Origin of the sequence: Pseudochelatococcus lubricantis (assembly GCF_042432495.1) — a bacterium.
Classification (GTDB): Bacteria; Pseudomonadota; Alphaproteobacteria; order Rhizobiales; family Beijerinckiaceae; genus Pseudochelatococcus; species Pseudochelatococcus lubricantis.
In genome coordinates this window covers 44772-100677 of sequence record NZ_JBHLXC010000015.1, presented here as the reverse complement: position 1 = coordinate 100677, position 55906 = coordinate 44772, and the positions used below count along the sequence as shown (strand labels likewise).

Genomic DNA, 55906 nt, shown 5'->3' with positions numbered 1-55906 from the left:
GCGCTTCCGACGCCGCCTTCCGTCGTGGATCTGGGCCGGCCCGAGGTTTCGATCAACGGGCTCAGCCGGTCTGCCGTAGCGGAGCGGCAGAAGAGAGGGGAAGTGAACATCTTGATCGAACGGTCGAGCCGCTCCATCAAGGACATCCTTACCGCCAATGTCTTTACCCGTCTGAATGCTCTGCTCGTGGGCCTTTTCATACTGATACTTCTCGTTGGCGGCACGCAGGACGCGGTTTTCGGGCTGGTCGTTGTCGCCAATACGGTAATCGGCGTGGTTCAGGAACTGCGCGCCAAGAGCACGCTCGACCGACTGAGCGTTCTGGTGGCGCCTCGCGCCCGTGTCGTCAGGGATGGCGAAGTTCACGAACTGCCAACGGATCAGATCGTCATCGACGATGTGGTCGAGTGCCGCCCGGGCGATCAAATCCCCGTCGACGGCATCCTGCTGGCCGCCGAGGATCTGGAGGTCAATGAATCGCTGCTCACCGGCGAGGCGGACCCGATTGCCAGGGCTCGCGGCGAACTGGTGCTGTCCGGCAGTTTCGTTGTCAGCGGAAGCGGGCGGTTGCAGGCGGTTCAGATCGGCGAAGCGTCGTATGCGCGCCGCCTTGCCCGGGTCGCCCGCAAGTTTTCGCTGTCGCAATCGCAGCTCCGTGACGGCGTCAACGACATCCTGCGCTACTCCATCTGGGCTCTCGTTCCGACAACGGTTGTGCTTTACGCAAGCCAGTTGCTCTATGGTCCCGCTGGCGCGCAGGGCGCGGCTGTAAGTTCCGTGGCGGTGATCGTTGGCATGATCCCGGAGGGCCTCGTGCTGCTGATGAGCACCATCATGGCCGTAGCCATCGTTCGGCTCAGCGGCCAGGGAGCTTTGATCCAGGAACTCGCCGCCGTGGAGTTGCTGGCGCGCGTCGATGTGATTTGCGCGGATAAAACCGGCACACTTACGGAGGGACAGTCGACGCTGGAGGAGATCGTTCCCGCAGGATCGGTGACGGACGGCGCCGCGTCCGCGCTTCCCGAGGAGGTAAGGGATGTTCTGGGCGTCTTCGCACACGACGACGCGAGCCCGACAGCAAGCTCGCTTGCCTTGCGCGAGGCGTGCGCACGTCCCGATGCCGCGACCTGGTCCGTGGTGGGATCGGTGCCATTTTCATCTTCTCGCAAATGGAGCGCTTTCGCGTTCGCCCATCAGGGAACATGGATTCTCGGGGCGCCCGAGGTGGTTCTCGCTGGCCTGGAAGGCGCCGGTGCGCTTCTGGCACGTGTCCAGGCGCTCGCCGGGAGCGGCAAGCGGGTGTTGGCGCTCGTTTCCAGCAGCGAGCCCATCGCGCTGGCCGGCAAAACGCATACCTTGCCGAGCATCCGGCAGCCGCGAGCATTGATCGTTCTCGGCGAGAAGATTCGCACCGATGTCGCGCGGACGGTGCGCTATTTCGAGGAGCAGTGCGTTTCAGTGAAGATCGTTTCAGGCGATCACCCGGAAACGATCCGCGCCATAGCATCGCAGGTGGGCCTGCATCCCGGACAACAGGCTTTCGATGCAAGAAAGCTGCCGGACGATCCTGCCGCCTTCAGCGAGATCGTGGAGGGCTGCGACCTCTTCGGGCGCGTGACGCCGCTGCAGAAGCGGCGGATGGTGGAATGCCTGCGCGCTGACGGCCACGTCGTCGCGATGATCGGAGACGGGATCAATGACGTTCTCGCGATCAAGGAGGCCGATTTCGGGATCGCGCTCGGCTCCGGCACCGCGGCCAGCCGAGCCGTGGCTCAGCTGACACTGCTCAGGGACGATTTCGCCGCGCTGCCCGCCGTGATCGCGGAGGGAAGGCGGGTAATAGGGAACGTCGAGCGCACGGCCAATCTGTTCATCACCAAGACCGCCTACGTCTTCGCGATGGCCCTTGCGATCGGTATCGCGCAGGCGCCATTCCCGTTTTTGCCGCGGCATTTGACGCTGATCAGCTTCATCACGATCGGCATTCCGGGGATATTCCTGTCCTTCGCGAACGGCGGTTCGTTGGTTCGGCCGGGATTTGTTGGCCGCGTCTTGCGTTTTTCGCTGCCGGCCGGGGCGATCGCCGCTGCCGCGACGCTTCTGGCCTACACGGCCGCGCGGGCGCTTGCGCCAGACTATGCCGGTTTGGCGCAAACCGCGGCGACGATAGCCCTCGCAGGCAATGGCCTCGTTGTCCTGTGGCTGCTCGCCCGGCCGGAACACCTCCGGCATAGGCTCTTCATGGCTGTGTTGCCTTCAATCTTGTTGCTTGTGCTTGCATTCCGGCCTCTGCGCGATTTCTTCGCGCTGCAGTTGCCGAACCTGCCGGTATGGCTCACCATCATCGCTATCAATATCGTCGCCGGGTGGATACTTCTGAAAACCCGACGCTTCAGCGCCGCAAAATCTGGTCCGGCTCGTCCGCATCGTCCAGAGCGTGCCCCTGACGAATGACTGGTGTCCTCATGGGCGAAACCTCGCGCGTGAGCAACAAAACCGGAGCACGCGACGAGGCGGAACCGTCAGGCATCGCGGTTATGCATACCGCTTTATTCATCGGCCTAACAATTTGCGCGTCCGCTTGGACAGCCATGCCGCGTCAGTATCCATTCTGAGGTGAAGACCGAGATGTTCAAGCCAGAGTTCGATCTGCGTAGCAGTGGAGTGTCCGATACCCGGCTCCTCTAACAGTTCCGCCATCGTGTAGGCTGCGGCGATCTTTGGAAGAGCGCGGGCACGCGCCTCATCCGTGCTCCCGCCGAGCGCGGAGTGTCGCCCTCGGAGAAGAGTCTTGATGGCACGGTTGGTCAGCTTCGTCCGCTCGTCCGCGACCTCCTCGACGCGGTTGACGCTGAGGATTTCCTTCGACGGCTTCGGGCAAAAGGCGCGGACGTCGCGCGGGGAAATACCAAGAGTGTGTGCAATCGCCGAGATGGAATAGCCAGCGTCGTGCAGTTTGATGACCTGCTTGCGCAAATTGATCAACATACGGCGACGGACCAGGCGTACCCGGTGCGACACGGCGAAGGCAGCTTGCTCCTGCTTGGCAGATTCAGCGGTCGAACGTATGCCGTCTTCCTGATCGCTGGTCGAGCCGGATGATGTATCCCGGCGGCGTGCAACAACCATCAGGCGGCACCGCGATCATTCGCGGCGCCGCTTTGCCGGAGATGGTGGGGATGAGGCGGAAACTCGCGGCAACGAGTGCCAGTGAACGCTGCCGACACAGGTGCTTGCCTGGCAGGCACCGTTCCGACGAGGGTTTGCCCCAGCCTCATATGATCCCTTCTCCGGCTTGCTTTCAACGTTATGGCGCATCTGTGCGTAGTCGGGAGAACAGCATCACGGGCGAATGTAGCAGTAAAGCAGGCTGCGTTGAGCTAACGGGAAATGTTCCGCAGTTTGTATATGTCTACCTTTTCCGTCATCTACGTGAGAATACTGTGGCATCGGGGGGAAGTTTTCGCCGACCGTGGCTCTGGCCGGGCACAGACAGGCAAGCACATAGCCAACACACCATGGCGATTTGCATTCCATGAAAACTGTTCGTCTTTACCAGCAAGCTCTCCTTATCGGGGACGTCATCTACCGCTTGTGTCGTCCGAGGCCATCTGGTAGCGTTCACTGCATTTCAGACGCTTGATAAGAAAATGCTACATGTGGTGGACCGAAAAGTCGCGAATTCGCCGGTAGATATCGCTGCGGCGGAATCTCTGGTCGTCGAGAATCTGTCGCGCGGCAACGACCATCCCGCGTTCAGCCTGACCGTTGTGGCAGGGAGTTGCGTTGCAATCTCCGGTCCATCGGGCAGCGGCAAGAGCACGCTGCTCAGGTTGATAGCGGACCTCGATCCCGGGACGGGAACGGCCCGCATCGGCGATCTGAAAAGAGAAACAATACCGGCAAACCAATGGCGGCGGCTTGTGACCTATGTCGCCGCCGATTCCGGATGGTGGACGTCCCCTGTTTCTGCCCACATGTCGGATCCCGATGCCGCGCGGCGCCTGCTGGTCGAACTCGGCATGTCGGAAACCCTGATGAAAGCCACACCGGAGAATATTTCGAGCGGCGAGCGTCAGCGGCTGGCGCTCGTGCGGGCACTCGTCCAGCGACCGCGTTTCCTGCTCCTTGACGAGCCAACGTCGGCGCTCGATCCGGAATCCACGCTCAAGGTCGAAAAGCTGCTGATGCGCGTGAAGCGGGAAGGCACGGGATTGCTCGTCGTTTCCCACGATCCGGCGCAGATCGCGCGCATCGCGGATCGCCGTTATATGCTCTCGCATGCAGGACTGGCCGAGGTTACCCCGTGACGCCGATCAACCTCTCCGTCATAGACCTGCTGCTCGCCGCCTTGAGTCTGGTGATCGCCTCGGGGCTCTCGATTCTCCTGACGCTGAACATCCATCGTTCGCTGGTGATCGCTGCCCTGCGGATGGTTGCCCAACTGCTCCTCGTGGGGCTGATGCTGCGTTATGTCTTCACGATTTCATCGCCGGCGGTGACGCTTCTCGTTCTTGCCGCGATGATCGTCGCAGCGACTTATGAAGTCTACTCGCGGCAGCAATTCCGCTTTGGCGGCTGGAAGCGTTTCGGGCTTGGCGGCCTGCCGATCACCATCGCAACCGTATTCGTCACCGGCCTTGCGCTCACGACAGCGCTGCGGGAGGCGGCCTGGCTCGATCCACAGCACACGATCCCGCTTCTGGGCATTATACTCGGCAATGTCATGAATGGCACGAGCCTTGCCCTGAACGCGATGCTGACATCCGTGCAGCGGGAGAAACGTGCCATCGAGGCGCGTCTGTCACTGGGCGATGATCGCTATCTGGCTCTTGGAGAGATCCGCGTTTCGGCCACGCGCAATGGCCTGATTCCGGTCATCAATCAGATGGCCGGCGCCGGCATCATCGTGCTGCCCGGTATCATGACGGGTCAGATTCTGGCGGGCATGGACCCGCTGGATGCCGCCAGATACCAGATCCTGCTCATGCTTCTTCTGGCCGGCGCGGGCACCATCGGCGTCATTGCCGCCACCCAGCTCTGCGTCGTCGCGATCACAGACGAGCGGCACCGGCTGCGCCTCGACCGTCTGACCGCGAGAAACTAGAGCATGTCATCATGACGGACTTCCCCCATTCCTCATCGATATCCCTGGCAAGCATTCGATGCCCACACACGTTTCTGCTTCGGGGCCGGCCATGATCGTTCTGACAATCATCCTCGCCTTGATTGCCATCGTGGTTCTTCGCGCACTGACACGCAAGGCCGCATTTTTCATCGCAGGCATGACGCCTGACGTGGCACCCGCTCTGGCCGGCTCGCAAGCATTGACGAGGCTGCGGTCGCTTCTCTCACGATTTGCCGGACGTTATCCGGCGCTCTTCGCATTGATTGCGCGGCGCGTCGATCCCCATCGGCCGACAGGACTGCCTTTGACCCTGATGCTGCTTGCCGCGCTTTATCTCTTCGCGCTGTTCAGCGGGTTGGCGGAGGACGTTCTTGAGGCGCAGGGGACCATCCGCAGCGACAACATGATCAATGCCGCGCTGAATCCGTGGCGGGTTGAGCCGCTCGTTTCCATTTTTCTCTGGATCACCAACCTTGGCAGCACCCCGGCCGTCGTCGCGACGGTTATCATCGCGACTGGCTTTCTCTGGCCGCAAAGAAGCACTTACATCATCGTCTCCCTTTGGGTGTCGTGTCTCGGCGCCGTGTCCACGACGACGATTGGCAAGCTTCTCATCGGACGCCACCGCCCCGAGATGATGCTGGACGTGAACGCGACCGGCTGGTCGTTTCCAAGCGGGCACGCAACGGCGGCGATGGCCGTCTATGGCTTCATCGCCTATGCCATTGCCCGCGCCATGCCGGATTTCCGCGAAAGGTTCGAGGTTGTCTATTGCACAGCCGTTCTGATCGTGCTGATTGGCTTTAGCCGGATGTTTCTCGGCGTCCACTATCTAACTGATGTAGTGGGGGGATTTTTGGTCGGTGGTTTCTGGCTGCTGATCGGCTTCGGCATCACCGAAGGGAACAAACGTCAATTGCCGTCGAAACCGTCGGCCGGCAAGCACGACTAACCCTCCGATAACAACACCGTCTGGAATGCATTGCGCACGCGATTCTGCATCATCCACAACCCCAACGCCGGGTCGGAGACACGCCGCCTCTACGACGCCGTCTTGTCCCGCCTCAGGCGCTCTGGCAGCCACATCGAGGTCATCGAGACGGCGCGTCACGGCGAAGGCATGACAGCGGCGGAAGCAGCGGCGAAAAGCGGGCGCTTTCATGCGATCGTGGCAGCCGGAGGCGACGGCACTGTGCACGATGTGGCCGAGGGTATTCTGGGCCAGAGCACACCGCTAGGCATCATTCCCGTCGGCACGGCCAACGTCTTTTCCCGCGAAATCGGTCTGCCGCGCTCTCCGGAGGCGTTGGCCAGCACACTCCTTGAAGGTTCCGAATGGACGATCCCGGTTGGAGAAGTCAACGGGCGGCCATTTCTCTTCGTCGTGGGCGTCGGGTTCGATGCCGAGGCCGTGCGGCAGTTCGAATCGAAAGGCACGCGCAGCCTTGGGCGGACGGGACTGGTGGGGCCGGTGCTGCGTGCGCTTGCGTCCCATCGCGACAGGCTGCTGCGGATGGAAACCGACCGCGGGGTGACTGAGGCGCGCTGGATCATCGTTACCAGAACGAAGCGCTATGCGGCGAACCTGATGCTGGCGCCCGAGGCCGATCTTGGTGAAGCGCAATTCCAAGTATTGTGCATGAAAGGCAGCGGCCCACTGATGCGGCTAGCCCAACTCTCCACGCTTGCTATCGGCCGCCTGCGTTTTGGTCCGGGCGTTACTCTGGAAACCGCTGCCTGGGTAAAGATTTGCGGAGAACGGGACGTGCCCGTTCAAATCGACGGCGAAATACTTGGAGAACTACCCCTGGATATCAGGACCCACTCCAGAAAGATCACACTTATTCTGCCGCATGTACCTTCGGGATGCAAAGGATCGGATTGAGCCCTGCAGGCGCTTCTTGCCTGCTTTCGTCGATTGGGGCGCCTGCGGGTCGCTGACGCCTCGATCATGCCGAAGCTCACTTCGGGCAACGCCAATTCGCCCACGATCATGATCGCGGAGCAGTCCGCCGACGGGATGGCGGAATGGAATCTGTCCTGTTTACGTTGAAACAGGACAGATTCCAGGTTCCTTATTTTGAGCGAATTTTGATTGGAACGCGCTCTGAAGTGTTTCTGTATTTGACAGAAACACTTCAGCATTTTCCAGCGGCAGAAAGAGCTTTGCTTTTTCAACGCTCAAACGCCGCGCGGGCTCAAGAGTTTTTCAGCCTTTTGCTTCAATCAAAATGATAAAAATTCTAGTGTCCCTGGATATAGACCACGTGCGTCTCGGTGAACTCGTAAAGGCCGTGTTTGCCGTCGGCGCCACCGATGCCGGACTTGCGGCGTCCCGCGTGGAAGCCTTGCATGGCCTCGAAATTCTCCCGGTTGATGTAGGTCTCGCCGAACTTCAGCTCCCTGCTCGCCCGAAGCGCGGAGTTGATGTTGCTCGTGTAAATGGACGAGGTGAGGCCGTACTCGGAGTCGTTCGCCAGGGCGATCGCCTCGTCGAGGCTGTCGACGGCCTGAATGGGCAGCACGGGGCCGAAGGTTTCGCGCCGCATGATGTCCATGTCGGCGCGGGCGCCGATGATGAGCGTAGGCTCATAGTGGAAGCCGGTGGGCCTGTCGGCAACCTTGCCGCCGGTGACGACCGTCGCGCCGTCGCTGCGTGCCTGCTCCACCGCGCGGCTGACCTTGTCGAGGCCCGCCCGGTTGATCAGCGGTCCCATATGGAGATCTTCCTCCAAGGACGGGTCGCCATAGCGGGTGGCGTCGAAAAGCACCCTGAGCTTTTCCACCAGCGCGTCATGAACCGGGCGCTCGACATACACGCGCTCGGCGCAATTGCAGACCTGTCCCGTGTTGATGACGCGGGAATCGTAGATGGCCTTCGCGGCGAGATCGAGGTCCGCATCGGCGAGCACGATGGCCGGCGCTTTGCCGCCCAGCTCCAGATTGACGCGGGTCAGGTTCTTGCCCGCGGCCTGCATGATGTGCGAGCCGGTGCCCACGCTGCCGGTGAAAGTGACGAGATCGATGCCCGGATGCGTGACCAGTGCCTCGCCCGATGTCGCTCCCTGTCCGCCGATGAGGTTGAAGACGCCGCGCGGCAGATCGGTTTCAGCCACGAGTTCCGCGAACACGAAGGCGTTGATCGGCGTTTCCTCGCTCGGCTTGATGACGATGGTATTGCCCGTCACGAGGGCTGGCGCGAGCTTGCGGGCGATAAGGAAGAAGGGGAAATTCCAGGGCAGGATGCCGGCCACCGTGCCGATGGGCTTGCGGAGCAGGAAGATGGTCTCGTTCGGTCGGTCGCTGGTCAGCACCTCTCCCTCAAGGCGCCGGGCCCATTCGGCCATGTAGTCGATGTAGTCGGCCGTGAAGTCGACCTCGACCTGCGCGAGACCCCTGACCTTGCCCTGTTCCTTCACGATGACGTCGGCGAGTTCCAGCCGGTGCTCGCGGATTTTGCTCGAAATCTGCCGCAGATAGCCGGCGCGCTGGATCGCGGGCAGCTTCTCCCACGCGGGCTGGGCCTTGCGGGCGGCAGTCACGGCGGCGTCCACGACGTCCGGGCTGCTCTCGGGGATGCGGCCGAGCAGGGCGCCCGTGGCAGGATTGGTGACTTCGATAAGGCCTGAAGCGCCGTCGACGAACGCGCCGTCGACGTAGTTGCGATAGTCCACGGGCGTGCCGGAGAAGTTAGCGGCGTGCGGACGCAGGGGGCGGGGTGACGTCATGCTGGTTTCCTCCTTTGAGCGGGAACGGCTCAGGACATGGCCCTTGTCCGTCTCCCGGTTTGTCTTGCGCTGTTTCAGGCGCGCGGATGTCCGCGCGCCTCTCTCGCCGTCAGAGCGTGACCTTCAGACGCTGCTGGGGGGCGGCTCCCGCGCCGCGATACGCGGTGATGTCGATTTCCACCTTGAAGTCCGCGAGCGACAGCGGCGCGCAGGTGAGCACGTTGGCAGGGTCGATGCCCCGGAACGCTTCCGCCACGACGGGCAGCACGACGGGAATGTCCTCACGCGAGGGAATGATGATGTTGGCGCGCACCACGTCCGCGAGGCTGGAGCCGACGGCTTCGAGCGCGCCCTTGATGTTGGCAATGCACTGCCGGGCCTGTTCGGCCGGGTCGGACGACAGCTCGCGCGTCTGGTAGTTGCGGCCCGCGGTCAGGGAGCCGAAGATCCAGTTATCCACCACCACGAGGCGGGAATAGCTGTCGCGGGTCTCCATGGGGCTGCCGGAATTGAGCTTGATGATCTGCGGGGTCGTCATGAAAACATCCTTTCAGCTTGTGGCTTGCAAACTTTGCTTGGGGAACCCTTCAGGGAACCTTTCCGGTGAACTCAGAAACACTCCTCCACCGTCCAGTGGACCGGTATCTCGGCGATGCTTGCCGTCGGCGGCAGTTCCAGCACGACCTGCACGATCCGCGCGAGATCTTCGGGCTGGGTGAGATGGCTCGCGTCCTGCTGCGTCAGCGCGCTGCTCATATCGGTGGCAACGAAGCTCGGGCAGATGGCCGTGGTGCGCACGCGATTGTCGCGCCCGCTCTGGCGCAGCGCATGCGCAAACCCCATCAGCGCGAACTTCGACATGCCGTAGAGGCCGGACTTCTCCGACTTGATGCGCTTGCCGGACAGCGAGGCGATGAGCACGATCCGCCCGGGCTCGTCGCGGGCCAGATGGGGCCAGGCGAGCGCCGTCAGGCGCATGGGCGAACGGACATTGACGGCGAAGATGCGGTCGAACTCCGCGTCAGTCGCCTCCAGCACCGGCGTCGGCAGCATGATGCCCGCGTTATGCACCAGGCCGTCCAGGCGGCCGAAACGCTCCAGCGTCTGCGAGACCCAGGCTGCTTCCGTGGCGGGCTCCTCGGCGTCGAAACGGCTGACGAGGACGGCTTCGCCAGAGACCGGGCAGCGGTCCGGGTTGCGCAATCCCAGGCTCACCGCCCAGCCGGCGTCAGCCAGGCGTTGCGCAATGGCCGCGCCGATGCCGCGTGATGCGCCGCTGATCATCGCCACACGGCGTGTGACATTCTCCGTCATGGCCCGTCTCCCGGATTACTTGAGCTTGGGGCGCATCCGCGCGATGCTGAAAGGCTTGGGGTCGACGATGGGCGTCGTCCCCATCACGAGGTCGGCCGCGAGCTGCCCGGCTGCGGGGGCAATGCCGAAACCGTGGCCGGAGAAGCCCGAGGCGATATAGAAGCCGGGCAGGGTGCCGATGGCGCTGATGACCGGCACGGCGTCCGGCGTCACATCGATCACGCCGCCCCATTCCTGCACAACGCGCCCACGGGCGAAGGCCGGATAGGCGCGGGAGAGGTTCGCGAGCGCCGTGCGGGTGAAGGCGTGGTTGGGCGGGGGATCGAGGGTGCGCACCTCCTCGAAGATGGTGCGCGCGTCGTTGGACCAGCTGCGCTTGACGGCCAGCTCCCTGAAGAAGCTCGCCCCGAACCGCAGCTTCAGCTCGCGCCAGGTCTGCAGGAGCGACGGCAGGTATTCGAAGGCGAGCCGGAAATTGTCCGGCAGGATCGGGGCGATGTTGGCGTTGCGCAGCGCCACCGTGTAGTCGCCGTCGAGCCGCTTCCGGTAGGCGAAGTTGCCGGCGCCGACCGGCATCTCCGCGATGCCCTCCACTCCCGTCACGCGCGCGACGGTGCCGATGACCTTGAGCTGCGGGAAGTCGATGCCGAGGTTGCCCGCGAACAGGCGCGACCAGGCGCCGCCCGCCAGCACGGCGGCGCCGCAGCGCACCGTGCCGCGCTCCGTGACGACGGCGGAGAGCCGCCCGGCGGCCGTCTCGATGCCACGCACCGCGCAATCGGTGAGGATTCGCGCGCCCTTGCGTCGCGCCGCTTCGGCGATGGCGGGAGCGGCGATCCACGGCTCGGCCCTGCCGTCGGTGGGCGTATGCAGGCCGGCGAGCAGGCCCCCGGCGGAGCCGGGCAGCAGTTCCGTCACCTCTTGAGCTGACAGCATGCGCGACTCCATGCCGTATTGCTTGCCCTTCTCGTGCCATCCGCCCCAGTTGGCGAGGTCGGCCTTGTTGTAGCACAGATAGGTGATGCCGGTGCGGCGAAAGCCGGTCTCGGCGCCGATGCGCTCGTTGAGCTGACCCCAGAGCCGCAGGCTTGCCATCGTCAGCGGCAACTCGGCCACGTCGCGGCCCATCTGCCGCACCCAGCCCCAGTTGCGCCCCGATTGCTCGCCCGCGATCTGTCCCTTCTCGAACACGGCCACGGATACGCCGCGCTCCGCCAGGGTGAGCGCGGTCATGACGCCGATGATGCCGCCCCCGATGACTGCGACATCGACTTTTTCAGGCAAGGAGGGATCGCCCTCGAACGGTGCGACGGGGATGGACAGTGCCATGATCAACCTCGGGACTCATCGGCCCACTCCGGGCCGGGAACCTGGACGAAATGCCCAGGATTGATTTCCTTGTATTCGCGTACCGGCGGCACGTAGTCGCGCGGCCGGATAGGGCTCGCCAGCTCCCGGGCGGCGGTGGCGCGCCGGCTGTAGCGCCGCGCCGGATCGGGGATGGGCACGGCGTCGAGCAGGCGGCGCGTGTAGGGGTGGCCCGGATTGCCGAACACGTCGGCGCGGGAGCCGGTCTCCACCACCTCGCCGAGATACATGACGGCGACGCGGTGGCTGATGCGCTCTACCACTGCCATGTCGTGCGAGATGAACACGAGGCCGAGCTTCAGCTCCTCCTGCAGCTCCAGGAGCAGGTTGACGACCTGCGCCTTCACCGATACGTCGAGCGCGGACACCGCCTCGTCGGCCACGATCATGCCGGGCTTGAGGGCGAGGGCGCGCGCGATGCAGATGCGCTGGCGCTGACCGCCCGAGAACTCATGCGGGTAACGCCGCGCGACGTCCGGCGACAGGCCGACGCGCCGCAGCAGGTTCGCGACGATCTCCTCCTGCTCGCGCCCGCCCGCAAGTCCGTGCACCTGGATGGGTTCCGCCACCGCCTTGCCCACGGTGAGGCGCGGATTGAGGCTGGCGAACGGATCCTGGAACACCATCTGGACATGCCGGCTGATATAGCGCTGCGAGCGGCCGGCGATGTTCTCGCCGTTCAGCGCGATCCTGCCGGCAACGGGCTTCTGCAGGCCCGCGATCAGGCGTCCGGTCGTGGACTTGCCGCATCCCGATTCACCCACGATCGCAAGGGTCTCCCCCCGCGCCAGCTGAAGGGAGACGTTCTCCACCGCGTGCACCCGCGCCGCGGCCCGGCGCAGCAGGGACTTGCCGACGTTGAAGCGCGCGACGAGGTTCCGCGCGTCGAGCAGGAGCGGGGCGTCCAGCTGGCGGGTGTCGGGGAAGTCCCGCACCGTGGCATCCGCCTCGCCGGTGGTGCTGTCGTAGATCGCGAAGGGCTGCGGCAACGGCGACCCCTGTATGGAACCGAGCGCGGGCACCGCGGACAGCAGCGCCCGCGTATAAGGCTGGGCAGGCCGCGCGAAGATGTCCTCCGTCGCGCCGGTCTCGATCTGGTCGCCGCGATACATCACCAGGGTGCGGTCCGCGATCTCCGCGACGACGCCCATGTCGTGCGTGACGAACAGCACGCCCATGCCGGACTCGTCCTGCAGTTCCTTGATCAGCGCGAGCACCTGGGCCTGGATCGTGACATCGAGCGCCGTCGTGGGCTCATCCGCGATCAGGAGCCTGGGCTTGCAAGCCAGAGCGATGGCGATCATCACCCGCTGGCGCATGCCGCCCGAGAACTGATAGGGATAATCGTCGTACCGGCGGCGGGCATCCGGAATGCGCACCCGGTCCATCAGCTTCAGCGCCTCCGCCTTGGCGGCCGCGCGGTTGAGTTCGCGGTGGAACCGGATCGACTCGGCGATCTGTTCGCCGATGGACAGCACCGGGTTGAGCGACGTCATCGGCTCCTGGAAGATCATTGCCATCTCGCTGCCGCGGATGCGCACCATGTCGGCCGCCGAAAGCCCCAGCAGCTCGCGGCCGGACAGCTTGATGGAGCCCTCGACGCGACTGATGCCCTGCGGCAGCAGCTGCATGATCGACAGCGAGGTCACGCTTTTGCCGGAGCCGGACTCGCCGACGATGGCCAGCGTTTCGCCGGCGTCGATGCGGAAATTCATGTCCCGTACCACGGCGTTCCACGTCGTTCCGCGGCGAAGCGACACGTTCAGCCCCTCGACAGCCAGTACCGGGGATTGCGGAGAGCCGGAAGCGGACCGGTTTTTCGGCGTCGGGGTTTCGGAAGTATATGTCATTGATGCCCCCGGTTCAGTTGCTGCCGCTGGCGCTGCGCGGGTCGAAGTGGTCGCGCAGCCTGTCGCAGAAGGCGTTGAGCACGAGAATGAGCAGCGTCAGCAACAGGCAGGGCCACACCAGAAGCATGGGCGCCTGTGCGAGCGTCGCGCGTCCCGCGCCGATCATCAGACCGAGTGACGGGGCGGGCGGCAGCACGCCGAGCCCCAGGAACGACAGGCCGGATTCGAGCACAACCGTCATTGCCATCACGAAGCTGAACTGGACGATCAGCGGGCCCACGATGTTGGGCAGGATGGTGTGCAGCATGATCCGCCCTGCGCCCATCCCCATGCCGCGCGCGGCCTCGACGTATTCATGCGAGCGCACCGTCAGCACGCTGGCATGGGCCACGCGGGTGAAGGAGGGCACGAAGACGAGCCCCAGCACGGGGATGAGGGTGACCGGCCCGGGGCCGTAGAGCGTGACGGCCAGCATCGCCAGCAGCAGCGGCGGAAAGCACAGGATGACGTCCATGCCGCGCATGGTGAAGATTTCCGTCAGGCCGCGCACATAGCCGCCGATCACCCCCAGCGCGGTGCCGACGACGCTGGCCAGGAAGGCGGAACTCGCGGCGATGAAAACGGCGCTGCGCAGCGCCCAGACGAGGCGCGACATCAGGTCCCGGCCGTATTCGTCCCGGCCGAGCGGGTGGGCGAACGACGGACCGGCGAAGCGCTCGGCGACGCTGACCGCGACGGGATCGTGCAGCGGCAGCACCGGCGCCAGCAGGCAGAGCAGAACGAGAAGGGCGAGCAGCACCGCCGGCGTGTTGCGAAAAGCTGAAATCATTTGCGCACCCTCGGGTCCACGATGCCGTAGAGGATGTCCACGATCAGATTGAGGAGGATGAACAGCGCGGAGACCACGAGAATGACGCCCGTCACCATCGGATAGTCGCGCGCGTTCACCGCTCCGACCAGCATTCCCGAAAGGCCGGGCCAGTTGAAGACGTATTCCACGAGGACCGTGCCGCCCAGCAGGCCGCCGAGTTGCAGCGCGAAAATCGTGATCACCGGCATCAGCGCGTTGCGCAGCACGTGGCGGCGCACGACATGCCCCTCCGGCAGGCCCTTGGCGCGGGCGGTGCGCACGAAATCGAGCGGCAGCACATCCTTCATCGAGGCGCGGGTGATGCGGAAAACCACGGCGGAAAGCCCGATGGCGATGGCGGATGCCGGCATCAGCAGGAAGCGCAGGTGAGCGGCCGGATCGCGCTCGAAGGCGACGTAGCCGCCCGCCGGCATCCATCCCAGCAGCTGCGAGAATATGAGGATCATCAGCGTGCCCACGACGAACACCGGCACGCCCTGCGCGAAACCGCTGGCATAGGAGCCGGCGCGGTCGAACAGCCCGCCGGGATGCAACGCCGCGTAGATGCCCGCGGGAATGCCGATCAGCAGGCTGAGCACGGCCGCGGCGGCGATCAGCTCCAGCGTGCGCGGCAGGCGCCGGCCGATACCCTGGGCGATCGAGCTGTCGTCCACGATGGAGCGGCCCAGGTCGAACCGCGCGATACCGGCGATCTTGTCAGCGTATTGAACGTATACCGGCCGATCCAGCCCCAGATCCTTGCGGATCATCTCGACAGTGGCCCTGTCGGGCGTGCCGCCGTCCTGGGAGAGCAGAAGCTCCACCGGATCACCCGGCACCATGTGGATCGACAGAAAAACCAGCGTCGTCACGACCCAGAGCAGCACAAGGCTGAGCAGGAAACGGTGCAGGAACCATGCCATCGATTTTGAACCTCGCTAGAGCATCCTCGCTGTTCCGCGAAAGCGCGCGGACGGCTCTATTTATTGTCCCGCCGCTGCCTCGGAGGGAGTAGGCGGCGTCCGCCCCGGGGAGGACGCGAGCAATGCATCCCGCGCGGCGGCTTCTTGTGGGAGGAGGCGGACGGCGGCGTATCCCGCACCGGATACGCCGCCGGGGCATCAGGACAGCGTCAGCCTGTCGAACAGGTTTGCGGAGAACGGAGAGAGCTGGTCGGGCAGCAGTTCGAGACCGCCGACCTTGTCGCTGCGCGCGAAGCCGGTGGCACGGTACGAGACGCCGCAGAAGCTGGCGTGTTCACACGCGAGCCGATCCGCCGCCGCGTAGATGGCGACGCGCTTCGCCTCGTCGAATTCCGAACGTCCGCGCGCCAGCAGGGCCGACAGGCCGGGCACCACGAAGCCGCGGCTGTAATTGTAATGGGCCGCGCGCGTAGGGTCCACGAGGGAACTCGTCGCGTCGGGATCGAGGCTGTCCATGCCGATGCCCTGGACCGCGAAGTCGCCTTGCCCGCGCATGCCCATCGTCACGCGCGTCGCCCAGTCGGGCAGGATCAGGTCGACGGTGATGCCGATCTCCGCGAGCTGGCTCTGTACGAGGACCGCGATATCCCGATGCATCGTGTACTGGGAGGTCGAGAGAAGCGAGACCTTCAGGCCGCTCTCGCGGCCCGCTTCCTTCAGCAGCGCCTTCGCCTTGTCCGGATCATAGGTCCAGAAGTTCGCCAGTTCCTTGTTGAAGAAGGGCGAGACCGACGGCCTCGGAACGCCCGCGAGCGGCGCGCCGTGGCCGAAGAACACCGCCTGTACGAATTCCTCGCGCCGCAGGGCGAAGGACACCGCCTGCCGCAGCTTCGGGTCGCCGAAGGCGCCCGAGCCGTTGAAGCTCAGGTACATGAACGCACCGGCGGCCTGCGTGTCAAGCTTGAGGCCGGGCGTGGCCGCGATGTCGTTCATCGCGTTCCAGGGCACGTAGTCGATGAGGTCCACGTCGCCCGCCCGCAGGGCCGCCACGCGCAGGTTCTCGTCGGCGTAAGGCGTGATGTGGATTTCCTTGAGCGTCGGCAGCCCGTTCCTGAAGTAGTGCTCGGACGCCGTGAGCAGAATCTCGACTCCCTTTTCCGCCGAGGTGAGCACGTAGGGGCCGGCGCCGATACCCTGGTCCTGCTCGCTGGTGGAGCCTGCGGCGACGATGCCGAGGAACGGGTAGGCCATGAGGGCGGGAATCGTCGCCGAAGGCTCCTTGGTCGCCACCTTGAAAACGCGGTCGTCGACGATCTCGATGCTGTCGATCTGCAGGGCCTGCTCACGCATGTGGGCACCAGATCCCTCCGCAGCGATCTTCTCCAGCGTCCACTTCACATCCGCCGAGGTCACGGGCTGGCCGTTATTGAACTTCGCGTCATCGAGCGTGAAGCGCCAGACGAGGTCGCTCTCCCGCTCCCAGCTCTTCGCAAGCTCGCCGACCAATACGCCGTTGGTGTCGTAAGCCAGCAGGCCGCGGTTCAGCAGGGCCGACACGAGATGTCCGGCATAGCCTACATTGACCCACGCACGGAAATGGGCGGGATAGGTCGACAGACCGATACGCAATCTCTTGCCGGCGCCCTGGGCGAGCAGCCGGCCGGACGACATGGGCGCCATGGCGGCGGCAGCCATGAGCGATTGCAGAAGTGTACGGCGATTCAGCATCATCGGATTCCCCTGTGGTGTTGTGTTTGAACCTGATCTTCCTACACGCGTTTTACGCCGCGCTGACGCCACGGAAATTCCGTGCGGGGCACAGCCCTTCCTTCGGGACCGAGGTCCCGCGCATCACGCCGAAAAGAGTAAGTACGATTTTGCGAAGCGTCAAATCAATTCTGATTATCTGTTTTCATTTTTAATTAAATTCCAAATATAGGAATATATGACATCTCCCTGTGCCTCAAAAAACGGCAGAAGGAGACTTTTTCATCCCATATATTCCGATAAAAGGAATTAAAAAAAGTTTTTAATATGATTATCGGAACTAAATTGACAACTCCTGTCTCTTCGACTTAGCTGGTGACCAGTTCGGGAAGGGTCCCGGGAAGGGTCCCGATCAGTGAAGGAGCTGTTTCATGGCATGGCGCATCGGTGTTGATTCCGGAGGAACGTTCACCGACGTCTGCGTGTTCAACGACGCGACGGGCGAGGTAGTGATCTGGAAAGTGTCCTCGACACCTGACGATCCGTCGCGCGGAATCACACAGGGCGTCGAGGAGGGGTTGCAGCGCGTCGAGGGCGCGGCCGCCGACGTTTCGTTCCTCGGTCACGGCACGACCGTCGCAACCAACGCGCTCATTCAGGGCAGGGGCGTGCGAACCGGCCTGATCACGACGGAGGGTTTCCGCGACCTGCTGGAGATCGGCCGCCAGAAGCGGCCGGACCTCTACGACCTGCAGGCCGACAAGCCCGAAACGCTGGTGACGCGCGACCTGCGCATCGGCGTGTCCGAGCGTGTCCTCGCCGACGGACGGGTGGAGACCGCGCTGGACGAGGCGGCCTTCCGCGCCGCCGTCGCCCGCCTCAAGGACGAAGGCGTGCGCTCGGTCGCCGTCTGCTTCCTGTATTCCTTCCTCAACGCGGCTCATGAGGAAGCGGCGGCGCGCATCCTGGCGGAGGAGTTCCCGGAGGCTTTTGCCGCCGTCTCGCACCGCATCGCTCCCGAGTTCCGTGAGTTCGAACGGCTTTCCACCACGGTCGTGAACGCCTATCTCGGCCCGGTGATGCATGTTTACGTGCAGGCTCTCAAGCGCAAGATCGCCGGTCTGGGCATCGCCGTCGCGCCGCAGCTGACGCAATCGAACGGCGGCGTGATCGGCTTCGACACGGCGGCGGAGCTGCCCGTGCGCACGGTGCTCTCCGGCCCCTCCACGGGTGTCGTGGCAGCCCAGGCGCTCGGGCGCATGACCGGCATCAACAACCTGATCACCTTCGACATGGGCGGCACGTCCTCCGACGTGGCGCTGCTCACCGATGGCCGCTGCCGGGTGGTGAACGAGGCCGTGGTGCACGGTTACCCGCTGAAGACGCCCATGCTGGACATCCACACCGTGGGTGCGGGCGGCGGCTCCATCGCCTATGTCGACAGCGGCGGCCATCTGAAGGTCGGCCCTCGTAGCGCCGGCGCCAATCCGGGCCCGGCCTGCTACGGCCTCGGCAATGAAGAGCCGACGGTGACGGACGCCAACGTGCTGTTGCAGACGCAAAACCCCGAATATCTGCTCAACGGCCGCATGAAGATCGACCAGTCGCTGTCGCGTGCCGCTGTCGCGCGGCTTGCGGACAAGCTCGGCATGGGCGTGCTGGAGACGGCGAGCGGCATTCTCGACATCGTGACCGCCAACATGGCCAAGGCCATCCGCGTCATCTCGGTGCAGCGCGGCTACGACCCGCGCGACTACGCCCTCGTCGCCTTCGGCGGCGCCGGCCCGGTGCATGCCGCGCGCCTGGCGCGCGAACTCGGCATGAAGCGCATCCTCATTCCCCGCACGCCGGGCGTGTTGTGCGCGCTGGGTCTGCTGATGACTGATCTGCGCACCGATTTCTCGGCCACGCAGATGATCCGCCACGACGACGCTACCCCCGCATCGGTGGGGGAGACCTATGCCGCGCTGGCCGCCCAGGCCGACGCCTGGTTTGCCCAGGAAGGAATCGCGCCCGAAGCGCGTCGCATCGAGCGCAGCGTGGACGTGCGTTACGCCGGCCAGAACTATGAGATCCCTGTCACGCTTCCCGAGGGGCCGGTGGTGCAGGCCAGCCTCGATGCACTGCATCAGGGCTTCCTCGACGCCCACCGCCAGCTGTACGGCTTCATCGCCGAGAATGAGCCGGTCCAGTTCGTCACCTTCCGCCTTTCCGCGATCGGGCTCGTCGACAAGGCCACGTTCCCGCCGCAGGAGGACGCAGGCCCGGACGCCGGCGCAGCCGTCACCGGCAAGCGGGATGTCTGGATGGTGGAAGCCGGCGGCTTCATCCCCGCCACGCTCTACAACCGCGACCTGCTGCGCCCCGGCAACCGGATCGAGGGCCCGGCCATCATCGACCAGATGGACACCACGACCGTCCTGCCCCCGGGGCTCGTCGCCACCGTCGATCCTTATCTGAACCTCATTCTGGAGTCCCGGTAATGCAACAGTCCTTGCCGCACGCCGAGGCCGCCCCTGCAAGCCGCCTCAACCCGATCACCATCGAGGTGATCGGTTCGGCCTTCGCCTCGATCGTGGAAGAAATGGGCGAGGCACTGGTGCGTGCCAGCTACTCGACCAACATCAAGGAACGGCGCGATTGTTCGACCGCGCTGTTCGACGCGCATGGTCTGATGCTGTGCCAGGCCGAACACATCCCCATGCATCTCGGCAGCTTCATTGACTTCATTCCCCACGTGCTGAAGCATTACGGGCTGGAGAACATCGCGCCGGGCGATATCTTCATGGGCAACGACGCCTATGAGGGCGGCGGCACCCACCTGCCGGATATCGTGGTGGCGGAGCCCATCTTCGCGGAGGGCAGGCTGGTCGCCTGGGCCATCAACACCGCCCATCATTCCGACTTCGCCGACCGCGGACACGCGCACATCTATCAGGAGGGCCTGCGCATTCCGCCGGTCCGCCTCTACAACAAGGGCGTGCTGCAGGAGGACGTGCAGCGCCTGTTCCTGCTGAACTGCCAGGTGCCGGCGGAGCGCATCTCGGACCTGCGGGCGCAGACGGCGGCCAACCGCCTCGGTGTCACCCGCATGACCGAACTGTGCGCGAAGTACGGCACCGACACCGTGCTGGCGGCGGGCGCCGAGCTGATGGACTACGCCGAGCGCAAGATGCGCGCCGGCATCAGCGCGATTCCCGACGGCACCTACCGCTTCAGCGATACTTTCGACAGCGAATCGCTGGCCACCCCGCTGGCGTTTTCCGTGACGATCGAGGTCAAGGGCGATGAGGTCCATCTCGACTTCGTCAGCCCGCCGCAGGTGCGCGCCGGCCTCAACGTCGTGTACACGGCGCTGCTCGCCACCGTATACTACGCGGTCAAGACGGTGGTCGACCCCACCGTTCTGCCGAATGCCGGGCTGGCGCGGCCCATCCACGTCACGGCCGAGGAAGGCACAATCCTGCGTTGTGCGCATCCGGCGGCGGTCGATGGCCGCATCACCGCCTGCCAGCGCGTCGTCGACCTGATCCACGGCGCGTTCGCGCAGGTCGTTCCCAACCGGGTGACGGCAGCGGCAAACGGCTCGGTCGCGGTCGCGAGCTTCGACGGGCGCCGCCCGGACAAAGCGCTCTGGGTCTACCTGGAGACGATCGGCGGTGGCAACGGCGCGCGTTTCAACAAGGATGGCCTCGACGGCGTTCATGTCCACATGACGAACACCTCGAACCTGCCTGTCGAGGCGATGGAGACCGAGTACCCGATTACTCTCATGCGCTACGAGCTGGTGGACGGCTCCGGCGGCGAGGGCACCTTCGTCGGCGGTCTCGGCCTGCGGCGCGTCTACAGGGCCGAGGCGGAGTGCCGTGTCCAGGTGATGGGCTCGCGCCTCGTGTCGCGCCCGTGGGGGCTCGACGGCGGCGGTGCCGGCGCTTCCGGCTACTTCACGCTCAACGGCGACCGCGACGCCTTCGAGAATGGCTCGGCGGATCTGAAGCCCGGCGACCTGCTCGAAATCGTCACGCCGGGGGCGGGTGGATACGGCCCGGCCAGCCGGCGGAATCCGGAAGCGCATCAGCGCGACGTCCGCGAGGGCCGCTTCTCCGCGTAGCGCCGGCGTCTTCCCGGTGCCGCGATTGACACGCGCCGCCGAACACGCCACATGAGAAAAAAGGGGCGGTCTTCCGCCCCTTTTTTCAAAGACTTGTCCGTAGCGACTGTATCGCGGGTCCGTGCTGTCATGAACAAGAAGGCATCATCCAATGTTCAGCGCGCCGCTGAGATCCTGATCACCCTCGGCGGCGCGGGCACGGCAGGCATGAGCCTCGCCAGCCTCGCGGAAGCGACGGGTGACGCCAAGTCCGCCGTGCACCGCGCGCTTGTCTCCCTGGCGGAATACGGCCTCGTAGACCAGACCGGCCGGCGCGGCAATTACCGGCTCGGCCCGGCCATCTACGCGCTCGCTCATCGCACGCCGTCCATCAACGATCTGGTGACCGTTTTCCGGCCCGCCCTGATGTCGATCACCGCCGAAACGGGGCTCTCAAGCTTCCTGATGGTGCGGGCGGGGCTCGATACCGTCTGTCTCGACTTCCAGACGGGCGTGATCACGGCGCAATCCCTCATCCAGGGCGTCGGCGGGCGTCTGCCGCTCGGCGTCGGCCTCGCCGGCGTGGTGTTTCTGGCCATGATGCCGTCGGAAGCCTGCGAGCGCGCCCTGAAGATCAACGAGCCGCGCTATGGGGTCTGGAACGTGGACCCCGCCGTGATCCGGGCAGAGATAGCGCAGTTCCGCCGGGACGGTTTCGTCTACGGCCGACGCGACTCCATGGACATCGCCAACCTGACGCTCTCCGTGCCGGCGTATTCAGAACAGCTGTTCAACTGCGAGGCAGCCGTATCCGTGCTGGCCCCCATCGGCGGTCTCAGGGACGATGCCGCAAGCGACATCGCCCGCATCATGCGCCAGCATCTCGACCAGCCTGTCGCTCAGCTGAACGGGCTCTAGAATCTGTCCTGTTTGCGTTGAAAGAGGACAGATTCCTGATTCCTTACTTTGAGCGAATTCTGACCGTAAGAGTTCGCCGATCAGCTATCGCCCGCGCCCCAGAACATGAACGCGCCGACATCGCCGGGCAGATCGTTACGGTAGTCCAGAATCTCGATGCGCAGGCCATAGCCCAGCGGCTTCAGGTGCTCTCGCCAGAGGTTATACATGACCAATGGCTGTCCGCGCAGAGAGTCCGGCCAGTCCGCGTCGCCGGCGATGATCGCCCTGCCGCGATCCGCGAGTACTTCGCTCGGGAAGCGGTAAACGAGAGTCTCGATCAGGCCTCGTTCGCTGGCAGAGCGGATCAGGATCGCGACATGCCGCACGGCTTCGTCGACCTTGAAGTCGTCCGGCAACAGAAGAGATTCGACGAGTTCCGCGCGGGCGACTGAAATATCGCCGCTTGCCCGAAACCGGCGCAGGCGCTCCTGTTCGGCCTCGCGTTTTTGCCGTGCGTTTTGCGCGGTCTCTGTCGCTGTAGGGAATATTAGGTCTCGTGATGTCATAACATATCTCCTACGCTCTCCTCGGCTGTCTGGATCAGGATGACGGCGTTGCGGATGATCATGCCCGAGAGCGCGATGATGCCGCGTTGCGCCACAAATCCCATGGGCGCGCCTGTCGGCTGCAGCGCGGCCACGATGCCGACGACGCCGAAGCGGGTCATCAGGATGGCAAGTCCCATGCGGCTGAGGCTCTGAAGCTGCATCATGAGCAGGGTGATAATGACGATCAGCTTGACCGGGATGGCCGCGAAAACCGAGGAACTTCCCTTTTCCGATTTCTCCACGGCGCTGCCCGTCTCGATCGAATGCCCCATTGGCAGCGTCGCGCGCATCCCGCCGGGTTTTTCATTTACCCGCGGCATGACGCACAGGCGCGTGCCATCAATGAACATGTTTATTGAACGTGTTTATTGACTTGTCAAGCCCTCTTCCCCGGGGACATGGCGCAACAGGCTCTCCCCACCAGCCGGCGGCTGCGATACGTGACTCCCCAAAATTAAACCGTCACCACCACCCGGTATAAGTCCCGAACTGGAAACGCCGCTTTTTCCGAAGCCACTCAATTCCAGGGACGTCCCATGAATATGACCCTCGCTTCACAGTCTCCCCCAATTGCAGCCGCGCCTGTCGCCACGCCCGAAGTGACCAGGCACGGCAACCCGGCTGTCGTCGGCCTGGCAGGCTTCGGCATGGCCACGCTGCTTCTGCAATTCCACAATGTCGGGTGGGTCTCGCTTGGTCCAGTGATCTGGCTTGGCATCGTGTTCGGCGGTCTGGCGCAGCTCATCGCCGGTTTGCAGGAAGCGAAGACCGGCAACAATTTCGGCTACAGCGCCTTCACGTCCTATGGCTCCTTCTGGATCGCGCTCAGCCTCATCCAGATCGCCAGCGCGATGGATCTCTTTCCGGTCAGCGCCTCGGACTTGGGCTGGTTCCTCGTCGTCTGGACGATCTATACGGCGATCATGACGATAGGCGCCATGCGCATCAGCGCCGGGCTCGGACTCGTCTTCATTACGCTGCTGATCGGCTTCATCCTGCTGGTCATCGGGCATTTCGGCGCGCCCGTCTTCAATGTCATCGCCGGTTACGAGCTGATGATCTGCTCGGCTCTCGCGCTCTATGTCATGGCGCATACGATCTTCATCGATGTTTTCGGCTATGACGTCCTGCCGGTCGGAAAGCCGCTGCTCCGTTGACGCAAACTGCCCTGGCGGCGTCGACACTGCGGATGTCCGCCACGGCGTGCCCGCGCATCGCGCGCGGGCGGTCTGTCGGTGTCATCTCATGTGGAGACCATGCATCGGAACGGACACCAAAGGTAATCGCTGAATGCGGACAATCCTTAACGGGCAAGCAGTTCGATATGGGGATGGCCGGCGATGATCTGCAGCACGATTTCGAAGTATGTCGGGCCGGCGCCCCTTTCCAGTGCGTCGAGGTCTCTGCTTATCCGTTCGAGATCGAAGATTTCGGGGCGCCTCAGCTTCTCGCGATAGAATTCCCGTGTCGCCTCGAATCCCAGGTCGGCCCTGTTCTTGTCCATGTTCTGCCAGATCAGAACGACGGGCTCGTCGCCTTTGGCGGCGCCATAATCTCCGTAGAGCATGTCGTCCAGCGCATCCAGGCTCGGGCCGAGTTTCCAGTCTTCCCCAGCCATGAATACACGATTGATCTCCTCGTAGAGCGAGGGAATGTCGCTGATGGCGTTGCCATCGATGGTCAGGATCTTCTTCGACATCCGGTCCTGCACAGCCTCACCGGGCCGTCTGCACAAAAAGGGAAGAGATACCCCGCGCCGGCCTCGCCCGACTATAGCATACTGCGGTCAGAATTTCCGGCCGGAAGCCACGCGGACCCCGGCGGGGTTTCCAACGTACATTCAGGAGACACAACGTGAGACGATTTTCCGGACTGGCGCTTTCAGCCATCGCATTTCTGGTTGCCGCGAGCGGATCGGCGCTGGCCGATGCCACGTATGACCAGTGCATCGCCAAGGCGGACGGCACGAATACCGCGTGGGCGCAATGCGGCGGCGATTGGGTCGCGCGCGAGGATGCCAAGTTGAACAAGGTATGGCACCAGGTTTACGGCCAGACGGACGGCCAGACCAAGACCGATCTGCTGGCGGAGCAGCGTCTCTGGAACGCCTACAAGGAATCGTCCTGTAACTTCTATGCCAACGGCGATTGGGGGCGGGAAGGGCAGGTGCTGAACTTCAGCGAGTGCCGCGCGAAGGTCATCGCTGCCCGAACCGGCGAATTGCAGGAATACGGCAGGTTCTTCTCGCCGAAATGAGCCGGACGCGCCCGCCGCGTCATCCTCCTCCGCCGCCCAGCACGTTGATGCTGAAGGCGATGATGCCCAGGTTGAAGATGAAGGCCGCGATGCAGTGCACCGTCACGGCCATGCGCAGGCGGGAGTCGGTGACCGCGACGTCCGAGGTCTGGAAGGCCATGCCGAGGCAGAAGGCGAAGTACACGAAGTCGACGTAATTGGGCTCGGGTGTTCCGGGGAAAGACAGTCCGCCCCGGTCCTTGCCCTCGTCGCCGGAGGTGTAGAACAGGTGCGCGTAGTGCAGCGTGTAGATGGCGTTGCTGAACGCCCACGCCAGCATGAGCGTCGCGACGATCAGGGCGATGGTGAGCGGGTCGCGGGCGCCGCCCTGCGTCAGGATGCTGGCCACGGCGGCGAGGATGACGAGGGTGACGAGGCTGGTCAGCGCGAGCAGGCCGGCCCGGTTGGCGTCGTTGAACTTGGCCGCCGTGCGCATCTCGCTCGGCTCGTTGTCGAGCAGCGGCCAGCACGATGCGAGGAAGAGCAGCGCGGCGGCATCGAAACCGGCCATGAAGCCGAGCCGCCAGCCGAGGACCGGGATCGCCACTGCGCCCGCTACCAGCAGAATGATGGCGAACGCGATGAACCGGGGTGGCGCGATGATGTTCCCCACCCGCCGGCGGCTTGCCGCCGCGTTACGGTTAGACATGGATACGACTCCGCCAGCAAACAGGTCTTGTCGGTTTATCCCGGAAAGCCGGCCGTCCCGCAATGGGCTCCGGCGGGGAAGGGCGAATTTCCGGCGCCGATGATACCGGCGGTTGATGACGGCAATCCGGATGCATAATAAGAACTCCTGACAAAGGTTCTTAACAAGCCCACGGCACGGTTCCGGTTTTCGGCCCGCCGCCCGGGCGGAGATGCAGATGTCGGACGGAAAAAGGACGTTGGCGGGAATCGCGTGCGGCATGGCCGCTGGTGCGCTGTGGGGGCTGGTGTTCCTCGCGCCGGAGCTTGTGCGCGACTTCGGCCCGCTTCATCTCGCCGCGGGTCGCTATCTCTTTTACGGCCTGATCTCCGCCATCCTGATCGCGCCGCGCTGGCGCAGGCTCGCGCAGAATCTGACGCGGCGGGAATGGCTGGCGCTGGCGTGGCTCGCCCTGGCCGGCAACACGCTCTACTATATCCTGCTGGTGAGCGCGGTGCAGACGGGCGGCATCGCCATGACGTCCCTCGTCATCGGCTTCCTGCCGGTCGCGGTGACGATCGTCGGGAGCCGGGACCGGGATGCCGTGCCGCTGCGGCGGCTCGTGCCGTCGCTCCTGCTGTGCGTCGCCGGCGTCGTCTGCATCGGCTGGCAGGCGCTGGCGGTGCCGGTATCCGGCTCCCCCGGCGCGCAGGTTGCGGGGCTGCTGTGCGCCATCGGCGCCCTCGTGTCGTGGACTGCCTTCGCCGTCGGCAACAGTCGCTGGCTGGCGCGCCTCGACAACGTCTCGGGCCATGACTGGAACCTGCTCACGGGCGTGGTGACGGGCGTGCAGGCGCTCGTTCTCGTTCCGCTGGCCTTCGCTTTCGGCAGCGGCGGCCACTCCCCGGCGGCGTGGGCGCAGCTTGCCGCGATATGCGCGGGCGTGGCGCTGCTCGCGTCCATTGTCGGTAACGTGTTCTGGAACCGGATGAGCAGGCTGCTGCCGCTGACGCTCGTCGGCCAGATGATCCTGTTCGAGACGCTGTTCGCGCTGGTCTACGGTTTCCTGTGGGAGCAGCGTCTGCCCACCCCCCTTGAGAGCGCGGCCTTCGCGCTGGTCGTCCTGAGCGTCGTCTCATGCATTTCGGCGCACAGGAAGCCTGCGGCCGTGGCGGCAAGTGCGGCGTGATGCAGGAATGATTCCCGTTGATCGACGTCAATTAGCTGGCGTCGGCTTTGTGAGATCGTACAGGGGGAAAAGTAAATCGGAAGACAGCACTGTAAACTCCCCATGCGATGACGGTGGGCCGGTGTGCTTGGCCGCCGATGCTCCGGATCAATGTTACGGAGACGATGATGTTCAGCCATATTCTGATTCCCGACGACGGCTCGCCACTGTCCACCACGGCGATGCAGGCAGCGCTGGAATTCGCCCGGGACGCGGGCGCGAAGGTGACGGTGCTGACGGTGATCGAGCCTTACAGCATCTTCACGGCCTCGCCGGAGCAGCTTGAATCGACGCGCGCGGAGTATGAGAGGCTGTCACGCACGCAGGCGGGGAACATCCTCGCGGCGGCGGAACGCGAGGCCAAGCGGCTCGGCGTGCCGTGCGAGGCGGTGCAGACCGAGAGCGACGATCCCTATCTCGCCATCATCGAGACGGCCGCGCAGCGCGGGTGCGATCTCATCGCCATGGCCTCGCATGGCAGGCGCGGGATCAGCGCTCTGGTGCTTGGCAGCGTTGCGCAGAAGGTGCTGACGTATTCGACCGTTCCCGTTCTCGTCTACAGGTGAGGGCGCCCGCGCGGGGGGCATTCGGGAGGTGAGGGACAATGCAGGCTTGCGCTTCCCGGGCTCCGGCGCCCGCCGTCTTTCCGTCCGCCGCGCCGGGGCGGCTGCTGTTTTTCGCGCTGGCGGGGAGCGACGGGTTCGGCCGGTCGGTCGCGCAGGTGCTCGGCGTGGATGTCGCTGCCCATGAGGAGCGCGAATTCGAGGACGGGGAGCACAAGATCAGGCCGCTGGTGCCGGTCGCCGGCGCTGATGTCTACGTCCTGCACAGTCTCCACGGCGGGCCGCTCGCCAGCGCCAACGACAAGCTCTGCCGGCTGCTGTTCTTCATCGCGGCGCTGAAGGACGCAGGCGCGGCGCGCGTCACCGCCGTGGTGCCCTATCTGTGCTATGCGCGCAAGGACCGCCGGACCAAGCCGTCCGATCCGGTGACGACGCGCTATGTCGCCGCCCTGTTCGAGGCCGTGGGTGCCGACGCCGTGGTCACGCTGGAAGTCCACAACGAAACGGCGTTCGAGAACGCCTTCCGCTGCCGGGCGGTGGCGCTGACGTCGGCGCCCGTCCTCATCGCGCAGGTCCGGCAGCTCGTCGGTGCGGAGCCGCTTGCCGTCGTCTCTCCCGATCTCGGCGGCGCCAAGCGCGCCGACCTCTTCCGCGAGGCTCTGGAACGCGCGATCGGCCGGCCGGTGGGCAAGGCATTCGTGGAGAAGCACCGCAGCGGCGGTGTCGTCTCCGGCGATCTTTTCGCCGGGAACGTGCGCGATGCCACGTGCATCGTCGTCGACGATCTCGTCAGCACCGGCGGCACGCTGGTGCGTGCAGCGCACGCCGCGCTGCACGGCGGTGCCGGCTGCGTGATCGCCTGCGTGGCGCACGGTCTGTTCATGGAAGGGGCGTCCGAGGCCCTTGCCGATCCGGCGATCCGGCGCATCATCACGACGGACACGGTTCCCCCGTTCCGCCTGCCGGCAGGCGCCGTCCGCGACAAGCTCGACGTGGCAAGCGCCGCGCCGCTGTTCGCCGAGGCGATCCGCAGGCTGCACGGCAACGAACCGCTGACGGACCTCAACGTTTTCTAGAGCGCGTTCCGATCCGATGGAATCATCTGATCGATCAGAATTCGCTCAAAATAAGAAATCTAGAATCTGTCCTGTTTCAACATAAACAGGACAGATTCTAGAGCGCGTTCCGATCCGATGGAATCATCTGATCGGAACGCGCTCTAAAACAGGCGGATAGGGCGGCGGTGCGTTTCGGCCTGAATGTCCGGCGCTCCGGCTTCCCGCAGCAGCCTCGTGGAGCCCCTTCCTTCCGTTACTTGACGGCGGCGTTGCCACCGTCGGCGAACAGGGCTGAGCCGGCGACAAAGCTCGACATGGGGCTTGCAAGGAACAATGCGGCCCGGGCGATCTCTTCCGGCTGCGCGATCCGCTTCATGGCATGCAGACCGGCGGCCCATTCCTTCTGGGCCTGATCGCCCGCCATGGCCGTGTCGACGCCGCCGGGCAGGAGTGCGTTCGCCCTGATGCCTTTTTCTGCATAGTCCGCGGTGATTCCCTTCACCAGTCCCATGAGCCCCGCTTTCGCGGCCGCGTAAACCGCCATGCCGGGTAGCCCGACGCTTGTGCCGACGAAGCTCGATGTAAAGATGATCGAACCGCTTCCCCGTGCGAGCATCGCTGGAATCTGGCAGCGGCTGGCGAGGAAGGCAGCCGTCAGATTGGCGGCAAGCGTCTCCTGCCATTCCGACACTGCGACATCCGCGAGGAGCCGCACGGGGCCGGTGGTTCCCGCGTTGTTGAATGCGATGTCGAGGCCGCCGAAGGCCCCCGTGGCTTCGGCAACCAGCTTCCGGTGCGTTTCCGGCAGGCTGACATCGCCGGCCACGATACGCGCTTTTCCGCCCCGGGCGCGAATGGTCTCCGCCACTTCATTGAGGCCTTTTTCGCCTCTGGCATTCAGGATGACGGCTGCTCCCTCGGCGCTGAACAGCAGCGCGGCGGCGCGGCCGATCCCCGACGATGCGCCCGTGACGACGGCGACCTTGTTCTGCAACATGCCCATGATTGACCTCCAATGAACGGGAGGCCGGACTTTCGCGATAGCCGGGCGCCACGCCAACCCGTTTCTTGCGGTCGAATCTGGCCTGTTGTTTCAGGCAAGCGGTGTTTTTGGCCAAGGGTTGTTTCAGGCAAGCGCGGAGACCGGCCGGGCTCTCACCCGGACTGTTGCGTTGTGCAGTCTTTCGAGATGCCCGGCATCCCCCGCCGCCAGTTTCAGATAGGCGCGCGCCTGCCGCGGCCATTTCTCCGGCGTTCGCGGCCTGGCATCCAGCAGATGCGCGATGGACAACCTCGCCCGCAGCATGGCCCGCTGGCTGCGGTAGAACTGGAACAGGCCGGGGGCGCGGTCTTCGCCCAGCATGGGCGCGAGACGCCGGCGGATGCGCTCGCCCGCCCAGCGGGCGCCGAGCCGTTCGCATTCCAGATGCAGAAAGGCTACTTCGTCCAGCGGGTCCAGTGCGCGCAGGTGGGGATCGAATTCGAGGCAGTCGATGATCGTCACCGGGCGCGTCAGCCAGATATGCTCGGGGCGCAGGTCGCCGTGGGCGTCTACGATGCGCCCGGCCAGCACCCGCGCCGCCAGCAGCCCGGCGCGCTCGCGCAGGAAGCGGCGCTGCACGGCGGCGATACGGTCGATGAGGCCCGTGTGCAGGCCGAAACGCGGGTTGCAGAGGATGTGCCGGTTGAGGCGCGTCGCCGTGCGCCAGTCCGCTAGGCAGCGTTCCGGCGTGACGGGCACATGGCTGGCGTGGCGGTAGAAGCGTTTCAGCGTGGCGGCGATGCGCTCCGCGTGCACCGGCTGCAACTGCCCCGCCAGCAGCACCGCTTCCAGACAGGCTCCGGCGTCGAGCCGGCGCATGACGACGAGCCAGTCCACCACCTCGCCGTCGCCATCGATGGCGAGGCCGGCGTGAGAGGCGGCGAGCGGCACGACGGCGAGATACACGTCCGGCGCCAGCCGCAGGTTAAGCCTGTGCTCGGCGCGGCAGGCCGCCGCGCGCCGCCCGAGCGTCGAGAAATCGAGATAGGGAAAGCGCACCGGCTTCTTGAGCTTGTAGACACGTTCGTCCGTCAGGAAGACCCATGACATATGGGTTTCACGCGCCTCGACCGCGCGCGTGCCCTCCGCATAACTGCGCGGGTCGCGGAGAAACGCAACCTTCTCATCAAGCCGGACCTCCGGCCGGGAGGGCTGTGCGGTGCGGAGATGTCCGGGCGTCTCGGCCATGTGCGCACTCTTCGGATCGACCCGCCTCAGCGCGCCGCCTACAGCCGGGAGGTTTCGAATTCCTCGCAGGAGTAGCCGAGTATGGCCAGCCCCTCTTCGAGGAAGTCGCCGACGAGCGGCGTGCCGAGCAGATATTCGGCCGTGCGCTTGTTGTGCGCGCCGGCGGCCTCCTCGCGCACGCCCGGCCAGTCCTCCGCCGAGTAGTCGTCGCGGCCGAGCCAGGTGAGGGCCACGAGATCGACCTGCTCGTCCTCCGACAGCGCGCGGATGAACGCGGTCAGCTCCTGCGCGACCGGGTCGTCCCCGTGGCTCTCCAGAATCGCGACGCCCATGTCGTCGGCGGGGTTCGAGCCGGGATCGGGTTCCGTCACCTCGTCCTTGGCGTCGAACTCCCGCGCCTTGATGATGATGAAGCAGACCTTCTCCGGGGAGATCGTGAGCACCGTGCCGTCGTCGCCTTCGCCTTCGGTGTCTTCCGTCTGTGTCGATTTCGCCTGCATGATTCATTCCTCCATGAGGGGAACTGGCCGCCCGGCCCACCTGTATCGTCGCCGATTCCCCCGGGTCGGTACAGGCTCCGCGCTTCATTCTTGAGCGGTTTCGCGACGCCCCGCCGGAAAACGCTCCGGTCATGCTAGGCGAGGATGCGGCGCGCCGTCGTTGAGGCAGGTCAAGCCGGATTCTTTTCTGGAAATAGCCTCTTGAGCCGTACCCAAGGTCATACCGTACAACGCAAAGAGTGAGGAGGCCACGATGACGAAGCGCAGGGAAGATGTCTTGCTGACAGCCGCGGAATGCGCGGAACGCATGGGGCTGACGGTGCGCGCCCTTCGCGTCTACGAGCGTCAGGGCCTCGTCGCGCCGCGGAGAACGCAGAAGAACTGGCGGCTCTACGGCCCCGCCGAAATCGCGCGGCTCGCCGAGATCGTCGCCCTCAAGCGGCTGGGGCTCAGCCTGTCCGGGATCGCGCGGTTGCTGTCGGGGCAGGGAGCCGACCTCGACGGCCTGCTGGCGATGCAGCAGCAGACTCTGCAAGACCTGCGCGAGCGCGCGGAACGCGGGCTTCGCCTCGTCGGCTCCCTGCGGGCGAAGATCGCGGCCGGCGCGCTCCTCTCTACCGATGAACTCTTGACACTCGCAAAGGAGACCAACATGACCGACACATCGCAGGACGCCATCGCCTGGCATCGTTACGAACAGGCGAGGCCGCGGACCGAAATCCGGCTCGATCCCGTGCTCTACGCCGATTACGCCGGCCACTACCTCCTCGCCGACGGCATCGGCCTCGTCGTCACGCGCAAGGAGGACCGCCTGTTCGTCCGCGTGACGGGCCAGCCCGAGGTGGAGGCTTTTCCGTACGCGCAGGATGCCTTCTTTCTCAAGGTGGTGCCGGCCCAGATCGTCTTCACGCGGGGGGCGGGCGGCGTCGTGTCCGGCCTCGTCCTGCACCAGAACGGCTATGAGCAGCCGGCCGCCCGCGTCGGCGAGGAGATCACCCGCAACATCGAGGAGGCGCTCGCCGCGCGGGTGAAAAACGGGACGCCGCTGCCGGACGGCGAGGCGCTGCTGCGCAGTGTCATCGCGGAGCACCGGCTCGGCGAGCCGGACTATGACGGCATGACGCCGCCGCTCGCCGCCCTCGCGCGCGAGCAGGCCGGTGCGATCCGGGACGAGCTTGAGCGGCTGGGGCAGCTGCAGGGCCTCTCTTTCAAGGGCGTCAGCCCGATGGGCTGGGACGTCTACGACGTGCGCTTCGAGAACGGCGGGCAGGAGTGGGGCTTCACGCTGGCGGCCGACGGCCGCTTCGCCGGCCTCTACGCCGGCCCGTCGCTCTGAGGCCACCGCGGCCGCCGGATCGGCCCCGCCAAGGCAACCCCCTCGGGCGATTGCGGTTCTTCCACGCGATAGTCCGGCCTTTCGTCCTGCCGTGGTGGTAATTTTCCGCCGGATGGTTTAGACGGGAGTCGCTCCAGTCACAGGTGGTATTCCGGAAGGCTTTCCTTGGCAGACGATTTGGCAGACGACAACGACAATCCCGGCGCGGGCGCGCCGGGGGGGGATATCAAGCCGGTCTCGATCATCGACGAGATGAAGCGCAGCTACCTCGATTACGCCATGAGCGTGATCGTCAGCCGCGCCCTTCCGGACCTGCGTGACGGCCTGAAGCCGGTGCACCGACGCATCCTCTATTCGATGCACGAGAACGGCTACACGCCGGACAAGAAATACGTCAAGTCGGCGCGCATCGTCGGCGACGTCATGGGTCAATATCACCCCCATGGCGACGCCTCGATCTATGACGCGCTGGTGCGCATGGCGCAGGACTTCTCCATGCGCCTGCCACTCGTGGACGGGCAGGGCAACTTCGGCTCCGTCGACGGCGATCCGGCGGCGGCCATGCGCTACACCGAGTCGCGCCTCGCCCGGCCGGCGATGGCCATCATCGAGGATATCGACAAGGACACGGTCGACTTCCGCCCCAACTACGACGAGTCGAAGCTGGAGCCGGTCGTGCTGCCGGCGCGCTTTCCCAACCTGCTCGTCAATGGCGCCGGCGGCATCGCCGTGGGCATGGCGACCAACATCCCGCCGCACAATCTCGGCGAGGTGGTGGACGCCTGCATCGCCTATATCGCCGATCCCGAAATCACGCTGGAGCAGCTCGTCGAGATCGTGCCGGGGCCGGACTTTCCCACCGGCGCGGCGATCCTCGGCCGTGCCGGCATCCGCTCCGCGTACGCCACCGGGCGTGGCTCCATCATCATGCGGGCGAAGAGCCGCATCGAGGAAATCCGCAAGGACCGCGAAGCCATCATCGTCACCGAAATTCCCTATCAGGTGAACAAGGCGACGCTCGTGGAGCGCATCGGCGAGCTGGTGCGCGAGAAGAAGGTGGAGGGCATCGCGGAACTGCGCGACGAGTCGGACCGCGAGGGCATGCGCATCGTCATCGAGCTGAAGCGCGACGCCGTGGGCGACGTGGTGCTGAACCAGCTCTACCGCTTCACGGCCCTGCAGTCGAGTTTCGGCGCCAACATGGTGGCGCTCAACGGCGGCCGGCCGGAGCTGCTGACGCTGCGCGACATGATCTCCGCCTTCGTCGACTTCCGCGAGGACGTGGTGGCGCGGCGCACGCGCTTCCTGCTCAACAAGGCGCGCGATCGCGCCCATGTGCTGGTTGGCCTCGCGATCGCGGTCGCCAATATCGACGAGGTCATCCGCCTCATCCGCACCTCGCCCGATCCCAACACCGCGCGCGAGGCGCTGATGACGCGCGACTGGCCGGCGCGGGACGTGGAGGCGCTCATCGTGCTCATCGCCGATCCGCGTCATTTCGTGCAGGCGGACGGTACCTACAAGCTGTCGGAAACGCAGGCGCGCGCCATTCTCGACCTGCGCCTGCAGCGCCTCACCGCGCTCGGCCGCGACGAAATCTCGGACGAACTGAACAAGCTCGCCGCCGAGATCGCCGATTATCTCGATATCCTGCGCTCGCGGGAGCGGATTCTCGGCATTGTGCGCGATGAACTCATCGCCGTGCGCGACGCTTTCGCGACCCCGCGCCGCACCGAGATTGTGGAATGGGATTCCGATGTCGACGACGAGGACCTGATCCAGCGCGAGGATATGGTGGTCACCGTCTCGCACGCCGGCTACATCAAGCGCGTGCCGCTCTCCACCTATCGCGCGCAGCGGCGCGGCGGCAAGGGGCGCGCGGCCATGCAGACGCGCGACGAGGATTTCGTCACGCGGCTCTTCGTCGCCAACACGCACACGCCGGTGCTTTTCTTCTCCTCGCGCGGGCAGGTCTACAAGGAAAAGGTCTGGCGGATGCCGCTCTCCGCGCCCAACGCGCGCGGCAAGGCGCTGGTGAACATCCTGCCGCTCACGGAGGGCGAGCGGATCACCACCATCATGCCGCTGCCGGAGGACGAGGCCGGCTGGGATGCGCTCGATGTGATGTTCGCCACCGCGTCCGGCGGCGTGCGGCGCAACAAGCTCTCCGATTTCGTGCAGGTGAACCGCGCCGGCAAGATCGCCATGAAGCTCGACGAGGGCGACCAGATCGTCGACGTGCAGATCAGCACCGAGGCCGACGACGTGCTGCTGACCACGGCGCTGGGGCAGGCGATCCGCTTCCCCACGTCGGATGTGCGGGTGTTCAAGGGCCGTGACTCCACCGGTGTGCGCGGTATAGCGCTGGCGGCGGACGACCGGGTGATATCCATGTCCATCCTGCGCCATGTCGAGGCGAGCGCCGAGGAGCGCGTCGCCTATCTCAGGCTCGCCAACGCCGCGCGCCGCGCGGCCACCGGCGAGGCGGACGACGGCACGGAAGCCGGCGAGGCCGTTCAGGAGGATATCGGGCCGGACGAGGCTCAGGAGGAAGGTACCCGGGAGGAGGGCGCGTTCGAGGGGCGCTTGCAGGACTTCGCCCTCGGGCAGGAGCGCTACGCGGCGCTCGGCGCGGCGGAGCAGTTCGTGCTCACCATTTCGCAGAATGGCTATGGCAAGCGCACGTCCGCCTACGAGTACCGGACGACCGGGCGCGGCGGCAAGGGCATCGTCGCCATGGCGGTGAACGGGCGAAACGGCCCTCTGGTGGCTTCCTTCCCGGTGGAGACGTCGGACCAGATCATGCTCGTCACCGATGGCGGGCAGCTGATCCGCGTGCCGGTGGACGGCATCAGGCTCACCGGCCGCTCCGCGCAGGGCGTGATCGTGTTCAACACTTCCGCAGACGAGCGCGTGGTTTCGGTCGAGCGCGTCTCGGAGGACGGGGAAGAAGGCGAAAGCGACGGCGAGGGAGACATCTGAATGGCAGGCGTGGCGATCTATGCAGGGTCGTTCGATCCGGTGACGAACGGCCACATCGACGTGATGCGCGGCGCTGTGCTGGTTGCCGACAAGGTGGTGATCGCCATCGGCATCCACCCCGGCAAGACGCCGCTGTTCACCGCACAGGAGCGCGCCGTCATGCTGCACGAGGAATGCGCGCCGATCGCGGCGGCGGCGGGCGTGGCGTTCGAGGTGACGACTTTCGACGATCTCGTGGTGTCCGCCGCCCGCCGTCTCGGCGCGTCGCTGCTCATTCGCGGCGTGCGCGACGGCACGGACCTCGACTACGAAATGCAGATGGCGGGCATGAACGACGCCATGGCGCCGGATATCCAGACGGTGTTCCTGCCCGCGTCGTCCCGCACCCGCCACATCACGGCGACGCTCGTGCGCCAGATCGCCAGGATGGGCGGCGACGTGTCGCAGTTCGTGCCCGGGCGCGTCGCGCAGCGGCTGCGGGAACGGATCGCGGCTGGTTGAGCCTTTCCGGGGGTTGCTCCGGATCATTTCTCTGTCATCCGGCTGCGTGATAGGTTGCGCGCCGGCACTATCCGGCGTCACGGTGGCGTCGCGGAACAAGGGGGCGACATGAGCGAGGGATCGCGCAAGTGGTTGACGGTGGGCATTGTGCTCGTGCTGGCTGCCGCCGCCTATTTTGGCTGGAAGAAGTTGCAGCCGGCCCCGCTGCCGGACGGCATCGCCAGCGGCAACGGCCGCATCGAAGCCACCGAGATCGACGTCGCCAGCAAGGCGGCGGGCCGGGTGAAGGAAGTTCTCGTGCGCGAGGGCGACTTCGTCACCGCCGGCCAGATCCTTGCCCGCATGGACACGGACCAGTTGCAGGCCCAGAAGCGTCAGGCCGAGGCGCAGTTGCAGCAGGCGATCATCGCCGTCCAGACCGCGAAGAATCAGGTCGCGCAGCGCCGGGCGGAACAGGCGGCGGCGGTTGCTGTCGTCGCGCAGCGCGACGCGGAGCTTGACGCCGCCAACAAAAAACTTGCCCGTTCCGAGCAACTCATCGTCCGCGACAACATTTCCCAGCAGACGCTGGACGACGACCGCGCACGGGCGCTTGGCGCGAAGGCCGCGCTGGAGGCGGCGAAGGCGCAGCTCGCCGCTGCCGAGGCTGCCATTCTGGCCGCAGAATCGCAGGTGGTCGGCGCGGAGGCCGCCGTGGATGCCGCACGGGCGACCATCGAGAAGATCGAGGCTGATATCGCCGACAGCGTGCTGACCTCGCCACGCGACGGGCGAGTGCAGTTTCTGGTCGCCCAGGTCGGCGAGGTGCTGGCGGCCGGCGGGCGGGTGCTCAATCTTGTCGACCTCAGCGACGTCTATATGACCTTCTTCCTGCCTACCGATCAGGCGGGCCTGCTCGCGCTCGGCGCGGAGGCGCGCATCGTGCTCGATGCCGCGCCGCAATATGTCCTGCCCGCCAAGATTTCCTTCGTTGCCGACGTCGCTCAGTTCACCCCCAAGACCGTCGAGACGGCGGTCGAGCGGGAGAAGCTGATGTTCCGCATCCGGGCGCAGATTTCGCCTGACCTGCTGCGCAAGTACATCGAGCAGGTCAAGACGGGCTTGCCGGGCCTCGCCTACGTCAAGCTGCGGCCGGATGCCCAGTGGCCCGAGGCGTTGCAGAAGACGGTCAGCCCGTGATGACGCGCGAGAGCCCGGTCCCGGCCGAGGCGTTCCCCGCCACGCCGCCTGTCGCCTCGCTCGTCAACGTCGGGCTGCGTTACGGCAAGACGCTGGCGCTCGACAACATCACTCTCGATATCCCCGCGGGCTGCATGGTGGGCCTGATCGGGCCTGACGGCGTCGGCAAGTCCAGCCTGCTGTCGCTTGTGGCGGGCGCGCGCGTGGTGCAGCAGGGGCAGATCGAGGTGCTTGGCGGCGACATCGCGAGCGCCCGCCACCGCAGTCGGGTTTGTCCGCAAATCGCCTATATGCCGCAGGGCCTTGGCAAAAATCTTTATCCTAATCTCTCGGTGTTCGAGAACATCGATTTTTTCGGCCGGCTGTTCGGTCACGACCGGCGCGAGCGTGAGGAACGCATCGCGCGGCTGCTCGGCCGCACCGGGCTTGCGCCCTTTGCGAGCCGTCCCGCCGGCAAGCTGTCGGGCGGTATGAAGCAGAAGCTCGGCCTGTGCTGCGCGCTCATCCACGATCCCGATCTGCTCATTCTCGACGAGCCCACCACCGGCGTCGATCCGCTGTCGCGCCGCCAGTTCTGGGATCTGATCGACGATATCCGCCGCGAGCGACCGGGCATGAGCGTCATCGTCGCCACCGCCTACATGGAGGAGGCCGCGCGCTTCGACTGGCTCGCCGCGATGAATGCCGGCCGCGTCCTCGCTGTCGGCGCGCCCGGCGATCTGCTGCGCCGTACCGGTGCCGGAACGCTCGACGAAGCCTTCATCGCCCTGCTGCCGGAGGAGAGCCGCGCCACATACCATAAGGTCGAGTTGCGTCCGCGCACGCATCGCCCCGACGAGACGCTCGCCATCGAGGCCGAGGGGCTGACCATGCGCTTCGGCGATTTCACCGCCGTCGACAATGTCAGCTTCAGCATTCCGCAGGGCGAGATTTTCGGCTTCCTCGGCTCCAACGGCTGCGGCAAGACGACGACCATGAAAATGCTCACCGGTCTGCTGCCGGCGACCGAGGGTATCGCGAAGCTGTTCGGACAGCAGGTGGACCCGCACGACATGGCGGTGCGCAAGCGCGTCGGCTACATGTCGCAAGCATTTTCGCTCTACGTCGAACTGACCGTGCGCCAAAACCTCGATCTGCACGCGCGTCTGTTCCACCTGCCCCTCGCCGCCATTCCCGGCCGCATCCAGGAGATGGCGAGGCGCTTCGATCTGGAGGACGTCATGGACGTCCTGCCCGATGCGCTGCCGCTCGGTATCCGCCAGCGGCTGTCGTTGGCGGTAGCGCTCATCCATGGTCCGGAAATCCTCATTCTGGACGAGCCGACCTCGGGCGTCGACCCGGTGGCCCGCGACGCGCTCTGGCAGGAGCTGATCGACCTGTCGCGCAACGACAACGTGACGATTTTCATCTCGACCCATTTCATGAACGAGGCCGAGCGCTGCGACCGCATCTCCCTCATGCATGCGGGCAAGGTGCTCGTCAGCGACACCCCGGCGGCCATTGTCGAAAAACGCGGCGCGGCGACGCTGGAGGATGCGTTCATCGCCTATCTGGAGGAGGCGGGAGCGGGGACGGCGGCCGATGCGCCTGTGCCCCCCGTCATGGCTGAAAATATCCCGGAAGCGGACCCTCCGTCGGCCCCGGCGGTAACGCAACAGACTGATCCAAAACGGGATTCCGGTGCGGGCCTGTTCGACTTCCGGCGCATGTTCAGCTACGCGCGGCTTGAGGGGCTGGAGCTTCGCCGTGATCCGATCCGTGCCACGCTCGCCCTGGTCGGCAGCGTGCTGCTGATGTTTATCATCGGCTATGGCATCAGCATGGACGTCGAGAATCTCACCTTCGCCGTCCTCGATCATGATCAGACGACCATCAGCCGCAGCTACAGCCTTGATATTGCTGGCTCCCGCTATTTCGTCGAGCGGCCGCCGATCACCGACTACGCCGATCTCGACCGCCGGATGCGGGCGGGGGAGATCGCGCTCGCCATCGAAATTCCGCCCGGTTTCGGCCGCGACGTCCTGCGTGGCAGGCAGGTTTCGATCGGTGTCTGGTACGACGGCGCCATGCCCCAGCGGGCCGAGACGGTCCGGGGGTACATCCAGGGTATGCACCAGCGCTGGCTGCAGGAGAGGGCGAGCCGTGCGGCGGGTGCGCAGACGTCCGCCGCGTTATTCAACATCGAGATACGCTACCGCTACAACCCTGATGTAGAAAGCCTTCCGGCGATCGTGCCGGCCGTCATCCCGCTTCTGCTGCTCATGATACCGGCGATGCTGACCGCCCTCAGCGTTGTGCGCGAGAAGGAACTCGGCTCCATCGTCAACCTTTACGTGACGCCGACAACCCGGCTCGAATTCCTGCTCGGCAAGCAACTCCCTTACGTGCTGCTGGCGATGTTCAACTTTATCCTTCTGGTATCGCTGGCAATTTTCTTCTTCGGCGTTCCCCTGAAGGGTTCGTTCGCGGCGCTGACGCTGGGCGCCTTTCTCTACGTCATCACCGCAACCGGCATGGGCCTGCTGATCTCGACTTTCATGAACAGCCAGATCGCCGCCATCTTCGGCACGTCAATCCTGACGCTCGTGCCGGCCGTGCAGTTCTCGGGCCTGACGGAACCCGTATCGTCGCTCGAAGGGGGAGGCGCTTTCATCGGGCATATCTATCCCACAACCCATTTCATCACCATCGCGCGCGGCACCTTCTCGAAGGCGCTCGGCTTCGCCGATCTCTCGCATGCCTTCTGGCCGCTGCTGATCGCAATCCCTGTCCTCCTCGGCCTTGGCGCCGTTCTGTTGAAGAAGCAGGCGAGTTGATGAGTTTATCCAACATCATCCAGCTCGGAATCAAGGAATTGCGCGGCCTTGCGCGCGACCCGGTGCTGCTGGTACTGATCGTCTATTCCTTCACGCTATCGGTCTACACGGCCGCCACCGCCATGCCGGAGACGCTGAACAGGGCGCCGATCGCCATCGTCGACGAGGACCGCTCGCCGCTCTCGACACGAATCGTCAGCGCCTTTTATCCGCCATTGTTCACCCCTCCGGAGCTGATTACGCGGTCGGAGATGGACCGGCGCATGGACGCCGGCAGCGACACTTTCGCCCTCAATATCCCGCCTGACTTTCAACGCGATCTGCTGGCCGGACGCCAGCCGGTCATCCAGTTGAACGTCGACGCGACCCGTATGTCGCAAGCCTTTTCGGGCAGCGGCTACGTGCAGACCATCGTCACGGCGGAGGTCAACGAGTTCGCCGCTCGTTACCGCGCCACGGGCGAGCAGCCGGTCGATCTCGCCATGCGCGCGCGGTTCAATCCGGAACTGAACAAGATCTGGTTCGGATCTGTGGTGCAAATCATCAACAACGTAACCATGCTTTCCATCGTTCTCACCGGCACGGCGCTTATCCGTGAGCGGGAGCACGGCACAGTGGAGCATCTGCTGGTGATGCCGATCACGCCGTTCGAGATCATGGTCGGCAAAGTGTGGTCCATGGCGCTGGTGGTGCTCGTCGCGGCGGCGGCCTCGCTGGCGCTGGTCGTGCAGGGCTTTCTGGCTGTGCCGATCGAGGGATCGGTGCCGCTGTTTCTCGCAGGAGCGGCGCTGCATCTCTTCGCTACCACGTCGCTCGGCATCTTCCTCGCGACGTTAGCGGGCTCCATGCCCCAGTTCGGGCTGCTGCTGATCCTGACACTGCTGCCGCTCAACATTCTCTCCGGAGGCACAACGCCGCGCGAGAGTATGCCGGAGGAAGTGCAGTTCATCATGCAGGCCGCGCCGACGACCCATTTCGTTTCGCTGGCGCAAGCCATTCTGTACCGCGGCGCGACGTTAGATATCGTATGGCCGCAGTTTATGGCGCTGATACTGATCGGTTTGGTGCTGTTCAGCTTCTCGCTCGGCCGCTTCCGGAAGTCGCTGAAGTAACCGCGGCCCGGAGGCCGGCCGACACCCGGTTATATCATCGGCCTCCGGTGCTATACCCGCACGAGGCTCGCGGAGAAGCGCTTCCAGTTTTCGATATAGTGACGTGCGGAGGCGTGCAGCCCCTCTATAGCCGCCTCATCGAGGCCCCTGACGGCACGGGCCGGCGCGCCGACGATGAGTGAACCGGGCGGGAACTCCCTGCCTTCCGTAATGAGCGCGTTGGCGCCGATCAGCGAATTATCACCGATCCGCGCGCCGTTCAGCACCGTCGCCCCCATCCCGATCAGGCAATTGTTGCCGATCGTGCAGCCGTGAACGATGGCGCTGTGGCCGATCGTGCAGCCGTCGCCAATCGTGAGCGGACTGCCGTGGTCCGAATGCAGAACGGCATTATCCTGAATATTGGTGCCGGTCCCGATGGTCATTGGTTCGTTGTCACCACGCAAGACTGCTCCGAACCAGATGCCGACATCCAAGCCGAGCGTCACGTTTCCGATGACGGAAGCGGTCGGCGCGATCCAGAAATGACCCTCTTTCGGCAACGTCGGCGTTGCGTCTCCCAAACTGTAGGCCGGCATTTTCTTCTCCCCCGAGCGGGGAGCCTGCGCACTGCCCACACCCCCCGATCCTGCGAAGTTGCGCATATTTCCGCCGGTCACGCAAGGGTTTCAGCACAATCGTGACGGGACGGAAGACCGTTGCAGGGTACGAAAAAGGCCGCAGGAAAGCAGAAGCTCAGACCGTTGGCAGAACGAGGAGCACGATGCGTCCGCATACGATACTCCAGACAACGGCGGTTATACAGACGAGTATCAGTGAACTGGGCCGCACCTGCAGGTTGTGAAAAGCCCGATATGCATTGCGTATCAGGATATAGGGAGCGGAAAATACCAGAAGCGGAAAATAGAAAGCCAGTAGCATTCCCCGGGCAAACATGAGCCCGAAGTTGGCCGGCCGACCTGTCATATATTCAAAACAACTGCAAATCAGTCCGGAAAACGAAAGGCCTAGAGCGAAAGCTTGAAAGATAATTTCTGACATATGTGCCACCCAGCTTGAATAAGGGCGGATTAATAACGTCAGCCAATAACTACATCAACAGCTACAGAGAGCGGGAGAACATTGCATTTAAAGCGTGATCAAAAAACATCACCACCATAGGGTGTTTGGGAGAGTGAAAGATTCTTTACTCTTTTTGTCACCCTATGATAACAAGTGAACATCGACAGGTTCAATATACGCGGTTTCTATTCCTCGTCGTCCAGATCTGTGTCGAGGATAGCCATCTGAAAACTATACGACTTGTCACCGTCCTCGTCGTCGACAAACAGAACGCCAATAAACTCTTCACCGATATAGACTTCAGCGGAATCCTTCTTTCTCGGCCGGGCAACGACACGTATGGAGTGGTTCGAGAAGGTCCGGCGCAGGAACTGCTCTACTTTCTGAATTTCTTGCTTGTCCATGATTGGCTGGTCTCTTGTGTATGATGTCTGGTTGATACCTGAAGGTCCTCCGCCAGGCGATCGCCCCCATGACGGGCGTCGCCGGGTGGAAAATCCCGCGTTTGATAGATCGGGCAGGCTCGCGCCGCAACCCTGAGGAAAAGTCAATTCACGATGGCGCTGGGTTTGATCCTCGAAAAGCGGCCCGGCCTGCGCTCTGCTGGCCTTCCAACAGGGAGACGAACAAGCGGCAGGCGACGGAAATCGGACGGGCGCCGCCTTGCCGTTCCATCCATTTGTTCAGGAGGTCGATGTCTCCGGGAAACGGCATTCGCCCCCGGCTCGACGTTTTCAGTCGTCCGGCAGATCCCTCAGAATCTGGTCCATGCTGCGTGCCGGTTCCGGGCAGCGTGCCGTTTCGATGACCTTCGCCGGAACACCCGCAACCGTGGCGTTGGCGGGTACCGGATGAAGAACGACGGATCCGGCGGCGATTCGTGCGCCCGGGCCGATCTCGATATTACCGAGAATCTTGGCGCCGGCGCCGATCAGGACGCCGTCGCGGACCTTCGGATGGCGGTCGCCGCTTTCCTTGCCTGTTCCGCCAAGCGTTACTTCCTGCAGGATGGACACGTTGTCGCCGATCGCCGCCGTCGCGCCGACGACGAAGCCGGTGGCGTGATCAAGGAAGATGCCGCGGCCAAAGCGTGCGGCGGGGTTGATATCCGTCTGGAACACCTCCGAGGAACGGCTCTGCAGATGCAGGGCAAAGTCCGTCCGGCCCTTCTGCCAGAGCCAGTGGGCGAGGCGATGGGTGACGAGCGCGTGAAAGCCCTTGAAATACAGGACGGGCTCGATGACCCGCGTGCAGACGGGATCACGGTCCAGCACGGCGAGGACGTCGGCGCGGATTGTCGTGCTGAGGTCCGGATCATCCGCCACGGCTGCCAGAAAGCCCTGGGTGATCAGCTCTCCGGGCAGGGTGGGGTGGTTGAGGCGCTGGCCAATCTTGAACGCCAACACGGATTCGAAGGAGGCATGGTTGAGGATGGAGCCTGCGATGACGCCGCCCAGATACGGCTCCCGCCGGACAACGGCCTCCGCCTCCCGGCGCAGCCGCAGCCACACGGGATCGGCGATGGTCAGCGCGATGCCGGCGGCGGTTGAAATCTGTTCCGAATGCGTCATGGGAATTTCCGAAAGTCCTGTAGCGGGTCAAAATCACGGATAAGCGTCAGCAAAAGCGCTGACAACAACAGCGTTGATCCTGCTTGCACACAGTTCTCATCATCTCCCCCGACGCACTCGCGCCCAGCCGCCATCTCCGGCGCACCATCATATCCCTCAGGTCCCTTTCGACAAGCAATGCGATGCCTTGTGGACATCACACGCCGCGCATCGGCGGCTCACCCGTGCTCCCGTGGAGAACCGCCGCGACAGTCTGGAATCTCTTTTAGAGAAAAAAGAACATGAACGCCACCACGCCGGCGGCGAAACAGCGCGGATGGTGCATTTTGACTTTCCCGATCCGGCGCGGCGAACAAGGTACGGCCGCATTCTGTCCGTGGCCGCTATAGCATTTCGACATTTCATTGAAACGCCGAAATGCAATAAGTTTTTGATATTACGCGCTTTCTTCACGCAAACCGGTATCCACTTTGCTTGAAAACGCTTTAACAGTGTCCAGACCAATTCTACGTTTCATTGAAACGCAAAATGATCTATCTCTTTGTTTTTACGCAGTTTCGAACGCAGAAGCGGGGCCCGCTTTTGCTGAGATTGCTTTAGCCCGCCTGATAGGCGCCGAGCATCAGGACGATGCCCGTAACCGCGACGAGCGCGCTTGCCAGCACTTCCAGCGCTGCGACGGCGCCCACGCCGCGGCGGTTGTTCGTCCCCGCGAGCCGCACGGCGAAGCGCTTGGCATAGACGGCGAGGCAGGCGAGCGTGCCGACGGTGATGAAAGTGCCGAGCGCCATGGCAAGCGTTGCCGCAATGCCAGCCGCAAACTGCCGTTGCGACAGCGCGAACACGAGGACGATGATCGCGCCGGTGCAGGGGCGCAGCCCGGCCGAGAAGGTGACCGCCGCCATCTCGCGGAACGAGTGCAGGCGCCCGACTTCCTCTGGCGTGAGCAGGTGCGTGTGATCGCAACATCCGGCCGTCCGGCATGACGGATGGTCGCAGACGGCGGGCGCGGCATCGGCGTCCTGCGCCAGAAAGCGGCCGGAGACGGCGGTCTCCGCAGGCTGGAACGGCAGGTTTCCGAAGGGATCGGGTGGCGCCGGCGGCCGGAAGAACGCCAGCAGCTTCCCGGATTTGCGCCAGAGGATCACGAAGCCCACAATTGCCACGAGCCCGAAACTTGCCTGCTCGATCAGCCGGGCGGAGGCATTGATGGCGCTCGCGGTGGCATCGAGGAAAACGGCAAGTACTCCCACGATGGCGATGGCCGACAGCGCCTGCAGCAGCGACGAGGCGAAGGCGAGCGCCAGCCCGCGCCGGAGAGAACGCCGGCCGTCCGCGACCAGATAGCCCGAGATCACAGCCTTGCCGTGCCCCGGCCCGGCGGCGTGAAAGATGCCGTAGGCGAACCCCAGCGCGGCCAATGTCCACAACGCCGTGATGCCGGCGGTGGCGGAAGAGGCGCTGGCAAAAGCCCGCAATGCACCCACCATCCGCGTGTAGAACACGGACTGTATGGCGATGATCGCCCCGCCGATGCCGGTGGGCGCCGGTGCGGTTTCCTGCAGGCCCGCCCCGAACGGGTGACGTGGCGCCGGAATGTCGGCAGGCGACGGCCACAGCCGGGACAGCAGCGCATACGCGCCCACCACGACAACGAGGGAGATGACGACCACGGCCGTCCGAATCAGCAGCGCATGCCAGGCGGGACGGTCCCTGGAGGAGCCGGCGGTTGCGAAGATCGTATCGCTCATGAACCTCTGTATCCTGCCGGCAACAGCCGGGAGGGGCAGAAAACCCTTGGTTTCAGGGGCAGGCGATAACAGCCCGCGTGGCGAAATCCTGCCCGAAGGTGGAGGCGGTCGTCAAGGCTTCGAAAAACGCCTCCGACAGCGCCTGCTGCTCGTTGAAATCCGTCTGCTTGGGCCGTGTGACCGTTACGGCGCAGGTGCCGGCCGAACCGACGACCGTGGCGGCATCCTGCCCCGGCGCGAAGACGAACGAGACGAAATAGGTGGGATCGTAGACCTCGACCGACAGCGCCCGGCCCGCCGCGACCGGGGGATCGACGGGCAGGGTGAAGTGCAGGATCAGCGAGCCGTCCGTGAACTCCAGCGAGGCGTCGGTGGCGGTCTTGAAGGTGACGGGCTTGCCGTTCGCCTTGGCCTTGGTGAAGAAATCGAACTCGTACAGCCCATCGATATTGATGCGCGCAAGTTCCTCCAGTTCGCTGGCGTCGAGCTTGCCGTCGCCGTTGGTATCGAGGCCCTGCGTGGCGTATTGCGAATAGGCGGGATCGAACGTCCAGCTATGGCGGATGGCTGTCAGCTTGTCCTGCGCGAACACGAATTGCGCCCGCGCTGTCACCCACACATGCGGATGAGCCAGCGCCGCAGGCGGCTGGAATGCCGCCGCGACGGCCAAAGCGGCCACGATCCACGCGGCAGCGATACGCAGGGTGCGGTCGGCGGCACGCCGTCGTTGGAGGTTCTCGTGCATTGCTTCCCGCCAGTCTCCCATGGTTCGGCGCAACCTGCAGGACGATGCACAGGCTATGCGGCGCTCCTGTGGCAGCCGACTCGCCATGCAGCTTATACCGTCCCGCCGTGCCTTCCCGGAAGGCATCTCCGGTGCAGGGGCCGAAAAATTGTGGCGATATGCATGGCGAGGCTGGATTTTATGATGAGGCTGGATTTTCATATGACACAAGTCCTGTAAACGCTTCCGCACGATGCCTGATGGGCCGCCTCTGCGGCCGGAGAAAACGCCATGCACGACAAGCTCTTGCTCCCGGTTGTCCCGACCTTGCCGGCGGAGGGGCGCGCGGCCTCCCATCGCCCGATTCGCCGCGCGGTCCTCTCGGCCATGGCGCTCGCGGTGCTGGCTTGGGCGGTGCTGGCCTGGGCGGCACCGACGCGGGTTTCAGCGGCGGACCTCAAGGCCATCGCCATCCTGACGCCGGAGGCGGCGTCCGATTTCGGCTGGAACCAGCAGGGCGTGCAGGCGGCGCGTGCGGCCGGCGGCGCTGCCGGCGTCGAAGTGCTGGTGGCTGAAAATCTTGGCTACGGCGACGTGCGTCCCGTGCTGCGGGAGCTGGCCGAGGACGGCGCGGGCCTGCTGATCGCCCATGCCAGCGGCTACAATACGGCGGCGCCGGAAATCGGCGCCGAGGCGGGCGTCCCGGTGGCGATCACCGACCGGCCGGACGCGCGCGTGCCCGGGAAGGTCGCCGATTACACGGCGAGCGGCCATGAGGGGGCCTATCTGGCCGGCCGTCTCGCCGCCAAGCTCACACGCACCGGCATTCTCGGCATCGTGACCTCCGGCGAGCCGCCAGGATGGAACAGCCAGTCCGCCGCCTTCATCGAAGGCGCACGCGCGGAAAAGCCCGACATCGTCATCCGCTATTCGGTGATCGGCCCGGCCGCCTACAGCGACGCAGCCGGCGCGCGCCGGGTGACGGAAACCGTGATCGCAGCGGGCGCCGACATCATTCTGGGGCAGGGCAACGGTTCGAGCTTCGGCATGCTCGCCGCTATCGAGGCGGCGAAGGCAGTCGATGGCGGCAAGGTCTTCTTCATCGACGTGATCGGCGACAAGTCCGGCATCGACAAGGGGCACCTGCTGTCCTCCGTCGTCTGGAACCTTGAGCCGGTGTTTGCCGCCATGATCGCGGATGTGAAGGCGGACCGGTTCGGTGAGAAGAACTACGGCATCCGCCTCGCCGACGGCTCCGTGTCGCTGCTGAAGACACCACACATCCCCGATGGTGTCTGGCAGCAAATCGAGGCGATCCGGCAGGAGATCGTCGACGGTAGGATCGCGATCAAGCCGGCCTTCGACGCCGCAGCGGTGCATGCGCTGGTGAACGCCTCTCCGCGGACGCCCTGAGGGTCCGGGCGACATTGCGATACGCCGGTGAGACTCACTGCCGGAAGATGGCGTGAATCGGAAGATTTTTGGGCGACGAGCCATACCGGCACCGGCTTCGCCGGAGGGCGCGACATTTTCCGCAAACCCATGCAGAAAATGTCAGAATCGATATCTGGAACATATATATTGTATTTTTCTGCTTGACAGCCGCAGCATATTATTTCTTTGAGGCATGCACAGATGATGTGCAGCGTGTGCCGAAAATATGGTCTGTTGCACACGATTCACTCGACATCAGCAGAATCCTCAGGAGCTACGATGACTCAACCCGGCCTTCTCGATCTCGCCCTCGTCCGTCTTGACGAAGCCGCCACTCACCTGCAGGTTGACCCCGACGTGATCGAGAAGCTGAAATACCCGCGCGAGACGACGAAGGTTCGTCTGATGATTCGCATGGACGACGGCTCGCGCAAATCGTTTCTCGCGTGGCGTTGCCGCTATGACGATACGCGCGGCCCGACCAAGGGTGGCATCCGCTTCCACCCCGATTCCAACGAGGACGAGGTGGAAACTCTCGCCTTCTGGATGACGTTCAAGTGCGCCGTCATGAACCTGCCTTACGGCGGAGGCAAGGGGGCGGTCAGCGTCGACCCGCGCAAGCTCTCCAAGGCCGAACTCGAACGTCTGTCCCGCGCCTACATCCAGGCATTCGCGCGCATCGTCGGACCGGACCGGGACATCCCTGCACCCGACGTCTACACCAACTCGATGATCATGGGCTGGATGGCCGACGAGTATTCGCAGATCGTCGGACAGGCTTCGCCCGCCGTCATCACCGGCAAGCCGATCGCGCTCGGTGGTTCGGTCGGGCGCGGGGATGCGACCGCGCGCGGCGGCTATTATCTGGTGCGCGATCTTGCCAGCGAACTCGGCCTCGAAGGGCGCACCCGCGTGGCCGTGCAGGGCTTCGGCAATGCCGGCCAGTATATTGCCTCGCTGCTGGCGTCGGACGGAAACACCATCGTCGCGGTATCGGATTCCGCCGGTGCGGTCTATTCCGAGGACGGCCTTGACGTCGATCTGCTGATCAAGGCGAAGGCCGAAGGAAAGTCGGTCGTCTCGACCGCCGGCGTGAGAGGCCACCGGGAGATCTCCGCCAACGAACTCATCGCGGTGGATGCCGACCTTCTCGTGCCGGCGGCGCTCGAAAGTATGATCCATGAGGGTAACGCTGCGAGCATCAAGGCGAAGGTCATCCTGGAACTGGCGAACGGGCCGATCACGCCGGAGGCGGACGCGATCCTCGCCGAGAAGAGGGTCACCGTGCTGCCGGATATCCTGGCCAACGCGGGCGGCGTGACCGTGTCCTATTTCGAATGGGTGCAGAACAAGCAGGGCTATTCCTGGACGCTCGACGAAGTGCACGACCGGCTGCGCACCATCATGGTTCGCGAAGGGCGCGCCATCTGGGAGATCGCGCAGGAGAAGCGCGTCACATGGCGCACGGCGGCCTACATCCACGCGCTGTCGCGCCTTGCGGCTGCCATCGAGGCGCACGGAACGCAGCCGTTCTTCGCGAGCTGACATACGGTCCGCCAAAATATGTAACGACAGCGTCATGGATGGCCGGGGTTCTCCCGGCCATTTCCGTTTTCGGGCCGCGAAACCGTGGCGGAAGCTGCCCCTTTCCGTCACCCGGAACGTTCCGGCGCCGTCCGCGTTGACGTTTAACCGTAGATGACATACGGCGAACAAGAATCCGATGTAACTGTCGCGGCGTTATCGGCTCGGGACCGGCTCCGGCGACACGGGTGCCGGCGGCGCGTTGGGGGAGGTTGTTCCTATGCGTATCGTTTTGTTGGTTGTCGCGTTGGCGGTTCCGCTGGCGGCGTGCCAGAGCACGCAGGAATCGATGTACAGCGCCGAGCGCGTATGCCTGAGCGCCGGCCTGAAGCCCGGAACGAGAAGATTCGACGATTGCGCCAATGCGGCTTACGCCGAGAATCGCCGCCAGTCGGACCAGGCGGCGACGGCGGTCGCGGTCGGAACGGCCGCCGGCGTCGTCGGCGGCACCCTTGTGGGCGCGAGCGCCGCCCGGTCCGACCGTTACTACTACGGGCGGCCGGGCTATTGGGGACCGCGCTGCAACCGCTGGGGCTGCTGGTAACCGCCGACGCAACGGGGGCGTGTGCTCACCCGATGGCGTCGCCCCACGCCGCGCGGCGCGCGATGCGGTATGCGTCTCCGTCGCGACGGCTGAAGGTCTGCTCGCCAGCGGTTCCATCAGCCCGGCATAGTACGAGCACGACCCTGCCGCTGCCGCCCTTCGGCGGCGCGAGCACGCGCGCGGCCGGCGCCGCCGACGCGAGCACGCGGGAGGCGGCCACGAATGCGTATTTCTCGTCCTCCCATGGCACCTCCGCGCCTTTCGTCAGGCGGTGGATGCGCGAGCGCGCCACGCGGCGGGAGAAATGGCACCAGTCCGGTGCCACCACGGGGCAGGGCAGGGCATGCGGGCAGGGCGCGAGGATATGCGCGCCCGCGGCAGCGAGTTGCTCGCGCGCCGCGAGCACGCGCGCATACCCGGCCGGCGTGCCGGGTTCGACGATGACGAGCAGGCCCGCCGTCAGCGCCCACAAACGTGCGATCAGTGCAGACCGTCGCGCGGGAGCGATCTCGTCGAGCACGTAACCGATGGTGACGAGATCGCGCGGGACTGTATCCAGCGGATTGTCCGGCGCGGCGTCGGCGAGGATGTCGCCCGCGCGCCATGTCACGTCGAGCGTCAGCTCCTGCGACAGCCGTTCACCCCACTGGCGGATGGACGCGCTGCCCTCGATCAGCAGGGCATCCGCACAGGAGGGCCACAGATCGGCCGCCGCCCACAGCGCGGTGCCGGGACCGGCGCCAACGTCGAGCAGCGTTTCCGGGGCGAATTCGGGCAGCGCCAGTGCCGCCATTTCCAGCGCGGAGTGGATGGCCGCGTAGGTCGCCGGCAGGCGCGTGGCCAGGTAGGCAAGTGCCGCCCGGTCGTCGCCGAGATGATAGTGGCCGTCGCGGACTTCCGCCCGGTAGCGGGCTGACAGCGCGGCCGCCGATCGGGCAAGCTCGGCGACCGGCTGGCGTTCGAGAGCGGCATCGACGGCGTGCCGCAGGGGAGGGGGCAATTCCATGGCAGGCCCTGAAGCGCCTTCGAGCAGAACAGGCGCCTTGCGCCGGGATCGTCCGGCCGGAGCCGGGCCCTTCGTTTGCCCTATTCCGCCGCATGATGCAACGGCATGACCAGCCCGGGCGCCGCCCGCAGCAGCGCCGCCGAAACGGTGGCAAGGTCCTGTGCCAGCCGGATGAAGCCGTCGTCAGGTTCAAGCGTTGTCTCGTTCATGTAAAGTGCCCTGTTGATTTCCACCTGCAGCGCGTGGCGACCGATGGCGGGTTCCCCGTAGTGCTCGGTGATGAAACCGCCGGCGTAGGGCTTGTTGCGGGCCACCCGGTACCCGTGAATCCGGAGGCATGATTCGATGAAGCCGACGAGCGCCGGGGTGCAACTCATGCCGAACCGGTCGCCCAGTACGACATCCGGCGGCGGCCCGTGTCTCGCCACGTTCGCTGGCGAGGGCATCGAGTGGCAATCGACCAGCACCACGGCGCCGAACTGCGCCACCGTGCGGTCGAGAAGGGCGCGCAGGGCGCGATGGTAGGGCTTGTAGAGTGTTTCCACGCGGCTGAGGCCCGCCTCAAGGGGTATCCGGCCGGGATAGATGTCCTGCCCGTCGCCCACGATGCGCGGAATCGTCCCAAGTCCGCCGGCTACCCGCATGGAGCGCGCGTTGGCGTGCGCCGGCAGGCTTTCCGCGAACAGGCGGGGGTCGAGCTCGTAGGGCTCGCGGTTGAGGTCGAGAAACGCGCGCGGAAAATGCGCCACCATCAGCGGCGCGCCGAGTTGCGTCACGTGGGCAAAGAGCCTGTCGACCCAGGCGTCCTCCGAACGGCGCAGGGCGAGCGGCCCGAGCCGGGAGCTTGCGAGGAAGGCTTGCGGATAGATCCGGCCCGCGTGAGGCACATTGAAAACCACCGGCGACAGGTGCCTGACAGGCTCGTAAATGGTGAAGGGCGGGCTGAAATCACTTATGCTCTGTTGCATGGCCGTCCAGTGCTCTTTTGCCACATAGTGACGTTTTTGCGCTCCTGTGTCCATCGCCGAGGCGGAATGAGGCGGTTTGGGCGTTCGCCTTCACACCAAATTTACGATCGTCGCTGCTTGATGGGACCAGCACCAGGCGGGCCATCACCCGTTCCGGGCGACTGCCAGAGCACCATCCGCCGCAACCCAGATCGCCGCAACAGGGGCGAAGAGTCTCAAGACCTGCCATGAACAAGATCCTTCTTGCAGAAGACGACAACGACATGCGCCGCTTCCTCGTCAAAGCCCTGCAGAATGCGGGCTATGACGTGGCCTCCTACGACAACGGCCTTTCCGCCTACAATAGGCTGCGGGAAGAGCCGTTCGAACTGCTGCTGACGGATATCGTGATGCCGGAAATGGACGGCATCGAACTGGCGCGGCGCGCCACGGAACTCGATCCGGACATCAAGGTGATGTTCATCACCGGCTTCGCCGCCGTGGCGCTCAATCCCGATTCCCAGGCGCCGCGGGATGCCAAGGTGCTCTCCAAGCCCTTCCATCTGCGCGAACTCGTCGGCGAGGTCGAGAAGCTCCTCGTGGCGTAAAGCCCGCGCCAGCGGCTCTCCGGCGAGCTTTCCACAGCTTTGCCGGCGAATCGTATTTCGCAGCTTGCATGGTCGCGGCAGCCGGGCTATAGCCCATGTCCATGGACGTGGTGCACCGGTTCCGCCGCCACCGCAGCGCATTCACTAGATGCGTTGTTCGTTTCATACATTTTCGACGGATACGCTTTTTTGCTTGATCCGCTTCTGAAAATCAGTATGAAGCCATACACCTTTTCTCCGAAGCAGGTTTCTGCAAGGGGCATGGGCGCGTAGCTCAGCGGGAGAGCACTACGTTGACATCGTAGGGGTCACAGGTTCGATCCCTGTCGCGCCCACCATTCTGAATGGGAATCAACTGGTCAGGCCGGTTGGTTCCCATTTTTGCATAGTACGCCAGGTGCCGTTGTTCAGAATTGATATTAAATATTCTGCATGCGACGCTTATGGAACAAGCAGGCCGGGTGCGGCAGGCTGCTGTCCGTATTTCGGAAGCATCGTGAAAAAGCCCGTTTCTACATCTGAAGTGCGGTAATATATCCGTACGATGCATGGCTGCTGCAACTTTTATGTGGCTATTTGAGGACGTTGGGGACTTGGCGGCCCCTGCCGGGTCCGTTATCGTCCCGTCATGCGCGCGGGCCCTGAGTCGGGCCAATTTTTGCACCGCCCTGTTTGGGCTCCCCTTGTTGGGCTCCATTTGGGCCACCCGCGCGGGAGCGAGGACCTATGCAAGCGACAACGAATAACAAGATCAACCCCGACGCCGATCTGAAGCTGCCGACATTGAAGGTTTCCGTCCGGGAAGTGTTAGGCATTGATACCGATCTCGAAGTTCCTGCTTTCGCGGAAGCGGACGAGCACGTGCCGGACCTCGATCCGGACTACCTGTTCGACCGCGAGACGACGCTCGCTATCCTCGCCGGCTTCGCGCGCAACCGCCGCGTCATGATTACCGGGTACCACGGCACCGGCAAGTCCACCCATATCGAGCAGGTTGCCGCCCGGCTCAAGTGGCCGTGCGTGCGCGTCAACCTCGACAGCCACATCAGCCGCGTCGATCTCGTGGGCAAGGACGCCATCGTGGTCAAGGACGGCCATCAGGTGACCGAGTTCCGCGACGGCATCCTGCCGTGGGCCTTGCAGAACAACGTCGCGCTGGTGTTCGACGAATATGACGCGGGTCGCCCGGACGTGATGTTCGTCATCCAGCGCGTGCTGGAAGTGTCCGGCCGGCTGACGCTGCTCGACCAAAACCGTGTGATTCGCCCCCATCCCGCATTCCGTCTGTTCGCCACGGCGAACACGATCGGCCTTGGCGATACCTCCGGCCTGTATCACGGCACGCAGCAGATCAACCAGGGCCAGATGGACCGCTGGTCGATCGTCGCCACGCTCAACTACCTGCCGCACGACAAGGAAGTCGAGATCGTTGTCGCCAAGGTGCACCATTACCGCAACACCCAGGGGCGCGACACTGTCAACCGCATGGTGCGGCTCGCCGGGTTGACGCGCAACGCCTTCATTAACGGCGACCTGTCCACTGTGATGAGCCCCCGCACAGTGATCACCTGGGCGGAAAACGCGGATATCTTCGGCGATCTCGCATTCGCTTTCCGCCTCACCTTCCTCAACAAGTGCGACGAGACGGAGCGCCCGCTCGTGGCGGAGTTCTACCAGCGCTGCTTCGGCAAGGAACTGCCGGAATCCGCCGCCAACGTCGCCTTGTCGTGAGGTACCACGGATCGCGATGACCACCACCAACCGCAGGCCGGGCAACAACGTCCCGTCCAAAACGACGGAACCGATCAAGCAGGCGGTCGCTGGCGCCCTGCGCGGCATCGCGGGGGTGCGCGACCTTGAGGTGACCTTCTCCGTCGACAGGCCGGCGCTGACGGAAGAGCGCGCGCGCCTGCCGGAGCCGCCACGCAATCCGACGGAGAGCGACATCGCCGTGATGCGCGGCCATGCCGATGCAATGGCGTTGCGCCTCGCGGTGCACGACAAGAAGGTGCACCAGAAGCTCGCTCCCGAAGGGGCGGCCGCACGGGCCGTTTACGACGCCGTCGAGCAGGCGCGCGTGGAGGCGATCGGCTCCCGGCGCATGAGCGGCGTCGGCGACAACCTCTCCGCGATGCTGGAAGACCGCTATCACCGGGGTAGCTACGAGGAGATTACCGACCGCGCCGACGCCCCCCTCGAAGACGCCATCTCGCTCATGGTGCGGGAGCGGCTGACCGGGCTTCCGCCGCCGAAGGCGGCCGAAAAGATCGTTTCGCTCTGGCGGGATTCGATCGAGGCCAAGGCCGGCAAGAACCTCGACCGCTTCCTTACCAATATCGGCGACCAACCCGCCTTCGCGCGCAACATCCGTGAGCTGCTCGCCGCGCTCGATATGGCGGACGACGCCAATCTCGACCCTGACGAGAGCGATGAGGGCGGCGAGGACCAGGCAGAGGGCGAGGAAGAGAACAGCGACGGCGAGGCCGAGCAACGCGCCGACACCGAACAGGCGCGCATCGACGCCATGGAGGCCGCTTCCGACGACATGGAGGAGGGCTCCACGGAGGCCGAGGACGCGCCCTCCGGCGATTTGCCCGAGGAAAGCGAATCGTCGGACGCGGAGGAGGCGGGCGCCGCGCGCAATCCGCCCCAGTCGTCGATCGATGAGGCGCGCACCATCGCCTACAAGGCCTATACGACCCGCTTCGATGAAATCGTCGCGGCGGAGGAGCTGTGCGATTCCGACGAGCTGACGCGCCTGCGTGCCTATCTCGACAAGCAGATAGCGAATGTGCAGGGTGTCGTCGCGCGCCTCGCCAACCGGCTGCAGCGGCGGCTGCTGGCGCAACAGAACCGCGCCTGGGAGTTCGACCTCGAAGAGGGCATTCTTGACCCGGCGCGCCTGCCGCGCGTTATCATCGACCCGTTCCAGCCGCTGTCATTCAAGTTCGAGAAGGATACGGACTTCCGCGACACGGTCGTCACGCTGCTCATCGACAATTCTGGCTCGATGCGCGGGCGGCCGATCACGGTTGCGGCGACGTGCGCCGACATTCTGGCGCGCACGCTGGAGCGCTGTGCGGTGAAGGTCGAGATTCTGGGGTTCACCACCCGCGCATGGAAGGGCGGGCAGTCGCGCGAGGCGTGGCTGCAGGCGGGTAAACCGCCCGGACCCGGCCGACTCAACGACCTGCGCCACATCATCTACAAGTCGGCGGACGCACCGTGGCGGCGCGCGCGGCGCAATCTCGGCCTGATGATGCGCGAGGGGCTGCTGAAGGAGAATATCGATGGCGAGGCGCTCGACTGGGCGCACAAGCGGCTTCTCGGCCGGCCGGAGCAGCGCCGCATCCTCATGGTGATCTCCGATGGAGCGCCGGTGGATGATTCGACGCTGTCGGTCAACCCGGGCAATTATCTGGAGCGGCATCTGCGCGCCGTCATCGAGGAGATCGAGACCCGGTCTCCGGTAGAGCTGATCGCCATCGGCATCGGCCATGACGTGACGCGCTATTATCGCCGCGCCGTCACCATCGTGGATGCCGAGGAACTGGGCGGGGTGATGACAGACAAGCTGGCTGAACTCTTCGAGGAAAGCCACGGCCAGCCTCAGCGCCGCGCCGGCCCGCGCAGACGCGCGGGCTGACCGGCCCGCGCATTTGGCACAGACCGTTAAAGTGTTTTCAAGCAAAGTGGACACCGCTTTGCGTTAAGAAAACACGTCAGATCAATAAGATAGAGCATTTCGATGTTTCAACGAAACGTCGAAATGCTCTAGAAG

At 64.7% G+C, this 55906-nt stretch carries 51 protein-coding genes, 1 tRNA gene and 1 pseudogene (1 of these 53 running past the window's edge); 29 read left to right on the top strand and 24 right to left on the bottom strand.

All coding sequences use genetic code 11. The annotated features are described in order from the left end of the window. Nucleotides 1-2454, top strand: partial view of an HAD-IC family P-type ATPase gene (locus ACFFJ7_RS18465; protein ID WP_377594338.1) — the 3' portion only. It extends 969 nt beyond the left edge of the window; the window shows 2454 of its 3423 coding nt (coding positions 970-3423); its start codon lies off the left edge, out of view; its stop codon occupies nt 2452-2454. A 99-nt stretch (nt 2455-2553) separates the two neighbouring features. Here ACFFJ7_RS18465 and ACFFJ7_RS18460 read toward each other — a convergent pair whose 3' ends face one another. Beyond that, nucleotides 2554-3129, bottom strand: coding sequence for a hypothetical protein (locus ACFFJ7_RS18460; RefSeq protein ID WP_377594337.1), 576 nt, complete (start codon nt 3127-3129; stop codon nt 2554-2556). Nucleotides 3130-3659: 530 nt separating this feature from the next. On the opposite strand from ACFFJ7_RS18460, the gene ACFFJ7_RS18455 reads away from it, so the two are divergent. From ACFFJ7_RS18455 to ACFFJ7_RS18430, 6 genes and pseudogenes are all read left to right on the top strand, one after another. Then, complete coding sequence (locus ACFFJ7_RS18455) at nt 3660-4310, top strand: ABC transporter ATP-binding protein (protein WP_377594335.1); 651 nt, start codon at nt 3660-3662, stop codon at nt 4308-4310. After that, on the top strand, nt 4307-5107 hold the full coding sequence (locus tag ACFFJ7_RS18450) for an ABC transporter permease (RefSeq protein WP_377594334.1): 801 nt from the start codon (nt 4307-4309) through the stop codon (nt 5105-5107). Before ACFFJ7_RS18455 ends, ACFFJ7_RS18450 begins: the two co-directional genes overlap by 4 nt. Before the next feature lie 91 nt (nt 5108-5198). Continuing rightward, nucleotides 5199-6080, top strand: a complete 882-nt coding sequence (locus ACFFJ7_RS18445) for a phosphatase PAP2 family protein (protein ID WP_377594332.1) — start codon at nt 5199-5201, stop codon at nt 6078-6080. Nucleotides 6081-6110: 30 nt separating this feature from the next. Then, on the top strand, nt 6111-7013 hold the full coding sequence (locus tag ACFFJ7_RS18440) for a diacylglycerol/lipid kinase family protein (RefSeq protein WP_377594330.1): 903 nt from the start codon (nt 6111-6113) through the stop codon (nt 7011-7013). Between the two features lie 24 nt (nt 7014-7037). After that, nucleotides 7038-7181: pseudogene (locus tag ACFFJ7_RS18435) on the top strand (GMC oxidoreductase); the annotation flags it as partial. After that, nucleotides 7157-7363 (top strand): hypothetical protein, encoded by a 207-nt coding sequence (locus ACFFJ7_RS18430; protein WP_377594328.1) that lies wholly within the window; start codon nt 7157-7159, stop codon nt 7361-7363. The pseudogene ACFFJ7_RS18435 and the gene ACFFJ7_RS18430, both read left to right, overlap by 25 nt. Before the next feature lie 8 nt (nt 7364-7371). On the opposite strand, the gene aldA is transcribed toward ACFFJ7_RS18430, so the two are convergent. The 8 genes from aldA to ACFFJ7_RS18390 all read right to left on the bottom strand — a co-directional run bounded on the left by aldA (nt 7372) and on the right by ACFFJ7_RS18390 (nt 16892). Beyond that, entirely contained in the window at nt 7372-8856 is a 1485-nt protein-coding gene (gene aldA, locus ACFFJ7_RS18425) for an aldehyde dehydrogenase (protein WP_377594325.1), read from the bottom strand. A gap of 109 nt (nt 8857-8965) precedes the next feature. After that, the gene (locus tag ACFFJ7_RS18420) at nt 8966-9394 is read right to left on the bottom strand and encodes a Rid family hydrolase (protein WP_377594323.1); all 429 of its coding nucleotides are present in this window, start codon (nt 9392-9394) and stop codon (nt 8966-8968) included. Nucleotides 9395-9465: 71 nt separating this feature from the next. After that, nucleotides 9466-10170 (bottom strand): SDR family NAD(P)-dependent oxidoreductase, encoded by a 705-nt coding sequence (locus ACFFJ7_RS18415; protein ID WP_377594321.1) that lies wholly within the window; start codon nt 10168-10170, stop codon nt 9466-9468. Nucleotides 10171-10185: 15 nt separating this feature from the next. Next, nucleotides 10186-11499: an NAD(P)/FAD-dependent oxidoreductase gene (locus ACFFJ7_RS18410; RefSeq protein ID WP_377594318.1), complete on the bottom strand. Its 1314-nt coding sequence runs from the start codon at nt 11497-11499 to the stop codon at nt 10186-10188. A gap of 2 nt (nt 11500-11501) precedes the next feature. Continuing rightward, nucleotides 11502-13388 carry an ABC transporter ATP-binding protein gene (locus ACFFJ7_RS18405; RefSeq protein WP_377594315.1) on the bottom strand — a complete coding sequence of 629 codons (1887 nt, stop codon included), beginning with the start codon at nt 13386-13388 and terminating at the stop codon, nt 11502-11504. A 13-nt stretch (nt 13389-13401) separates the two neighbouring features. Next, nucleotides 13402-14217 (bottom strand): ABC transporter permease, encoded by an 816-nt coding sequence (locus tag ACFFJ7_RS18400; RefSeq protein ID WP_166955701.1) that lies wholly within the window; start codon nt 14215-14217, stop codon nt 13402-13404. Further along, on the bottom strand, nt 14214-15161 hold the full coding sequence (locus ACFFJ7_RS18395) for an ABC transporter permease (RefSeq protein ID WP_377594312.1): 948 nt from the start codon (nt 15159-15161) through the stop codon (nt 14214-14216). Before ACFFJ7_RS18395 ends, ACFFJ7_RS18400 begins: the two co-directional genes overlap by 4 nt. 198 nt (nt 15162-15359) lie before the next feature. Continuing rightward, entirely contained in the window at nt 15360-16892 is a 1533-nt protein-coding gene (locus tag ACFFJ7_RS18390) for an ABC transporter substrate-binding protein (protein WP_377594310.1), read from the bottom strand. A gap of 407 nt (nt 16893-17299) precedes the next feature. Here ACFFJ7_RS18390 and ACFFJ7_RS18385 point away from each other — a divergent pair, with 407 nt between their 5' ends. The 3 genes from ACFFJ7_RS18385 (at nt 17300) to ACFFJ7_RS18375 (ending at nt 21876) form a co-directional block, all read left to right on the top strand. Next, on the top strand, nt 17300-19351 hold the full coding sequence (locus tag ACFFJ7_RS18385; protein WP_377594309.1) for a hydantoinase/oxoprolinase family protein: 2052 nt from the start codon (nt 17300-17302) through the stop codon (nt 19349-19351). Then, on the top strand, nt 19351-20979 hold the full coding sequence (locus tag ACFFJ7_RS18380; protein ID WP_377594307.1) for a hydantoinase B/oxoprolinase family protein: 1629 nt from the start codon (nt 19351-19353) through the stop codon (nt 20977-20979). Before ACFFJ7_RS18385 ends, ACFFJ7_RS18380 begins: the two co-directional genes overlap by 1 nt. Before the next feature lie 129 nt (nt 20980-21108). Then, a complete protein-coding gene (locus ACFFJ7_RS18375; protein ID WP_377594305.1) occupies nt 21109-21876 on the top strand; it encodes an IclR family transcriptional regulator in 768 nt (255 codons plus the stop codon). A gap of 80 nt (nt 21877-21956) precedes the next feature. On the opposite strand, the gene ACFFJ7_RS18370 is transcribed toward ACFFJ7_RS18375, so the two are convergent. Together ACFFJ7_RS18370 and ACFFJ7_RS18365 are read right to left on the bottom strand one after the other, a co-directional pair. Further along, the gene (locus ACFFJ7_RS18370) at nt 21957-22424 is read right to left on the bottom strand and encodes a hypothetical protein (protein ID WP_166955709.1); all 468 of its coding nucleotides are present in this window, start codon (nt 22422-22424) and stop codon (nt 21957-21959) included. Further along, the gene (locus ACFFJ7_RS18365; protein WP_246225435.1) at nt 22421-22756 is read right to left on the bottom strand and encodes an efflux RND transporter permease subunit; all 336 of its coding nucleotides are present in this window, start codon (nt 22754-22756) and stop codon (nt 22421-22423) included. The genes ACFFJ7_RS18370 and ACFFJ7_RS18365 overlap by 4 nt, the downstream gene beginning before the upstream one ends. A gap of 252 nt (nt 22757-23008) precedes the next feature. Here ACFFJ7_RS18365 and ACFFJ7_RS18360 point away from each other — a divergent pair, with 252 nt between their 5' ends. Further along, nucleotides 23009-23623, top strand: coding sequence for an acetate uptake transporter (locus ACFFJ7_RS18360; protein WP_166955711.1), 615 nt, complete (start codon nt 23009-23011; stop codon nt 23621-23623). 146 nt (nt 23624-23769) lie between these two features. Here ACFFJ7_RS18360 and ACFFJ7_RS18355 read toward each other — a convergent pair whose 3' ends face one another. Next, on the bottom strand, nt 23770-24165 hold the full coding sequence (locus ACFFJ7_RS18355; RefSeq protein ID WP_377594302.1) for a barstar family protein: 396 nt from the start codon (nt 24163-24165) through the stop codon (nt 23770-23772). A gap of 155 nt (nt 24166-24320) precedes the next feature. Here ACFFJ7_RS18355 and ACFFJ7_RS18350 point away from each other — a divergent pair, with 155 nt between their 5' ends. Then, entirely contained in the window at nt 24321-24722 is a 402-nt protein-coding gene (locus ACFFJ7_RS18350) for a lysozyme inhibitor LprI family protein (protein WP_377594299.1), read from the top strand. Between the two features lie 19 nt (nt 24723-24741). On the opposite strand, the gene ACFFJ7_RS18345 is transcribed toward ACFFJ7_RS18350, so the two are convergent. Then, complete coding sequence (locus tag ACFFJ7_RS18345; protein ID WP_377594297.1) at nt 24742-25410, bottom strand: DUF1345 domain-containing protein; 669 nt, start codon at nt 25408-25410, stop codon at nt 24742-24744. A 217-nt stretch (nt 25411-25627) separates the two neighbouring features. On the opposite strand from ACFFJ7_RS18345, the gene ACFFJ7_RS18340 reads away from it, so the two are divergent. From ACFFJ7_RS18340 to ACFFJ7_RS18330, 3 genes are all read left to right on the top strand, one after another. Beyond that, entirely contained in the window at nt 25628-26578 is a 951-nt protein-coding gene (locus ACFFJ7_RS18340) for a DMT family transporter (protein ID WP_377594295.1), read from the top strand. Between the two features lie 167 nt (nt 26579-26745). After that, on the top strand, nt 26746-27183 hold the full coding sequence (locus ACFFJ7_RS18335) for a universal stress protein (protein ID WP_166955716.1): 438 nt from the start codon (nt 26746-26748) through the stop codon (nt 27181-27183). A gap of 38 nt (nt 27184-27221) precedes the next feature. Continuing rightward, nucleotides 27222-28256, top strand: coding sequence for a ribose-phosphate diphosphokinase (locus ACFFJ7_RS18330; RefSeq protein ID WP_377594292.1), 1035 nt, complete (start codon nt 27222-27224; stop codon nt 28254-28256). Between the two features lie 235 nt (nt 28257-28491). Here the strand turns inward: ACFFJ7_RS18330 and ACFFJ7_RS18325 are convergent, their stop codons facing one another. From ACFFJ7_RS18325 to ACFFJ7_RS18315, 3 genes are all read right to left on the bottom strand, one after another. After that, nucleotides 28492-29241 (bottom strand): SDR family oxidoreductase, encoded by a 750-nt coding sequence (locus ACFFJ7_RS18325; protein WP_377594289.1) that lies wholly within the window; start codon nt 29239-29241, stop codon nt 28492-28494. 123 nt (nt 29242-29364) lie between these two features. Further along, complete coding sequence (locus ACFFJ7_RS18320; protein ID WP_377594287.1) at nt 29365-30468, bottom strand: hypothetical protein; 1104 nt, start codon at nt 30466-30468, stop codon at nt 29365-29367. A gap of 38 nt (nt 30469-30506) precedes the next feature. Continuing rightward, on the bottom strand, nt 30507-30968 hold the full coding sequence (locus ACFFJ7_RS18315; RefSeq protein ID WP_166955723.1) for a DUF3775 domain-containing protein: 462 nt from the start codon (nt 30966-30968) through the stop codon (nt 30507-30509). A gap of 253 nt (nt 30969-31221) precedes the next feature. On the opposite strand from ACFFJ7_RS18315, the gene ACFFJ7_RS18310 reads away from it, so the two are divergent. The 6 genes from ACFFJ7_RS18310 to ACFFJ7_RS18285 all read left to right on the top strand — a co-directional run bounded on the left by ACFFJ7_RS18310 (nt 31222) and on the right by ACFFJ7_RS18285 (nt 40894). Then, nucleotides 31222-32304 carry a MerR family transcriptional regulator gene (locus ACFFJ7_RS18310; protein ID WP_377594285.1) on the top strand — a complete coding sequence of 361 codons (1083 nt, stop codon included), beginning with the start codon at nt 31222-31224 and terminating at the stop codon, nt 32302-32304. A gap of 252 nt (nt 32305-32556) precedes the next feature. Further along, nucleotides 32557-35286, top strand: a complete 2730-nt coding sequence (gene gyrA, locus ACFFJ7_RS18305) for a DNA gyrase subunit A (protein WP_246225443.1) — start codon at nt 32557-32559, stop codon at nt 35284-35286. After that, the gene (gene coaD, locus ACFFJ7_RS18300) at nt 35287-35787 is read left to right on the top strand and encodes a pantetheine-phosphate adenylyltransferase (protein ID WP_166955726.1); all 501 of its coding nucleotides are present in this window, start codon (nt 35287-35289) and stop codon (nt 35785-35787) included. A gap of 108 nt (nt 35788-35895) precedes the next feature. Beyond that, nucleotides 35896-36966 carry an HlyD family secretion protein gene (locus tag ACFFJ7_RS18295; protein ID WP_166955728.1) on the top strand — a complete coding sequence of 357 codons (1071 nt, stop codon included), beginning with the start codon at nt 35896-35898 and terminating at the stop codon, nt 36964-36966. Continuing rightward, nucleotides 36966-39782 (top strand): ribosome-associated ATPase/putative transporter RbbA, encoded by a 2817-nt coding sequence (gene rbbA / locus ACFFJ7_RS18290; protein ID WP_377594411.1) that lies wholly within the window; start codon nt 36966-36968, stop codon nt 39780-39782. The genes ACFFJ7_RS18295 and rbbA overlap by 1 nt, the downstream gene beginning before the upstream one ends. Further along, on the top strand, nt 39782-40894 hold the full coding sequence (locus ACFFJ7_RS18285; protein ID WP_166955730.1) for an ABC transporter permease: 1113 nt from the start codon (nt 39782-39784) through the stop codon (nt 40892-40894). The genes rbbA and ACFFJ7_RS18285 overlap by 1 nt, the downstream gene beginning before the upstream one ends. A 50-nt stretch (nt 40895-40944) precedes the next feature. Here the strand turns inward: ACFFJ7_RS18285 and ACFFJ7_RS18280 are convergent, their stop codons facing one another. From ACFFJ7_RS18280 to cysE, 4 genes are all read right to left on the bottom strand, one after another. Further along, nucleotides 40945-41472 carry a gamma carbonic anhydrase family protein gene (locus tag ACFFJ7_RS18280; RefSeq protein WP_166955732.1) on the bottom strand — a complete coding sequence of 176 codons (528 nt, stop codon included), beginning with the start codon at nt 41470-41472 and terminating at the stop codon, nt 40945-40947. A 157-nt stretch (nt 41473-41629) separates the two neighbouring features. Continuing rightward, the gene (locus ACFFJ7_RS18275; RefSeq protein ID WP_377594282.1) at nt 41630-41935 is read right to left on the bottom strand and encodes a DUF6949 family protein; all 306 of its coding nucleotides are present in this window, start codon (nt 41933-41935) and stop codon (nt 41630-41632) included. A gap of 206 nt (nt 41936-42141) precedes the next feature. Next, nucleotides 42142-42360: a DUF3126 family protein gene (locus tag ACFFJ7_RS18270; protein WP_166955734.1), complete on the bottom strand. Its 219-nt coding sequence runs from the start codon at nt 42358-42360 to the stop codon at nt 42142-42144. A gap of 330 nt (nt 42361-42690) precedes the next feature. Continuing rightward, entirely contained in the window at nt 42691-43527 is an 837-nt protein-coding gene (cysE, locus tag ACFFJ7_RS18265; RefSeq protein ID WP_166955736.1) for a serine O-acetyltransferase, read from the bottom strand. Between the two features lie 73 nt (nt 43528-43600). On the opposite strand from cysE, the gene ACFFJ7_RS18260 reads away from it, so the two are divergent. Then, nucleotides 43601-44005, top strand: a complete 405-nt coding sequence (locus tag ACFFJ7_RS18260) for a hypothetical protein (protein WP_377594279.1) — start codon at nt 43601-43603, stop codon at nt 44003-44005. Between the two features lie 118 nt (nt 44006-44123). On the opposite strand, the gene ACFFJ7_RS18255 is transcribed toward ACFFJ7_RS18260, so the two are convergent. After that, complete coding sequence (locus ACFFJ7_RS18255) at nt 44124-45278, bottom strand: nickel/cobalt transporter (protein WP_377594276.1); 1155 nt, start codon at nt 45276-45278, stop codon at nt 44124-44126. Between the two features lie 52 nt (nt 45279-45330). Next, nucleotides 45331-46023, bottom strand: a complete 693-nt coding sequence (locus tag ACFFJ7_RS18250; protein WP_377594274.1) for a DUF1007 family protein — start codon at nt 46021-46023, stop codon at nt 45331-45333. 270 nt (nt 46024-46293) lie between these two features. On the opposite strand from ACFFJ7_RS18250, the gene ACFFJ7_RS18245 reads away from it, so the two are divergent. The 3 genes from ACFFJ7_RS18245 to ACFFJ7_RS18235 all read left to right on the top strand — a co-directional run bounded on the left by ACFFJ7_RS18245 (nt 46294) and on the right by ACFFJ7_RS18235 (nt 49564). Then, a complete protein-coding gene (locus ACFFJ7_RS18245; RefSeq protein ID WP_246225436.1) occupies nt 46294-47415 on the top strand; it encodes a putative B6 ABC transporter substrate-binding protein in 1122 nt (373 codons plus the stop codon). Nucleotides 47416-47715: 300 nt separating this feature from the next. Continuing rightward, nucleotides 47716-48981 carry a Glu/Leu/Phe/Val family dehydrogenase gene (locus ACFFJ7_RS18240; RefSeq protein WP_377594272.1) on the top strand — a complete coding sequence of 422 codons (1266 nt, stop codon included), beginning with the start codon at nt 47716-47718 and terminating at the stop codon, nt 48979-48981. Nucleotides 48982-49240: 259 nt separating this feature from the next. Beyond that, nucleotides 49241-49564 carry a hypothetical protein gene (locus ACFFJ7_RS18235; protein ID WP_377594270.1) on the top strand — a complete coding sequence of 108 codons (324 nt, stop codon included), beginning with the start codon at nt 49241-49243 and terminating at the stop codon, nt 49562-49564. 25 nt (nt 49565-49589) lie between these two features. Here ACFFJ7_RS18235 and ACFFJ7_RS18230 read toward each other — a convergent pair whose 3' ends face one another. Beyond that, entirely contained in the window at nt 49590-50570 is a 981-nt protein-coding gene (locus tag ACFFJ7_RS18230) for a small ribosomal subunit Rsm22 family protein (protein WP_377594267.1), read from the bottom strand. Nucleotides 50571-50650: 80 nt separating this feature from the next. After that, on the bottom strand, nt 50651-51538 hold the full coding sequence (locus ACFFJ7_RS18225) for an N-formylglutamate amidohydrolase (protein ID WP_166955748.1): 888 nt from the start codon (nt 51536-51538) through the stop codon (nt 50651-50653). Nucleotides 51539-51765: 227 nt separating this feature from the next. Here ACFFJ7_RS18225 and cpdR point away from each other — a divergent pair, with 227 nt between their 5' ends. The 4 genes from cpdR (at nt 51766) to cobT (ending at nt 55771) form a co-directional block, all read left to right on the top strand. Next, entirely contained in the window at nt 51766-52125 is a 360-nt protein-coding gene (gene cpdR, locus ACFFJ7_RS18220; RefSeq protein WP_166955752.1) for a cell cycle two-component system response regulator CpdR, read from the top strand. Nucleotides 52126-52388: 263 nt separating this feature from the next. Then, nucleotides 52389-52463: transfer RNA gene (locus tag ACFFJ7_RS18215), tRNA-Val, on the top strand. 388 nt (nt 52464-52851) lie between these two features. Further along, nucleotides 52852-53856 carry a cobaltochelatase subunit CobS gene (cobS, locus tag ACFFJ7_RS18210; RefSeq protein ID WP_166955762.1) on the top strand — a complete coding sequence of 335 codons (1005 nt, stop codon included), beginning with the start codon at nt 52852-52854 and terminating at the stop codon, nt 53854-53856. A gap of 16 nt (nt 53857-53872) precedes the next feature. Then, on the top strand, nt 53873-55771 hold the full coding sequence (gene cobT / locus ACFFJ7_RS18205) for a cobaltochelatase subunit CobT (protein WP_377594264.1): 1899 nt from the start codon (nt 53873-53875) through the stop codon (nt 55769-55771). Nucleotides 55772-55906 lie beyond the last annotated feature (135 nt).

Excerpts from the sequence above, each read along its gene's own strand:
- ACFFJ7_RS18460 (WP_377594337.1), bottom strand. The coding sequence starts at position 3,129 with ATGGTTGTTGCACGCCGCCGGGATACATCATCCGGCTCGACCAGCGAT.
- ACFFJ7_RS18445 (WP_377594332.1), top strand. The coding sequence starts at position 5,199 with ATGATCGTTCTGACAATCATCCTCGCCTTGATTGCCATCGTGGTTCTT.
- ACFFJ7_RS18430 (WP_377594328.1), top strand. The coding sequence starts at position 7,157 with ATGGAATCTGTCCTGTTTACGTTGAAACAGGACAGATTCCAGGTTCCT.
- aldA (WP_377594325.1), bottom strand. The coding sequence starts at position 8,856 with ATGACGTCACCCCGCCCCCTGCGTCCGCACGCCGCTAACTTCTCCGGC.
- ACFFJ7_RS18420 (WP_377594323.1), bottom strand. The coding sequence starts at position 9,394 with ATGACGACCCCGCAGATCATCAAGCTCAATTCCGGCAGCCCCATGGAG.
- ACFFJ7_RS18415 (WP_377594321.1), bottom strand. The coding sequence starts at position 10,170 with ATGACGGAGAATGTCACACGCCGTGTGGCGATGATCAGCGGCGCATCA.
- ACFFJ7_RS18410 (WP_377594318.1), bottom strand. The coding sequence starts at position 11,499 with ATGGCACTGTCCATCCCCGTCGCACCGTTCGAGGGCGATCCCTCCTTG.
- ACFFJ7_RS18405 (WP_377594315.1), bottom strand. The coding sequence starts at position 13,388 with ATGACATATACTTCCGAAACCCCGACGCCGAAAAACCGGTCCGCTTCC.
- ACFFJ7_RS18400 (WP_166955701.1), bottom strand. The coding sequence starts at position 14,217 with ATGATTTCAGCTTTTCGCAACACGCCGGCGGTGCTGCTCGCCCTTCTC.
- ACFFJ7_RS18395 (WP_377594312.1), bottom strand. The coding sequence starts at position 15,161 with ATGGCATGGTTCCTGCACCGTTTCCTGCTCAGCCTTGTGCTGCTCTGG.
- ACFFJ7_RS18390 (WP_377594310.1), bottom strand. The coding sequence starts at position 16,892 with ATGATGCTGAATCGCCGTACACTTCTGCAATCGCTCATGGCTGCCGCC.
- ACFFJ7_RS18385 (WP_377594309.1), top strand. The coding sequence starts at position 17,300 with ATGGCATGGCGCATCGGTGTTGATTCCGGAGGAACGTTCACCGACGTC.
- ACFFJ7_RS18380 (WP_377594307.1), top strand. The coding sequence starts at position 19,351 with ATGCAACAGTCCTTGCCGCACGCCGAGGCCGCCCCTGCAAGCCGCCTC.
- ACFFJ7_RS18375 (WP_377594305.1), top strand. The coding sequence starts at position 21,109 with ATGAACAAGAAGGCATCATCCAATGTTCAGCGCGCCGCTGAGATCCTG.
- ACFFJ7_RS18370 (WP_166955709.1), bottom strand. The coding sequence starts at position 22,424 with ATGACATCACGAGACCTAATATTCCCTACAGCGACAGAGACCGCGCAA.
- ACFFJ7_RS18365 (WP_246225435.1), bottom strand. The coding sequence starts at position 22,756 with ATGCGCGCGACGCTGCCAATGGGGCATTCGATCGAGACGGGCAGCGCC.
- ACFFJ7_RS18360 (WP_166955711.1), top strand. The coding sequence starts at position 23,009 with ATGACCCTCGCTTCACAGTCTCCCCCAATTGCAGCCGCGCCTGTCGCC.
- ACFFJ7_RS18355 (WP_377594302.1), bottom strand. The coding sequence starts at position 24,165 with ATGTCGAAGAAGATCCTGACCATCGATGGCAACGCCATCAGCGACATT.
- ACFFJ7_RS18345 (WP_377594297.1), bottom strand. The coding sequence starts at position 25,410 with ATGTCTAACCGTAACGCGGCGGCAAGCCGCCGGCGGGTGGGGAACATC.
- ACFFJ7_RS18340 (WP_377594295.1), top strand. The coding sequence starts at position 25,628 with ATGTCGGACGGAAAAAGGACGTTGGCGGGAATCGCGTGCGGCATGGCC.
- ACFFJ7_RS18335 (WP_166955716.1), top strand. The coding sequence starts at position 26,746 with ATGTTCAGCCATATTCTGATTCCCGACGACGGCTCGCCACTGTCCACC.
- ACFFJ7_RS18330 (WP_377594292.1), top strand. The coding sequence starts at position 27,222 with ATGCAGGCTTGCGCTTCCCGGGCTCCGGCGCCCGCCGTCTTTCCGTCC.
- ACFFJ7_RS18325 (WP_377594289.1), bottom strand. The coding sequence starts at position 29,241 with ATGGGCATGTTGCAGAACAAGGTCGCCGTCGTCACGGGCGCATCGTCG.
- ACFFJ7_RS18320 (WP_377594287.1), bottom strand. The coding sequence starts at position 30,468 with ATGGCCGAGACGCCCGGACATCTCCGCACCGCACAGCCCTCCCGGCCG.
- ACFFJ7_RS18315 (WP_166955723.1), bottom strand. The coding sequence starts at position 30,968 with ATGCAGGCGAAATCGACACAGACGGAAGACACCGAAGGCGAAGGCGAC.
- ACFFJ7_RS18310 (WP_377594285.1), top strand. The coding sequence starts at position 31,222 with ATGACGAAGCGCAGGGAAGATGTCTTGCTGACAGCCGCGGAATGCGCG.
- gyrA (WP_246225443.1), top strand. The coding sequence starts at position 32,557 with ATGAAGCGCAGCTACCTCGATTACGCCATGAGCGTGATCGTCAGCCGC.
- coaD (WP_166955726.1), top strand. The coding sequence starts at position 35,287 with ATGGCAGGCGTGGCGATCTATGCAGGGTCGTTCGATCCGGTGACGAAC.
- ACFFJ7_RS18295 (WP_166955728.1), top strand. The coding sequence starts at position 35,896 with ATGAGCGAGGGATCGCGCAAGTGGTTGACGGTGGGCATTGTGCTCGTG.
- rbbA (WP_377594411.1), top strand. The coding sequence starts at position 36,966 with ATGACGCGCGAGAGCCCGGTCCCGGCCGAGGCGTTCCCCGCCACGCCG.
- ACFFJ7_RS18285 (WP_166955730.1), top strand. The coding sequence starts at position 39,782 with ATGAGTTTATCCAACATCATCCAGCTCGGAATCAAGGAATTGCGCGGC.
- ACFFJ7_RS18280 (WP_166955732.1), bottom strand. The coding sequence starts at position 41,472 with ATGCCGGCCTACAGTTTGGGAGACGCAACGCCGACGTTGCCGAAAGAG.
- ACFFJ7_RS18275 (WP_377594282.1), bottom strand. The coding sequence starts at position 41,935 with ATGTCAGAAATTATCTTTCAAGCTTTCGCTCTAGGCCTTTCGTTTTCC.
- ACFFJ7_RS18270 (WP_166955734.1), bottom strand. The coding sequence starts at position 42,360 with ATGGACAAGCAAGAAATTCAGAAAGTAGAGCAGTTCCTGCGCCGGACC.
- cysE (WP_166955736.1), bottom strand. The coding sequence starts at position 43,527 with ATGACGCATTCGGAACAGATTTCAACCGCCGCCGGCATCGCGCTGACC.
- ACFFJ7_RS18255 (WP_377594276.1), bottom strand. The coding sequence starts at position 45,278 with ATGAGCGATACGATCTTCGCAACCGCCGGCTCCTCCAGGGACCGTCCC.
- ACFFJ7_RS18250 (WP_377594274.1), bottom strand. The coding sequence starts at position 46,023 with ATGCACGAGAACCTCCAACGACGGCGTGCCGCCGACCGCACCCTGCGT.
- ACFFJ7_RS18245 (WP_246225436.1), top strand. The coding sequence starts at position 46,294 with ATGCACGACAAGCTCTTGCTCCCGGTTGTCCCGACCTTGCCGGCGGAG.
- ACFFJ7_RS18240 (WP_377594272.1), top strand. The coding sequence starts at position 47,716 with ATGACTCAACCCGGCCTTCTCGATCTCGCCCTCGTCCGTCTTGACGAA.
- ACFFJ7_RS18235 (WP_377594270.1), top strand. The coding sequence starts at position 49,241 with ATGCGTATCGTTTTGTTGGTTGTCGCGTTGGCGGTTCCGCTGGCGGCG.
- ACFFJ7_RS18230 (WP_377594267.1), bottom strand. The coding sequence starts at position 50,570 with ATGGAATTGCCCCCTCCCCTGCGGCACGCCGTCGATGCCGCTCTCGAA.
- ACFFJ7_RS18225 (WP_166955748.1), bottom strand. The coding sequence starts at position 51,538 with ATGCAACAGAGCATAAGTGATTTCAGCCCGCCCTTCACCATTTACGAG.
- cpdR (WP_166955752.1), top strand. The coding sequence starts at position 51,766 with ATGAACAAGATCCTTCTTGCAGAAGACGACAACGACATGCGCCGCTTC.
- cobS (WP_166955762.1), top strand. The coding sequence starts at position 52,852 with ATGCAAGCGACAACGAATAACAAGATCAACCCCGACGCCGATCTGAAG.
- cobT (WP_377594264.1), top strand. The coding sequence starts at position 53,873 with ATGACCACCACCAACCGCAGGCCGGGCAACAACGTCCCGTCCAAAACG.